Below are 56,733 nucleotides of genomic sequence, written 5' to 3'. Positions count from 1 at the left end.
CGCTGCGGGCCGTGGAGACGCTGCGCCCCGACCTGGTGCTGCTGGACATCCACCTGCCCGACATCTCCGGCCTCGAGGTGCTGTCGCGGTTGCGGGCCCGCAGCGGGCCGCCGGTCGACGTCATCGCGGTCACGGCCGCGCGCGAACGGGAGACCGTGCGGCAGGCCATGTCCAGGGGCGTGGACAACTACCTGGTGAAGCCGTTCACGCGCACGGCCTTCCTCGACCGGATGCGGGAGTACCTCGCCCAGCGCACCGAGGTGCAGCGGCTCGGGCAGGTGCTCGACCAGGACGAGGTCGACCAGCTCATGCACCACCGGCCGCGCACGCCGGCGATGCCCAAGGGCCTGTCGGCGGTGACGCTGCGGCTGGTGATCGACGCGTTGCGCGACTGCGAGGCCGACCTCTCGGCGCAGGAGGTCGGCGACCGGGCGGGACTGTCGCGGGTGAGCGCCCGCCGGTACCTGGAGCACCTCGTGACGATCGGGAAGGCCGAGGTGCAGCCCAGGTACGGCATGGCGAACCGGCCCGCGCACGGGTACCGGCTGACCTAGCCGCACCCGGTCCCGCCGGCTCTCCAGGCCCGTGATGGGCGCGGTCGCGGAAACCGGAGGAGCCCGCTCGCCTGTGGCAAGATCTGCGGACATGAGAACTGGGGGCAGGATTCTCGTGTTGCTGGCTGCGCTCGTGGGCTCGGTGGCGTGCGGGACGCGTCCGGAGGTCGCGGCGCTCCCGGAACCACCGGACGCGCGGTCCGTCTCGCTGATCACGCCGGAGTCGCGCGAACCGTCGTGCGATGCCGGTCTGCTGTTCACCACCGGCTTCACCGAGGCCGCTTCGGGCCTGCGGGTGATGGACGTCGAAGTGGTGAACTGCGGTACCGAGCCCGTGCACCTGAACGGGTACCCGCAGGTGAGGCTGTTCGACGAGCAGTGGCGGCAGTTGGCCGTGGAGATCGTCGAAGGCTCGGGCGGCATCGCCTCGGTCGAGGGCTTCGACGACGCGCCGCAGCCGGTGGCGGTGCGGCCGGGGGAGCGGGCGAAGAGCGCGTTCCTGTGGCGGAACACGCACACCTCGGTCGACCCGCCGCAGGTCGGCAGCCACGCCGACATCGCGGCCGGGCCGGGGGGCGCGTGGCAGTCGTTGCGGCCGGTGTCGCCGGAGCGGGGAGTCCTGATCGACCTGGGCAGCACCGGGCGGATGGGAGTCCGGGCGTGGCACCGCTAGTGCGGCTGAGGCGCGCGACCGTCGAGGACGCCGCCGAGGTGGCCGCGATCTGGTACCCCGGCTGGTGCGACGCGCACCTCGGCAACGTGCCGCAGCGCCTCGTCGACGCCCGGCCGGAGGAGACCTTCGAGCCGCGCGCGGTGGAGCACGCCGAGCACACCACGGTCGCGCTCGCCGGCGACGAGATCGCCGGGTTCGTGATGGTGGTGGGGGACGAGGTCGAGCAGGTCTACGTCGCCGCCGCCCACCGCGGATCCGGTGTGGCGGCAGCGCTCCTGAGCGCGGCCGAGCGGGAGGTGGCGGCCGGCGGCCACGAGCGGGCCTGGCTCGCGGTCGTCGCGGGCAACGAGCGGGCACGCCGGTTCTACGAACGGCGGGGCTGGGTGGACGAGGGCCTGTTCGAGCACCGGGCACCCCACCCGGACGGGCCCATCCCGGTTCCGGCGCACCGCTACGTCAAACAGGTGCGGTGACGCCCGTGTTAACTCTCCCGGCGGCGGCGTCCTCCCGTGTTCTCATGGCGTCATGTCGACCACCGCGCTCCTGAGCTTCACGTTCGTCGCGCTGCTGACCGTCATCACGCCGGGTCTGGAGACCCTGCTGGTGCTGCGCACGGCACTGCTGGTGGGCCGCCGCGCCGCCATGGGTGTCGTGGTGGGCAGCACGCTGGGGTGCCTGGTGTGGGCGACCGCGGGCCTGGTCGGTCTGACGGCGTTGCTGCAAGCGTCCGAACTGGCCTACGACGTCGTGCGCTGGCTCGGCGCGGCATACCTGGTCCACCTGGGTGTGAAGGCGTTGTGGCAGTCCCGGCGGCCGGTCGAGGTCGACGAGCCCGCGCCGGTGCCCTCGGTGCGCGCGGCCGTCCGGGTCGGGCTGCTCACGAACCTGCTCAACCCGAAGCCGGGGGTCTTCTACATCTCGTTGCTGCCGCAGTTCCTGCCCGTCGGCCAGCCCGCGTGGGGTGGCGTCCTCGTGGCGATCCACCTCGGCATCGGGCTGCTGTGGTTCCCGGTGCTGGTCACGGCGGCCGGCCGGGCCCGTGCTCTCCTGTTGCGGCAACGGGTTCTGCTCGACCGCCTGTCCGCCTCCGCGCTGATCGCGTTCGGTGTGAGAACGGCCGTGGACGCGCGCTGACCTGTGTTCGAATGGGACCTATGTCGACCGCTGCCCTCCTGGGCTTCTCCCTCGTCGCGTTGCTCACCGTCCTCACTCCGGGCCTGGACACGGTGATGGTGCTGCGCACGGCGTTGCTGAGCGGCAAGCGCGCGGCGATGGGCGTCGTTCTCGGCATCACGCTGGGGTGCCTGGTGTGGGCGGTGGCGAGTCTGGCCGGTCTCACGGCGCTGCTGACCGCGTCCGAGGTCGCCTACGACGTCGTGCGCTGGCTCGGCGCGGCGTACCTGGTTCACCTGGGCGCGAAGGCTTTGTGGAACTCGCGCAGGGGTGTGGCGCTGGAGGACTCGCGCCCGGTGCCGGGTGCGCGGGCGTCGTTGCGGGTGGGCCTGCTGACGAACCTGCTCAACCCGAAGGTCGGCGTCTTCTACCTGTCGTTGCTGCCGCAGTTCATGCCGGCCGGTCAGCCGGGGTGGGGTGCGGTGCTCGTCGCCGTGCACCTGGGCCTGGGGCTGGTGTGGCTGCCGGTCCTGGTCGTGGTGGCCGGCCGGGCCCGTGCCTTCCTGCTGCGGCAACGGGTTCTGCTCGACCGCCTGACCGCGTCCGTCTTCGTCGCGCTGGGGCTGAAGCTCGCCTTCGAGGCGCGCTAGCGTTCGCCGGACGCCGAGCGGTGCCACGCCGCGAGCGCCGCCTTGCTCGGCACGCCCAGCTTCGCGCGGATGTTCACCACGTGCCGGTCCGCCGTGCGCGGTGAGATGAACAGCCTCGCCCCGATCTGGTTGGCCGTGAGCCCTTCCGCGACGAGTCCGGCGATCGTGAACTCCTGCCGGGTCAGCCCACCCGGCAGCACGGGTCTGACGGGTCGCCGTTCGGCGCCGGGCACGGGTTCGAGCGCGAACTCCATCGCCTGTTCCTGCCGCAGGTCGGCGCCCAGCGTCGTGGTCACCGGGTAGTCGTCGCCGAGCGCGCGGCGAACGGTCCGGTCCGCGCGTTCCAGCACCGTGCGGAACGGGCTCATACCGCCGAACGAGATCCGCGAGACCCGTTCCTGCGAACGCAGCGCACCGAGCAGGCGTGCCGCGCGGTCGAAAGCGCCCATCTCGGCGCACGCGCAGGCGAGCAGCCAGAGGCTGAACGCCGGTCCCCACGCGTCGCCGATCGTGAGCTGGATCCTCAACGCCCGCACCGCCGGCGGGTGCGCCTGCGCCGGGTCGCCGTGCAGCAGCTCGTACAGGCCCTGGTTCCACAGCCCCCAGGCGTGCGACCAGGCCACGCCGTTGCTCTCCCCCAGCCGGATCAGGCCGGTCGTGGCCTTGTCCGCGGCCTCGGCGCCGAGCAGGAAGCACGTGGCCATCGCGTGCATCAGCTCGGTGACGTACGTGTCGCCGGGTGGCGCGTACTGGCGGCACAGATCGACGATGCGCGTGTACAACGGCACGCAGTCCGGGGAGCCCTCGACGAAGAAGAGGTGTGTGGCTTCGACGATCAGCAGGTGCACGTCGGTCGCCGGTGCCGGGGACAACGCGCGGGCCTGGTTCATCAACGGGATGGCCGTCGCCATGTCGCCTTGCGCCTGCGCCATGTACGCGCAGTGCGCCAGCAACGACGTGCGCAGCGGTGCCTCGGTGATCACCTCGCGGGCCACCGCGAGCAGGTCCCGTGCCTGCCCGAGCCGGCCCGCGGACGCCGTGAACCGGGTGCGCTGCACGTTCATCGCCATGACCGTGCCGGTCTCGGCGAGGCCGGGGGTTCCCAGCGCGTGCCCGATGGCGGCGCGGACGTTCGGCCACTCCTCCCACAGCCTGCCCATCCACAACGCCTCGTCCGGCGAGAACCACGACCGGGTCGCCTCGTCGACGAACGAGCTGTAGTGCAGCACGTGCCGTCGCAATGGTTCGTCTGCGCTCGTGAGCAAACCGGCCCCGAACTCCGCCACAGCGTCCAGCAGGCGGTAGCGAGTGCGTCCGGTGACCGTGCTCGTCGTCGCCACCACGATCGACTTGCGCACCAGCGCGGACAACGTCGCCGGCACGTCCGCGCCCCCGACCGCTTCTGCCGCGGCCAGGTCGAAGTCCGCGGGGAACACCGACAGCGCCGCCCACAGCCGCCGTTCCCGGTCCGTGCCGTGCCGCGCGGACCACTCGCACACCTGCCGCACAGTGGTCAGCCCGAGCACGTCCGCCAGCGGGATCTCGCCGAACCGCGCGGCCACGAGCTCGATCGCGAGCGGCAGCCCGCCCACCGCCCGGCACCACGCCGCGACCTCCGGGAGATCGCCCTCGGCCGGTGTCGCCGCCGCCCGTGCGACGAACAGCTCGACGGCGTCCTCGGCCATGGGCGGCACCGGGAGGACGTGCTCGCCGTAGACGCCGAGCTGCTCGCGCGAGGTCGTGAGGATCGTCAGGCCCTTGCAACCCCGCAGCAGGTGGTGCACGAGATCCCGGACCGCCTCCAGCAGGTGGTCGCAGTTGTCGAGGACGAGCAGCAAGTGCTTGTCGTACAACGCGTCCAGGAGCCTGCCGGCACCCGCCTCCCGCGCGTTGTCGACGATCCGCAGCTCGGCCGCGACCGTGCGGGCCAGCAGCGCGGCGTCCCGGAGGTCGCCCAGCCGCACCTCCCGGACACCGTGCCGGAACGCCTCCGACCGCGCGAGGGCGCGCCCGATCTCCTCGGCGATGCGCGTCTTGCCGGCGCCGGCGGGGCCGGTGAGCGTGACCAGCCTGGCACGACCGAGCAGCGCCTCGCTCTCGGCGAGCACCGCCCGCCGGCCGATGAACGTCTTCGTCTGGGCAGGCCCAGTGTCCCGCACGGTCATCGGCGCATCTTCGTGCAACGGTGCTCCGGAGTGCCTGCGAGAACTGCCTCACCACCCTTTCGGACTATCGAGTTCGGCCGTGCGTGCAGCACGCCCACGAGCGCGGATGATCATTTTCGTCGCGAGCCGGAGCCCCTGGCGCGCGTTGAGGTGCGTGAGGTAGGCGCGGCTCACCGCGTTCGCGATGCGCGGCAGCGCGGCCGAGTCCGGGTACGCCATGAACATCGGCCGGTACTCCGGCTGGAACTTCGACTTGAACGCGAACAGCGAGCGGAACCCGTAGATCGGCTCCATGACCTGCCCGGTGAGGTCGAGGAGGCGCTGTACCGCCCGCGGCCGCTCACCGCGGTCCAGCCGGGCGAGCGGTGCCCCGGACAGGCTCAGGAACCGCGCGCCCTCGGCCTGGAGCTGCCGTGCCGCCGAGGCGATCAGGAACTCCATCGAGCCGCGGAACCCGTGCGTGCGGCGGCGCATGAAGTCGAGCGTCCACCCGACGACCTCGCCGTCGGCGTACACCGGCAGCCAGCTCGTGATGCCGTGCACGGTGCGGTCGCCATCCACGGCGAGCAGGCAGCGGACGCCGTCACCGGTCAGCTCCTCCAGGCCGCCCAGCGTGAAGCCCATCTCGGGCAGGCCCTTGTCCGCCACCCACTCCGCCGAGATCGACCGGATCTGGTCGGTGATCGCGTACGGACCCACCAGGCCCGCTCCCGCCGGACCGCCAGGCACGTCAGGGCGAGCACCGCCGCCGCGGTGGCGGTCTGGGGATCGGCCCGGCTATCACGGACAGGTCCAACGGGCTGGGCATGGCCGCGATGCTTCAGGAACCCTTCAGGCCCCACATCGGATGTTCGTCTGAGTTCAGACGTGTGAACTTCGGCCTGAAGAATGACAACGCGTCAGCCCGATGACGCGTCGCGCCATGCGTTGGTCAACACCCGCAAGGCGTCCGGGTGTTCGGCGATCTCTGCGGCGCGGGACAAATCGGACTCCGCCATCCCCAACGCGCGCAACGATGTGGCCGAGCCGAACCGTGTGGCCGTGTCGTGGATGAGCTTGGCGAGATCCGCAGGCGCTGTGTATGAGAGCAACGCCGTGTGTGTGGCGGCATGCGGCATCCCGAACGAGCCGCCCAAGACGTGCGCGAGCTTGTGGTGCAGTCCCATCGGGACAGACGCGAGGCATGTCCCGGCCAACCACGCCGACGACAGCAGCTCGGTTCGAGCCTCCACGCTGACCGGGTCTCCGCTCAAAGCGTGCAAAACGCCCTCGATCGCCTTGGTCGCGATGGCGTCGACCAAGGGGTTCTCGTTTCCTCTCGCGGCGATGGCGTGCGCGAGAGCGTTGAACGCGCTTGTCACCGTGACGCCGAGCGGCAGGTCCAGCGTCAGGTCGACGTCGTAGATCACCGTGTCCGGTTGGATCGTCGCGTCGCGCCGCGTCTTCTTCAGCCCCTCGGCCGTCTCCCCGAGCACCGGCGTGACCTCGGAGCCCGCGTAGGTCGTCGGGAGGACGACCTGCGGCACACCGGCCCGCACCGAAAGCGCTTTGGACAGTCCCGTGCTCGATCCACCGCCGACCGAAACCACGCAGTCTGCGCCGTGTTCGCGCAACGACGTGAGCGCGCGCTCCGTCACCTCGACCGGGGTGTGCATGGCAGCGCCGGTGAACCGGGCCGCGAGCAGCGGGCCGAGCGCTGCGGCCACCTCGTCCCCGCCGTGCCGGGCGATCAGCAGCACCCGGTGCGCCCCGAGCCGCTCGACCTCGGCGCGCACGGAGGAGGCGGTGCCGCGGCCGAAGACGACACGGGTGCGGCCGGGTTCGAAGGTGAAGCTCACGGGGTCGAATATTCGCCGGGAGGCTGAGCAGACGCAACAGCGGAGGATCAAGCCTTTCGGCTCTGACGGGTGATGAAGCCACTCCTTAGCGTGAATCTCCATGAAGCGTGTTCGTGTTGTAGTGGCGTTAGCAGGGGCCTTGGCCCTGACGCCCATCCCTGCCACAGCGGCGACACCGGCGTTCACCCTGTCCGGCGGCGTGTCCGCCCCGATCCACTCCCTGGCCGACGCGGTCCGCGAGACCGTCTACGTCGACTCCGGCCTCGACCTCGACGGTGACGGCACCCGCGACCGGGTGGCCGCGGACGTCATCAGGCCGGCCACGACCGGGCGCGTGCCCGTGATCATGGACGCCAGTCCCTATTACCAGAGCGCGGGCCGCGGCAACGAGAGCGAGGTCAAGACCTACGACTCCGCCGGCGTGCCGGTCAAGTTCCCGCTCTTCTACGACAACTACTTCGTGCCGCGCGGCTACGCCGTCGTGCTGGTCGACTTCCTCGGCACGAACCGGTCGCGCGGCCGCGTCGACGTCGGCGGCCAGTCCGAGATCGCGTCCGGCACGGCCGTGATCGACTGGCTCAACGGCCGTCGCACCGGCTACACGACGCTGACCGGCTCGGCGACGAAGTCCGCCTCGTGGTCGACCGGCGCGGTCGGCATGATCGGCAAGTCGTGGGACGGGTCGATCGCGAACGGCGTGGCGGCCACCGGCATCGACGGGCTCAAGACGATCGTGCCGATCGCGGCCATCAGCTCGTGGTACGACTGGTTCCGTTCGGACGGTGTCGCGTACAACAGCTACAGCTCGCCGACCGGGCTCGGTTCGCAGTTCGAGAACTCCAACGCTCGCTCGCGATGTGCTGCCGTGCGCTCGCAGATGACGAACGGGTCTCCTGCCAACGGCGACTACACGGCCATGTGGCAGGCACGCGACTTCGTGCGCAACGCCTCACGCGTGAAGGCGTCGGTCTTCGCGATCCACGGGCAGAACGATCTGAACGTGAAGACGCTGCAGTACGGCCAGTTCTGGGACGCGCTGCCCGCATCGGTTCCGAAGAAGCTGTGGTTCTCGCAGACCGCGCACGTCGACCCGTTCGACTTCCGCCGCGGTGAGTGGGTCTCCACACTGCACCGGTGGTTCGACCGCTGGCTGCTGAACGTGCCGAACGGCATCGAGAACGAAGCTCAGGTGTCCTCGGAACGTGCCCCGGACCAGTGGGTCGATGACCAGACGTGGCCTCCCGCGGGCACGGTCGGCACCGTGCTGCGTCCATCTTCTTCGGGACTCGGCACGGCACCGGGCACCGGCACGGCGGCGTTCACCGACAACGGCAGTGCCACGCCGGCCACCTGGCTCTCCGGCTCGAACACCGGCCGGGTGCTCTACTCCACGGCGCCGCTGACGTCGGACCTGCGCGTCGCCGGCACGTCGTCGATCACCGTGGGCGTGTCGTCGTCGACGCCGACCGCGCACCTGACGGCGTACCTCGTCGACTACGGCCCTGCTCGGGTGCGGACCGGGGAAGGCATCCGGACCCTGACCACGGAGTCGTGCTGGGGCGAGAGCCGCACGGGCGATGACGCCTGTTACCGCGACACGGAGACGACGGCGGGCAACGTCGACGCGCAGATCGTCGCGCGCGGGTGGGCGGACCTCGCGAACTACGAATCGCGCTCGGTCACGCGCACGATCACGCCGGGAACCAAGTACCGCATCACGTTCCGACTGTCCACAACGGACTACGTGATCCCCGCGGGGCACCGGCTGGGTCTGCTGATCGGCGGAACGGACTCGAGCGCGATCGTGCGCCCGAGCCAGCTGCCGAGGCTGACCGTCGACCTGGCGGACACCTCGGTGCGGATCCCGCTGAAGGGCGCGGTGCCGGCCGCCTCGGCCGCAGCGCCGACCGCCACCAGCGTTTCCGCTGGTACGAGGAGTGAACTGGGCTAGCGACCCGGACTGTCGGTGCTGCTCGCTAGCATCGGCGGCATGGGTTCAACCGACGGTGTCGTTCTCGGAGACGCGCTGCAGGTCCTGCAGCGCGTCTTCGGGTACCCCGAGTTCCGCGGCGAGCAGGCCGCCATCGTCGAGCACGTGATCGCGGGCGGCGACGCGCTCGTGCTCATGCCGACCGGCGGTGGCAAGTCCCTCTGCTACCAGGTCCCCGCCCTGGTCCGGCCGGGCACGGGCGTGGTGGTCTCCCCGCTCATCGCGCTGATGCAGGACCAGGTGGACGCACTGCGCGCTCTCGGCGTGCGCGCCGGCTTCCTGAACTCCTCGCTGTCGTGGGACGAGCGCCGCCAGGTCGAGGCGGAGTTCGTCGCCGGCGAGCTCGACCTGCTGTACCTCGCGCCGGAGCGCCTCACGTCCGAGGCGACGCTGCGCCTGCTCGACCAGGGCGAGATCGCCCTGTTCGCGATCGACGAGGCGCACTGCGTCTCGCAGTGGGGCCACGACTTCCGCCCGGACTACCTCTCGCTCACGCAGCTGCACGAGCGTTGGCCGAAGGTCCCGCGCATCGCGCTGACGGCCACCGCGACGGAGGCCACGCGCAAGGAGATCCTGACGCGCCTCGACCTCTCCGAGGGCCGCCAGTTCGTCTCGAGCTTCGACCGCCCGAACATCCAGTACCGCATCGTCCCCAAGAAGGAACCCAAGAAGCAGCTCCTCGACCTGCTGCGCACCGAGCACAGCGGCGACGCCGGCATCGTCTACTGCCTGTCCCGCGCCTCCGTGGAGAAGACCGCGGAGTTCCTGGTGGCCAACGGCGTCCAGGCCCTGCCCTACCACGCGGGCCTCGACGCCTCGGTCCGCCAGCGCAACCAGGCGCGGTTCCTGCGGGAGGACGGCCTGGTCATGGTCGCCACGATCGCGTTCGGCATGGGCATCGACAAGCCGGACGTCCGCTTCGTGGCCCACCTCGACCTGCCGAAGTCCGTCGAGGGCTACTACCAGGAGACGGGCCGCGCGGGCCGCGACGGCCTGCCGTCCACCGCCTGGCTCGCCTACGGCCTGTCCGACGTCGTGCAGCAGCGCAAGATGATCGAGTCCTCGGAAGGCGACCTGGCCTTCCGCCGCCGCTCGCAGGCGCACCTCGACGCGATGCTGGCGCTCTGCGAGACCATCACGTGCCGCCGCACGATGCTCCTCGACTACTTCGGCCAGACCGGCGTCCCGTGCGAGAACTGCGACACCTGCCTGACCCCGCCCGAGTCGTGGGACGGCACGGTGGCGGCGCAGAAGGTCCTCTCCACGGTCTGGCGCCTGCGCAACGAGCGCGGCCAGAAGTTCGGTGCCGGCCAGGTGATCGACATCCTGCTGGGCCGCAAGACCGCCAAGGTCATCCAGTTCGACCACGACCAGCTCAGCACCTTCGGCCTCGGCGAGGACCTGACCGAGGGCGAGTGGCGAGGCGTCGTCCGCCAGCTGCTGGCCCAGGGCCTGCTCGCCGTCGAGGGCGAGTACTCGACCCTGGTCCTCACCGAGGCGAGTTCCGAGGTCCTCGGCCGCAAGCGCGAGGTGAAGCTGCGCAAGGACCCGACCCCGGCCCGCTCGACCACGCGCACCGCCACCCCGGCCGCCGCCAAGCAGAAGCCCGACCTCCCCGCCGAGGCCACCCCGCTCTTCGAGACGCTGCGCGAATGGCGCGCCCAGCAGGCCCGCGAGCAGGGCGTCCCGGCCTACGTGATCTTCCACGATGCCACCCTGAAAGCCATCGCGGCATCCCGCCCCGGCTCGCTGGCGGCACTGGGCGCCGTGAGCGGCGTGGGCCAGGCGAAGCTCACCAAGTACGGCGAGCAGATCCTCGAAGTGGTGGCGAGCGGCGGCGCCCCCGCCCCCGCCCCCGCCCCCGCCACGCCCGCCCCCGCCAAGCCCAAGCCGAAGACCGCGAGCCAGGGCGGCGCGGCGTGGGGCTCGAGCGGCTCGGCCGAGGAGGAGTGGCCGGAGCCGGAGGAGCCCGACGAGCCGATGGACTGGTGACGGTCCCGGCTCAGCGCTCGCGCCGAGCCGGACCGAGCAGAGCGTCGCGGCAGTGGGGCGGTCTCGCCGAGCCACACCGCCGCTGAGGCCGAACCGGATTCCCGAGTCGATGGGGTCGGCCCGGCCGTGCGCGAGTGACCGGAGCAGGCAAGCCCTCAGCCAATGCATTCGCGACGCTCAGAGCCACCGCTGCCGCCACCGCTGCCGTCGCCCGGCGCCGCCCGCCGCAGTCGCCTGCCGCCACCGCCGCCGCCGCCGCTGTCGTCGCCGCCCGCCCGCGACCGCTGCTGCCCGCGACCGCTGCCGCGCGCCGCCGGTGCCGCCCACCGATGCCCGCCACCCTCGCCAGCCCGCCGCCACAGCCGCCACCACAGCCGCTGCCGCCGACGAGCCGATCCTCGGACCGGGCGCCCACCCTGCGGGTCAAGCCCTGCCGAGCGCCAGCGCCACTCCGGGAGCAACGGCCTTGAGCTGTTCCAACGCGCTGCGCCGGGCCTCGGCGGGATCGCCGTGGGCGGCGTTGGCGCCGGCGACGACGAGCAGGTCGCCCCAGGCCAGGTACGCCTCGCACGTGTGCATTCCCGGCCGGAGGTCGGGCAGCGTGCCGCAGTAGGCGTAGAAGTCGTCGAGCCCGTCCGGCCTGGGCACCTCGGCGTCCGGCGTCACGGCGCGCTGCGGCTTGCCCTCGATAGCCGTGAAGGTGGTGCAGGTGCGCGACTTCGCCCTGACCTGCTCGACCAGGTCCGCGGCTTTCTGCTCGGACAACGCGTGCACGTGCTGCCGCACGGCCATCGTCTGCCCGCTCCACCGGCGCGTTCGCATCACCTTGAACCCGGAGCCGAGCTCGACCCGGCCGCACACCTCGGCCACCACCGGCGTTCCGTGCTCGTAGCCGCCGGGTTCCGACGGCTCGTCCTTCGTCCACGTGGCGTCAGGGGCGAACGCCTCTTTCGCGACGTAGGCCGTCACGGCTCGTCGCGCGAGAGCGTTCCACTGATCCGCCACCGAAGCCGAAGACGAAGACGAAGACGAAGACGGCGGAGGCGAGGCCACCGGCGCAGGTGCGCTTTCTTGCGCGGCGCATCCCGACAGCAGGACAGCCGAGATCAAAAACCGACGGAACACGGTCCCCTCCCCCAAATCCGGGGAGCAGCGTACGTCGTCAAGTCACCTTTTCGAGCTGCACCCGATCGATCACGTTCTTCCCCGGTTCCGCGACCGACTCGAACGCCGCGCTGTTCAACCGCACGCAGGCTGGCCCTACCCCGACGATCCGCACGGTCGTTTGCCGTCCGTTGTCCAGGTTGGTCACCCGGACCGAGGTCCCGACCGGCAGTTGCGACGAGAACGCTCCCGGCGCTCCACCCACGGCCGACACCCCGACCGTCGTCCCGTCGCACACGACCTGCCCGACGACTCCGGAAGCCCGCAGCCTCGGCGTGGAGGACCGGACGGGCGCGGGCGCGTTGCCGACGATCTCCACCCGGACCTGCCGGGGAGAGCTGTCCGCCCCGCCTCTGCCCAGGCCCGCCGGACGCGACGAGTCGAAGGCCAACGAGTCGAAGGCCGCGGTGTTCAGCACCGCGCAGCCGGCCGCGGTGCCGATGACGGGCACGGTGATCGACCGGCCGTTGCCGAGGTTCGTGACGCGCAGGGAGGTTCCGAGCGGGAACTGGTCCGATGTCACGGCCGCCGGTCCGCCGGACCTCACCGCCCTGGGCGGCTGTCCCGCGCAGACCTCCTTGCCCGCCACTCCCGGCTGCGACGGGGGAGCACCCGAGCCGGCGAGTGCGAAGGCCGTACCCCCGATGGCCGCGACGACCGAGAACGTCCCGGCGGCCGCGATCCAGCCCTTCGACCAGCGCATCCACAACACCCGACCTCTCGGTCAGGCCTACGGCCAGCAGGCCGGGAAGGTTCATCGGCGCGTGGCCCGCACCAGCGCTGTCGGATCGCAGGACGCCAGGTGGTCGCGGAGCGCCACGTGGGCGAAGCGGTACTCGCCGTCGACGCGGGTGAGCAGCAGCCGGTCCTGGGCCAGGTGGAGCAGAGCCGTGCGGCGGAACGACAACTCGCCCAGCGACAGGGGACGGGTGATGCCTTCGGCTGCTGCTTCGGCGAACGCGTCGAACGGCCAGACGTAGTCGCGGGCAGCGGTCGGTGTCACCAGCAAGCCCAAGGCGACGCCCAGCGCGGTGCCCCACGACCCCGACGTGCCCAAGCCGCCCAGCAGACCGACCGCGCCGAGAAGTGGGACGGCGGGCTGAACCCACCACGGACGTCCGACTCGCATCCTCTGGTGCTGCGCTGTGCGTACCGTGCGCCACACACGTCCTACGGCCGCCGCGAACACACCACCGGCTACACCTGCGGAGAACCCGATACCCATGCCCATCAGCACGGTGTGGGGACCGGTCCAGATCATCGACACGCCCGGCGCGGCCGCGATCATCGCCGCCCACGGCACGGGTGCGTCGCCCGGCACGAAGCCCAAGGCCAGGAAGAAGGACGCCACCACCACGAACACGTACGCGACGAAGTACGGCCACGGCATACCGATACCGCCGAGCCACAGACCGACGAGTCCGACCAACAGCCCGCCGAGCACACCGGCGAGGAAAGCGAGCGCAGCAGTAATGATGCCGTGCGCGCGTCCGGGCGGATGGAAGACGTGCGGCAGTTTGTTCACCAACACGAGCAACGCGGAAGACGCGACCACGAAAACCAGAGCCGGCCACAATCCAAGCCGCAGCCCCGTCATGAACGCCACGGCGCACACCCCACCGGCGTATGCGGCAGGTACCGCGCGCACGAACAGCAACCACAACGGACGCGTCGGCAGCAGCGGGAGCCACTCACGGCGGTGAGGCATGTGCACGGGCGCGCCGAGGTCCGGGCGGTCCAGCCGTGCGAGGAACTTCAGCGCACGGATCGTGGGCCCTGCACCGCGTTGGCCGGACAGCCGTTCCACGACGAAAGACCCCACGAAGTCGGTGCCGATCGTGTCGACCTGTTTGTCCAGGTGGGTCAGCGCCACCAGGTTCAGCGCCAGCGGCGAGTCGAGCTGGTCCCAGATCGCCGGTGTCAGAGCTGACTCCAGGCTGTCGAGACGCGGGCTGACCGAAGCGATGTACTCCAGCACCTGTCCACGCGACAACGGCTCGACGAACACCGACGGCAGGTTCTCGATCGGCCCCGTCGAGCACACCACCGAGGCGAACGGCGCGAGCTCGGACTCGCAGTGCGCCCGGTCGACCCGCGGCACCTCGTCCAGGCCGTCGATGAGGACGGCCACCCGCCCGCGGCGCAGCCAGATCGTGCCGGCCGAGCGGCTGATGCCGTAGCGCCGGTTCATCTCGCGCAGCAGCCACGCGGTGAACTCCGTTGGCTTGCGCGTGCCGTACGCGCGCCACGTCGCCAAATCCACGACGACCGGAATCGGCGCCTGCGGATCGTTGCGCGCACGTTCGACCAGCACCAGGCACAGTTCACGCAGCAACGTCGAGCGCCCACTGCCCACCGGGCCGATCAGGACCATGGTGTGACCGAGGCGGTCGTAGACGGCCTCCAGGTCCGGAGACGAAACTTCCTCACCCGCGACCCGCACGTGGAGCCGCGGCTGCCGCACCACGCCGAGCTTGATCTGCGTCTGCGCGGCCAGCGAGGAGGCGAGCAGGGCCTTCACCCGCGACTCGACCCTGCCCAGGGCGGCGGTGCGGCTGCTCGTCTCGTGGCCGCGGACCCGCTCCCAGACCACCAGGCCGACGGCGACCAGCACCATCACGCCGACAGCCGGCCACAACCACTCACCGAACTGGCCGAAGAACTCCGGCACGGCTCCGCCGGTGCTCACGCTGATGGCGGCTGGGAGCAGCAGGACCACGGTGACCAGGCACAACGCGGCCAGTGCGGTCAGCCGCGCGGCTCTTGTCACCCCGCTCGGATCCACTTCCACCTCCGTGATCCCGGCGAACGACGGTAACCGGGTCGCGGGAATCGCGGAAGTGACTCGGAACGCCGCCCGAGGAACGCCACGTTCGGTGGGTGCAGCGGCTAACTCACATGCGACCCAGCAGCACGAGCAGTCTCAGAATGCCCACGCTGCGTATGGGCCACGGCCTTGAGGTTCCATCGTTGTGATGGCGGACGACAGCGGCCAGCGCACTCCTAAGAGCACGCTGGCCGCTGTCTCTTCCCCGTTACCGGTGGCCCGAGGTCACTGCTGCTGGCCGCCGAAGTTTCGAAGGCCTTCCTTGAGCTTGTCCTCGCCCTTGTCGATGTGCTCGCTGTGCTGCCCGCCGGTCTTCTCGTCGGCGAACTGGCCCGCGCGGTCCACACCCTGATCGACCTTGTCGCCGTGCTGGCCGATCAGGTCCTTGGCCTTGTTCTTCAGCTCATCGAAGCCCATGAGTGCATTACCTCCCTATGGACCCCGGTTACCCAGTCCCGCATCCGATACACGTCACTGGATCGAGTGAAGTGCCGCCACCGGGCTCAGCCTCGCGGCTCTGAGGGCGGGCAGCAGCCCCGCACCCGCGGTGAGCGCGGTCAGGACGAGCACGACCACGGCGACCGCGGCAACGGGCACCTGCAACGGCCATTCGACGCCGAGCGAGATGATCGCGAGCCACGCGTAGGGGATTCCGATGACGAGCCCGAGCACCGCGCCGACGAGTCCGTAGAGGCCGGCTTCGGTCGTGATGAGGCGGCCGAGCTCCCAGCGGGTCAGGCCGATCGCGCGCAGCAGCCCGGACTCCCGGGTCCGCTCGAGTGCCGACAACGCCGTGGTCGAGCCCACGCCCACCACGGCGATCACCACGGTCAGGAACAGCAGCCCGATCGCGATCGCCACCAACGTGGTGAACCAGTTCTCCTGCGCGAGCCGGCGTTCGCTGAGCGACTCGACCTCGAACCCGGCCGGCACGCGGTCCCTCGCGCCGTTCGCGAGCGCGCCGGCCGGTTCACCCTCCACATCGGACGGGTGCAGCACCGCGCTGCCGAGCGGCACACCGCCGAACACCGTCGCCGCCACCGTCATCCGCACGCCGTTGACGTCGGCCTCGGAACCCGCGGTGAGCCCGAGGGCGCTCGACGTCCGGGTCGACAGGATGATCTTGCGCGGCCCCATGCCGGACAGGGACCCGGTGTCGACGCGGAAGTCCGGCAGAACGCGGAGCTCGCTCATGTCGAGATCGGTGCCGCGCATGGTGAGCGACCCGTTGACGGTGATGTCCGCGCGCCGGTACGGGAGGACGTCCGTGAGCCCGGCCGCCTGCAACGCCCGCACGTCGACCGGTCCGGTGAACTCCAGGTCCGCCGGGTAGGCGCTCGCCATCTCGGCCCTCCCCAAGCCCTGCGCCGTGTTCGCGCCCGTCAGCGTCGCGATGACGAGGCTGACCCCCAGCGCCACCACCGCGGTGATCGAGGCAGCCCGGCGTGGCGCACCACCCACCCCGCTCACCGCCAACGACCCGACGGGGCTGCGCCGCAACGGAATTCCGATCAACCGAAGCACCGGCGAGATCAACGCGGGCCCGAGGGTGATCAGTGCACCGAACGCCAACGCACCGCTGATGGTCGTCCGCAGCAGCAGTTCTTCCGTCACACCGGAAGGGCGTTGTTTCGTCGCCAGGCCATCGACCGCGACGTTGACCAGCAGCCCGCCCGCTCCCAACGCCATCAGAACACCCATGACCCAGCGCGGACCGCCGATCCGGCTCTGGGCGTCCTGCACGGCCGAGGTCCGCAGCGCCTCCAGCGGCGACACCGCGGCCGCGGACCACGCCGGCGCCAGCACGGCGAGCGTGGTCAGCACGAACGACCCGAGGACGACGATCAACGCCGGCGTGAGCGGGAACCCCGGAGCCACCAGCCCGGCCAGCGGCACGAGCTGTCCGGCGCCCGCCGCCAGCGCGACCCCGGCGACCGAGGCGAGCAACCCGGTCAGCGCTCCCTCGGCGAGCAGGCCCCGCGCCAGCCGTGCCCGCGAGGCGCCGATGGCGCGCAGCAACGCGAGCTCCCGCACCCGCTGCGCGAACACGATCCGGAACGTCGACGTGGAAACCAGCGCGGCCACGATCACGGCGACCGTGACGAAGGCGCCGAGCAGCGCGAACACCTCGACCAGCCGGGCGCCACCCACCGCGAGCGAGCGTTCGGCGACGTCCTCGGCGAGCACCGTCGCGTAGGCGAAGAACGCCGCGATCATGATCGACAGGACGGGCAGGAACCGCCTCACGCGGCCACCGCCTCGACGACACGTCCATCGGCCATCCGCACCACGGCGTCGGCGTAGGAGGCGGCGCGGTCGTCGTGCGTGACCATCACGATCGTCTGACCGAAGTCCCGCACGGCCTGCCGCAGCAGGTTCAGCACGTCCGCGGAAGACCGCGAGTCCAGGTTCCCGGTCGGTTCGTCGGCGAAGACGACCTCGGGCCGCGTGACCAGCGCACGCGCCAAGGCCACCCGCTGCTGCTGTCCGCCGGACAGCTCCGAGGGCCGGTGTGTGAGTCGTGCCGACAGCCCCAGCACCTCCACGAGCTGCGTGAACCAGGCGCGATCGGGCCGGCGGCCGGCCAGTTGCACCGGCAGCAGGACGTTCTGCTCCGCGGTCAGCGCCGGCAGCAGGTTGAACGTCTGGAACACGAACCCGACCCGGTCCCGGCGCACGCGGGTCAGCGCGTGGTCGGACAGCCGGGTCAGGTCCTTCCCGCCGAGGAGCGCCGCGCCGGAGGTGGCGGTGTCGAGGCCCGCGAGGCAGTGCATCAGCGTGGACTTGCCGGAGCCGGACGGTCCCGTGATCACGCTGAACGCGGCGGGCCGGAAGCCGGCCGTCACCCCGTCGAGTGCCCGGACCGCGGTGTCACCGGAGCCGTACACCTTCACGAGGTCGACCGCGGCGGAAGCGAAGTTGTTCACGTGGTCAGCAAAGTCCGCCGTGCCGGCCGGGCACCTCCGTCCCGAGAACGGCTCCCCTCTGCCTTTCGGCCGATCTGCGCCACGCCACCGGGTGCATAAGGTCGTGGTCATGCTCTGGAAGTCCGGCGCGATCGCCGCACTGGTCGCCGCCGCGTTCGTGGACGCCTACTACGGCCTGTTCAACTCGCCGGGCCTCTACCCGTGGACGGGGTGGGCCGCGTTCGCCTGCGTCCTGCTCCCCGCGCTCGCCTGGCTGCGCCCCCACCGCGTGGCGGCCGCTCTCGCCGCCACAGCGTGCGTCACGTTCACCGTGCTCAACCCGCTCGACAAGGAGTTCGGCCTGGCCGAGGCGCTGGCGCTGACCGGCGTGCTGGCGGTCACCGCGCACCGGGCGAGGTCGTGGCGGGACGCGCCGCTGCTCGGCTGGGTCGTCATCGCGCTGGTCACCCAGCCCGTCCGGTTCCCGCTGGGCAGCACCGAGGTGACGCTCGCGATGGGCCTGCTGGTCGTCGCCACCGCCGTGCTCGCCCTCACCGGCTACCTCCGCCTGCTCGGCAACGCCCGCGAGAAGCAGGTGGCCGCCGTCCAGGCCGAGCAGCGGGCCGAGTTCGCGCGGGACCTGCACGACTTCGTGGGGCACCACCTCACCGGCATGGTCGTGCTGGCCCAGGGAGCGAGCCGGATCGTCGAACGCGACCCCGCACGGGCGAAACAGGCCCTCGGCCGCATCGAGGAGGCCGGCGGCGAGGCCATGAGCGCGATGCGGCGCATGGTCGGCGTGCTGCGCGACGACGTGCCCGTGGCGCCGGTCACGGGCATCGCCGACATCGAGCCGCTGGTCGAGGCCGAGCCACGGGCGACCCTCGAGGTCCACGGCGACACCGCGGATCTGCCGCTCGAGGTGGTGGGCTCGGTGCACCGGGTGGTGATGGAGGCGCTGACCAACATCAGGAAACATGCCGCGGAGGCCACCGAGGTGGACGTCCGGATCCAGGCCGCGCCGGGCTGGGTCACCGTCAAGGTCGCCGACGACGGCAGGCCCGCGAGGCAGGGCCACGGTTTCGGCCTCATCGGACTCACCGAACGCGTGCAGGCGCTCGGTGGCAGGATCAAGGCGGGGCCCGGCGTCGACGGTGGCTGGGTCGTCGACGTCGCGCTCCCGACGCGAAGGGCGACGGCGTGATCAGGGTTCTCGTCGCGGACGACCAGGCGATGGTGCGCACCGGGTTCGGCATGATCCTGGACGCGGAGCCCGACATCGAGGTCGTGGCGGAGGCGCGGGACGGCATCGAGGCGGTGTCCGAGGCACGCCGCACGAAGCCCGACGTGGCGTTGATGGACATCCGCATGCCGCGCATGGACGGACTGGAAGCGCTCAAGCAAATCGCGAACGACGTCCGCGTGGTGGTGTGCACGACGTTCGACCATGACGAGTACGTGCACACGGCGTTGAAGAACGGCGCGTGCGGCTTCTTGCTGAAAGACGCCGGACCGAACCTGCTCGTCGAAGCGATCCGTGCGGCCGTCACGGGCGATGCGCTCATCAGCCCGTCGATCACTGTCCGGCTGTTGCAGCACATGAACGCGCCTGCACCGCAACGGCCGCACAATCTCTCCGCGCGTGAGCTCGACGTCGTGAAACTCGCGGCCATCGGCAAGACGAACGCGGAGATCGCGCAGGAACTGTTCATCTCCATCGGCACGGTGAAGACGCATCTGGCGAGCGTTCAGACCAAACTGGACGCCCGCAACCGCGTCGAGATCGCCGCTTGGGCGTGGGAAGCCCGGCTGGTCGGCCGAAAGTAGGACCCACAACCAGTCTGCGGACAGAAGCCTCGTTCGCAGGACATCACGAGAATCCGAGCCATGAAGAAACTCCTCCTGCTGGTTCCCGTGCTGGTGCTCGCCGCGTGCGGCCAGAAGAGCTACACCTACGAGGCGTTCTACGACGTCGAGGGCACGGGCCAGGCCGAGGTGACGCTCACCGTCCCCGGTGGCGCGGCGCAGTCCGAGACCGTTGACCTGCCGCTGCGCAACCGCGCCCTGCTCGCCAACGCGCTCGGCAGGATCACGCTGATCGTGCAGCCGCGGAGCGGGCAGGCGACCTGCAAGCTCCGCGTCGAGAAGGAGGAGGAGGTCGCGAACTCCGGCGCGCGGGCGGTCTGCGAGTACGAGATCACCGAAGACACCGACAACTGAGTGATTGGTCAAGCCTTGCCGGGTCACCACCGGCTCCACTAGGAATCGCGCATGAGGCGAATCGCAGCTTCCCTGGCGGTGGCGGCGCTGGCCGCCGGGGTCATCACCACCGGAACCGCGTCCGCGCAGCCGCAGGCGCAGTCCGCCCGGCCGGACTGCGGCTACACCGCGACGCCGGACGACCCTGCCGCCCGTCCGGTGACCATCCCGCGCGACCCGTGGTTCACCAAGGGGAAAGTGCTGGTGAAGGTCAAGACGAACCAGGGCGACGTGCCGCTGGTGCTCGACCGCGGCAAAGCCCCGTGCACCACGCACAGCTTCATCCACCTCGCGCACCGCGGCTTCTACCACCAGACCGAGTGCCACCGCCTCACCGCGTACCCGACGCTGAAGGTGCTGCAGTGCGGCGACCCGTCCGGCACCGGTGCGGGCGGCCCGGGCTACAAGTACGCCGACGAGCTGCCGACCGATCTGCCGCCGGCGCCGAACGACCCCACCGGCCAGCGCCGCGTCTACCCGCGCGGCACGCTCGCGATGGCCAACGCCGGTCCGGACACGAACGGCTCGCAGTTCTTCCTGGTGCAGTCGGACTCGATCCTGCGCCCGAACTACACGGTGTTCGGCCAGATCCTCCCGGAGGGCCTCAAGACCCTCGACAAGATCGCGGCCGGTGGCATCGCGGGGGAGAACCCGCAGGACGGGCGGCCCGCCAGCACCACCGAGCTGAAGTGGGTGCTCCCGCTCGGCGTCTAGGGCCTGCCCCATCCCGTCAGCGCTCCGTAGAACGCGTCCGAGAGCCGCCGGACCACCTGCTCGTCAGGTAGTCCGGCGGTGGTCGTCAGGTCGATGATCGCTCTCGGGTCGAACAACGCGTTGTGCACCAACCGCGCCACGGGCAGCAACGTGTCCGGCAGCGCCAGGTCGATCAGCACGCCGCGCAGTGCCCGGTCCCACGCCGCGCACGACAGCACCGTCATGACATCGGCGGACTGCAGACGCTCCAGGAACCCGCGCTGGGACCAGAACCGCACGATCACCGGGCCGTGCAGGCTCTGCATCTTCACCCAGCGCAGGGCCTGGTGTTCGAAAAGATCCTTGCCTCTCTTGCGGGATCGTTCGCCGTGCTCGGCCAACGACCTCATGACGGCCTCGTGGTAGGCCGTCACCAGTGCTTCCACGGACGGGAAGTGGCGATACGCCGTCGCCTGCGAAAGCGCTGCCTTGCGCGCGATCGACTGCATCGTCGCCGTTGTCGGTTCAGTCCGCAGGACGTGCGTCGCGGCGTCCAGCAATCGCTTGCGGTTGCGGCGCGCGTCACTGCGGCTGCTTGTCTCCTCCGGCAGAACGTCCTCCCACCCGCGAACCCCCTTGCGGGGTGCAGAATAAGGCGGACGATCAGCGGAACGAGGCGATTCCGGTCAACGCGTGGCCGATGGATAGCAAATGGATGTCGGAAGTGCCCTCGTAAGTCAGCACTGATTCCAGGTTGTTCGCGTGGCGCAACGGCGAGTACTCCGAAGAGATGCCGTTGGCGCCGAGGATCGTCCGGCTTTCCCTGGCGACCGCGATGGCCGTCTCGACGTTGTTGTACTTGCCGACGCTGATCTGCTCCGGCTTGAGCGTGCCGGCCTCCTTGAGGCGCGCGAGGTGCAGTGCCAGCAGCATCGCCGTGTTGACCTGCACGGACATGCTCGCCAGCTTCCGCTGCGTCAACTGGAACGCGGCGATCGGCTTGTCGAACTGGATGCGCGTGCCCGCGTAGTCCAACGCCGCCTGCAACGAATCCCGTGCGGCGCCCACGGCACCGAACACGATCCCGAACCGCGCTTCGTTGAGGCACGAAAGCGGGGCGCGCAGCGAAGTCGCCAGCGGCAGCCGCGCGCTTTCCGGCAGCCGCACGTCCTCCAGGACCAGTTCGGAGGTGACGGACGCTCGCATCGACAGCTTGTTCTTGATGTCCCGCGTGGAAAATCCCGGCGTGCCGCGAGGAACCAGGAATCCTCGAAATCCCTCCTCCGTCCTCGCCCACACGGTCGCCACGTCCGCCAGGCCACCGTTGGTGATCCACGTCTTCGCGCCGTTGAGCACCCAGTCCGCACCGTCGCGCACGGCGTGGGTGCGCATGCCGGACGGGTTGGAGCCGAAGTCCGGCTCGGTCAGCCCGAAGCACCCGATCGCCTCACCGGCGGCGAGCCGCGGCAGCCACTCCTGCTTCTGCTCCTCCGAGCCGTACTGCCGGATCGAGTACATCGACAGCGAGCCCTGCACGGACACGAAGCTGCGGATCCCGCTGTCCGCGGCCTCCAGCTCCAGGCACGCGAGCCCGTACGCCAGCGCCGACGTGCCCGCGCACCCGTAGCCCTCCAGGTGCATGCCGAGCACGCCGAGCTTGCCGAGCTCCCGCGCCAGCTCACGCGGCAGCACGCCCTCCTCGAACCAGGACGCGACGTGCGGCCGGACGTGGTCGGCCAGGAACGCCGCGACGGTGGCCTGGATGGCGCGCTCCTCGTCGCTGAGCAGCGACGGGATGTCCAGCAACTGCAACGGGTCCGGCACGTCACTGCTCCAGCTTCGGCGGGCGCAGCCGGTAGGTGACCGGCGTGCGCGACAGGCGGATGGGGTTCGCGACGAGCGTCATGTCGTCGATCGTCGCCGTGGGGTGCAGGCCCAGCGATTCGGCCAGCGCGAACGCCCGTGCGACGTCGTTCACCGGCCCGCACGGGACGCCGAGCGGGGTCAGCGTCTCGAACCAGTGCTGCGCCGGGCGCGTCCGCAGCCGCGCCGAGAGCACCTCGAAGAGCTCGTCGACGTGCTCGACCCGGCCGGAGTTCGTGACGAACCGCGGATCCGTCGCCAGCTCCGGCACGTCCAGCACCGAGCACAGCCGGCGGAACTGCCGGTCGTTGCCCACGGCGAGCACGATCGGCTGGTCCACCGTCGGGAACACCTCGTACGGCGCGATCGACGGGTGCCGGTTGCCCATCGGCTTCGGCACCGAACCCGCCAGCGTGAAGCCCGCGCTCTGGTTCACCATGCTCGACAGCAGCACCGTCAGCAGGTCCAGCTCGACGAGCTGGCCCCGCCCGGTCGCCTCGCGGTGCCGCAACGCCGCGAGGATGCCGACGCAGGCGTGCAACCCCGTGAGGACGTCGACCAGCGCCACACCGGTCTTCACCGGTGCGTGCGGACCGGGTCCCGTCACGCTCATCAACCCGCCCACGGCCTGCACGAGCAGGTCGTAGCCGGGCAGGTCCGCGCCCTTGCCGGAGCCGAACCCCGAGATCGAGCAGTAGACGAGGTCGTCACGCCCCAACGACTCGTAGTCCAGCCCGAACTTCTTCATGGTGCCCGGTGTGAAGTTCTCGACGACGACGTCCGCCCGCGCGATGAGCTCGCGCGCCCGCTCCCGGCCCGCCTCCGTCGCCAGGTCGATCTGCACGGACGTCTTGTTCCTGTTGACGGACAGGAAGTACGTCGCCTCGTCACCGTGGTGCGGCGGACCCCACGCGCGGGTCTCGTCGCCCCTGCCCGGCTGCTCGACCTTGACCACCTCGGCGCCGAGGTCGCCCAGCACCATCGTCGCGTACGGCGCCGCCAGCACGCGGCCGAAGTCCGCGATCACCACACCTTCGAGTGAGCTCATACGACCCGCCCCCGCAGCTTCATCGCGGCCAGCACGCGGTCCTGCGCCAGCTCGCGCGCGGCCACGTGGGTCGTCGCCCCCCGCCTCCCCGCCTCGGCGACGACGTGCGCCGCGTTCGCCCTCAGCTTCGAGGACACGGCGGCGAGCACCGTCGCGGGATCCACCGGGAACGGCGAGTACCGCGCGTCCATCCCGAACGCCGCCGCGACCACGCCACCGGCGTTCGCGACGAAGTCCGGCACGACCGTGATCCCGCGCCGCGCCAGCACCTCCTGCGCCGCGGCGGACGTCGGCAGGTTCGCACCCTCGACCACCAGGGTGGTGTCGAGCTCACCCGCGAGATCCGCGTCGATCACGTCCTGCAGCGCCGCCGGCACCAGCACGTCGCACGGCACCCGGAGCTCGGTGCCGAGCTCGCGGACGCCGCCGTACTCCGCGACCGCGAGGTCACCGGACTCGCCGCGCAGCTCCAGCAGCCGGGCGACGTCCAGCCCGGCGGGGTCGACCAGCGCCCCGTGCACCGACGACACGGCGACGACGACGGCGCCCAGTTCGGCGAACCGCCTCGCCGCCGCGGCACCGACCGCGCCGAAACCCTGGATGGCGACGCGCTTGCCGCGCAGCGAACCGTGCTGTGCCATCAGCTCGTCCGCCACCTCGGCCACGCCGAACCCGGTGACGCCCAGCTCGTCGTACGGAAGACCGCCGAGCTGAGCCGGTGCGCCCATCATGGCACCGCGGTCCGACAGCTCGTCCTGGACGATCGCGGCGTCCCGCTCGGTGAGGCCCATGTCGAGCCCGAGCACGTACTCGCGCGGCACCTCGTTGGAGAGCTTGCGCGCGAACGCCCGCAGCGCCGCCTCCTTGCCGGGGGAGGACGGGTCGAACAGGATGCCCGCCTTGGCGCCGCCGAAGAACAGGTCGGCCCCGGCCCACTTCCACGTCATCACGCGCGCGAGGCGGGCGATCTCCGCGACCGTCACGCGCGGGCTCATCCGCGTGCCGCCCTTGCCCATGCCGCGCGCGGTGTTGTCGATGACGAGCACGCCTCTCATGCCGGTGCGCCGGTCGGACACGCAGACGACCTTCTCGGGGCCCCACTCGTCCATGAGCTGGAGAACGTCCATCACACCCCTCACACGCAGTTGAGTTCGGGCCGCACCCGGCCGGCGGCGAAGCGGGCGGCGTCCAGGGCGGAGACGTCGACGAAGGGCTCCCGGTCCAGCACCAGGTCGCGGACGACCTCGCCGACCGCCGGGCCCTGTAGGAAACCGTGCCCGGAGAAGCCCGTGGCGTAGAAGAACCGGCCGGCGGAGCCGATCAGCGCGTTGTGGTCCGGCGTCATCTCGTACAGACCGGCCCAGCCGGTGCGCACGCCCACGTCCAGCAGTGCCGGCGCCCGTCTCCCGATCGCCTCGGTCAGGCGCGGCAGCCAGGCGTCCGACACGTCCAGCTTGAACCCCGGCGTCTCGTCGGGGTCGGACATGCCCAGCAGCAGCCCGCGACCCTCGCGGTGGAAGTAGAAGGTGCTGCCGAAGTCGATGGTGAAGGGCACCACCCGATCGGGTGGCCCCGGCATCGGCGCGGTGCACACGACCTGTCGCCGCAGGGGAGAAACCGGCAGGTCAACGCCCACCATCTCGCCGATCGACCGGGACCAGGCGCCGGCCGCGCAGACCACCGCTCCCGTCGAGACGGCGCCCCGGTCGGTCACGACGCGAAAAGTGTCGGACCCCGTCCGTACGATCGATCTCACGGTGGTTCTGGTGTGGAAGCGGACCCCGGATCGGCGGGCCGCGGTGGCGTAGCCGAGTACGACGGACTCCGGCGTGCAGTGTCCGTCGTCAGGCGAGAAGGCCGCCGCGAGCAGGCCGTCCGTTTCGATCAACGGCGACATCCGCCGTGCTTCTTCGGCAGTCAGCATGCGACTGCGCACGCCGAGGGAGTTCTGGAGGTCGACGTTGCGCTCGAACGCCGCCACGTGCTCGTCGGAAGAGAGGAGGAACAGGTAGCCGACCTGGTGCAGATCGATCTCCTGCCCCGGACGCTGCCCGAAGCGCTGGAACGCTTCGAGTGATCGGGCACCGAGCCTGATGTTGAGCTCGTCGGAGAACTGGGCGCGCACTCCGCCTGCTGCCTTGCAGGTGGAGCCGGAACCCAGCTCATCCCGCTCCACGACAACGACATCCCGGACGCCTGCCTCGGCGAGGTGAAAAGCGACGGATGTGCCGATCACCCCGCCGCCGATGACGACGACCTCGGCCTGACCAGGCAGCTCAGCCGAGCCGGTAGTCAAGGTCGGCCTCGATCGCGAGAGTGTCCATCTGCGCTTTCTGCAGCTTCCCCGAGTAGTCCCAGTTCATGGACTGCCAGCGGGTGAACTGGTCGAGCACCCACACGCCCGACTGCCGGGAGCCGTTGCCGCTCTTGCCGTTCCCGCCGAACGGCAGGTGCGCCTCGGCCCCGGACGTCGAGTTGTTGACGCTCACCATCCCGGCGGAGATGCCGGCGCGGAACCGGAAGGCCTTGTTCGGGTCCGTGGTGTAGATCGAGCACGACAGGCCGTAGCCCGGCCTGTTGCCGAGCTCGATCGCCTCGTCCAGGTCCGAGTACTTCATGACGCCGACGATCGGGCCGAACGTCTCCTGGAGGAACAGCTCGTCGTCGGCACGCACACCGGAAACGATTGCGGGGTGGTAGTAGAGGCCGTTCTCGCCAGTGAAGCCGTTGCGCGGGCTGGAGTTCGTGATGCGGCCGGTCGGGCCGTGCACCGAGTGGTGCTCCCCGATCCAGCCGAGGTACTTCTCGTACGCCACCGCGAACTTCTCGTCCAGCAACGGTCCATAGAGGACATCTCCGGTCGGGTCGCCCACGGCGGCGCCGGACACGGCTTCGACGAACCGGGCCAGGAACTCGTCGTACACCGACTCGTGCACGATCGCCGTGCCGAGCGAGGTGCAGCGCTGACCCGCGGAGCCGAACCCGGCGAACAGCGCGCCCTGCACCGCGAGGTCCAGGTCGGCGTCCTCGGTGACGACCATCGGGTTCTTGCCGCCCAGCTCCAGGCACGGCGTCTGGAGGTGACGCCCGCAGAGCTCGCCGATCCGCACACCGACCTCGCTGGACCCGGTGAAGCCGACCTTGTCGACGAGGCCCTGCCGCAGCGACTGCTCCAGGCCGTCGAACGTCTCCGAGCCCTCGGCGAAGACGATCTCGAAGACGCCGGCCGGGATGCCGGCTGCCTGGAACACGTCGTAGAAGGCGTGGGCCGACGCGGCGGAGTACTCGGCGGGCTTCCACACGACCGAGTTGCCGCACAGCAGCGCCGGGACGATGTACCAGGACGGCACGGCGACCGGGAAGTTGCCGGCGGTGATGACCGCCGCGACCCCGACCGGGTTGCGGAAGGTGAAGAGCTGCTTGTCGGGCATCTCCGACGGCACGGTCTGGCCGTAGAGGCGCCTGCCCTCGCCGACGAAGAAGTCGCAGGTGTCCACGATCTCCCGGACCTCGCCGCGGGCCTCGGCGTTCGGCTTGCCGATCTCGCGGGTCACGAGCTGCGCCAGCGGCTCGGAGTTCGCCTCGACGAGCCGGCCGATGTTGCCGATGACCTGTCCGCGCACGGGTGCGGGAACGCGGGCCCACTCGCGCTGCGCCGCCTTCGCCCGCCGCGCCGCGTCGACGAAGGTCCGGCTGGTCCCGAGCTCGATCTCGATGACCACGTCGGAGGTGTTCGACGGGTTCGTGGAGACGTAGGGCATGCACCCCACCCTGGTGTTCGGCGGGTGGGCGCACCAGAGGCGGCAGGGTGAAACCTGGCGAAGTCGAGCATAAGCTGTGCTGGTGCTCAACCCGGTTCATCTCCGCACTCTGGTCGAGGTGGTGAAGGCGGGTTCGTTCGCCGGGGCGGCGCGCCGGCTCGGCTACACGTCGTCGGCCGTCTCGCAGCAGATCTCGGCGTTCGAGCGCGCCGTCGGCGTGACGCTCTTCGAACGCGAGGCGCACTCCATCAGGCCGACCGGGGCCGCCCTGCTGATCGCCGACCGCGGCGGTGAGCTGCTCGCGGCGCTCGACGGCTTCGAGCACGAGGTGAAGGCGATGGTGCAGGGCGTGCGGGGCCGCCTGCGGCTCGGCACGTTCCCCACCGCGAGCTCGCGGGTGGTGCCGAAGGCGCTGGCGAAGCTGTCGGCGGAACGGCCGGACGCCGAGATCCGCCTGGACGAGGCCGAGCCGGACGACGTGCTGCCGCTCGTGCTGACCGGCGAGCTCGACCTCGCGCTGGTCTACGCCTACGACCTCGTGCCGCGCACGTGGCCGCAGGAACTGACCGTGCTGCCGTTGCTGGACGAGTTCCTGCTGGTCATGGTGCAGGCGGGGCACCCGGCCGCGAGGAACGACGTCAGGCTCGAGGACCTCGCGGCCGAACGCTGGATCGCCTCCCGCGACGGCACCTCGGGCGCCACGTGCCTCACCCGGTTGTGCGCGGCGGCGGGGTTCGCTCCCAAGATCGCTTTTCGCAGCAACGACTACGAGGTCGTGCAGTCGCTCGTGGCCGCGGGTGTGGGGGTCGCGCTGGTACCCGCTCTCGGCTACCGGGCGCTGCCCGGCACGCACGCCATGCCGTTGCGGCACCGGCCTTTGCGCAGGCACGTGCACGTCGTCCACCGCACCGCGAACGCGAACCCGCTGCTGCGGGACGCGGTAAACGCTCTCCGGGAAGTGTGCCGAAACGCTGTGGGCGGCCACATCACTGCGCCATGATGGCGGGATGGGGGAACTCAGCAGCGATGGGGCGCTGGCTGGGCTCGGGGACTGGGGTTCGCCGGAACAGCACGCCCACATCAGGCATCTGATCGACGACAACGCGCCGGGCGTCGAGGAGGTCATCCTCGGCACCCTCGACGACGCGGGACCGGTGCGCCCGCTGCTCTGCCGCGTGCTCGCCGAGCGGGATCCGGACCGCGACCCGGACTACGCGCTGCGGCACTTCTACGCCGAGACCGACGGCCCGGTCCGCCGGTGGCTCGGCCAGGAGGTGTACCGCAGCCCGTGGATGTGGCTCTACGGCATCACGAGGCTGCGGCGCGCGAAACCGGTCGAGCGCGTCACGCCGGACGTGACGCACTGGTTCGCGACCCGCCGCCAGATCGCCGTCACGGCCCTGGGCGACACCGCCGACCCGGCCGCCCTCCCGCCGGTCGTCGGCCGCCTGCGCGACTCGAAGTGGTGGGTCCGCACCCAGGCCGCGGCGGCCGTCCGCCGGCTCGCGCGGTCGGGCGTCGGGGTGGGCAGCGCCGCCGAGCCGCTGGCCGGCTGCCTGCACCACGACCGCCAGGAGGTGATCGAGCAGGCTGCGGCCGCACTGGCGCTCCCGGTCCTGCGCGATCGCTTGCTGTGGTCGCGCGCCACGTTGATGCCGCTGGCCGGCGCCATCGTCGACAACGCCCTCGACGGCGTGGTCGCACCGCTCGTCCCGCTGTGGCCCGGCGAAATCTGACGGGGTGCGCCGGTCGGCGCAGGCGACGCGGGCTACTCGCCGGTCCGGCCGTCCGCGAGCTCGCGGAGCAGGTCCAGGTGGCCGACGTGCCGGGCGGTCTCCTGAGCCACGTGGGCGAGGATCCACCGCACGGTGAACCCGCCGTCGGCGGCGCTGTCGCCCGGCGCGCGTTCCTTGAGCGCCTCGGCGTTCTCCCACTCCTCGCGGTACGCCTGGATCAGCGACTCCGGGGTGTCGTCGGCGGTGAGGTGCCACGACGGGTCCGGGTCGCCCTGCCACAGCGACGGCAGGTCGAGACCCGCGCCCGCGATGCAGAGCCAGTACCGCTCCACCGCCACGAGGTGCTTGAGCACGCCGAGCGCCGTCAGCCCGGGGGAGGTGGCGATCGGGGCGGCCGCGGCCTGGTCACGGGTCAGGCCGTCGACCTTCAGCACGGCGGTCCTGCGGAGGAAGTCGAGGAACTGCCAGGCGAGCACGGCTTCGTCCTCGGCGCGGTTCGTGGGCCAGGTTCGAGTCACCGGAGGATCTTGCCAGTCCTCCCGGTGGCGCGGAACCACGACCGGGCGGGAAGATGCCACTGTCCTAAGTGGTGGGTGGCACTTCAGTAGTAACGGCGCAACTTCGGCCAGATGTCTTCCCACGGCTCCGCCGGTGCCGTGCACGACCATATCTCCGTGCCGTCTTCCTCGTTCTCCACGACGTTGTGATACTGCGCAACGATCTTGCAAGCGGTGAACGGCGGTGTGTTGAAGCCGACGAGCAGTACGTCCTTGTCCGGGGTCTGGGGTGGTCCCCAGTCGTAGAAGGACATGTGGCCCGAGTACACGGGGATCGGGGTGTAGGTCTCGATGGCGCCGGCTTGGCCGTAGTTGCGGGTGATGACGACGGGGCGGTCGTTCTCCCGCCAGGCCTTCTCGACCGTCCCGGCGAGCTCCTCCCAGCCGACCTGCTCGCCCTGTTCCGGGTTGATGGCGAGGACCGGGCCGATCGCGTCCGGCGGCAGGACCGGCAGGGAACCCACGACCGCCGGGATGACGCTCAGGGCCACGAGCACGCCGCCGACCGCTTTGCGGCGCAGGAGCCAGTCCCCGCTCCGGCGGGCGCCCGCCGCCACCAGGACCAGCAGGAGCGGCACGGCGTAGTAGGGCTTGCCGCCGGTGAGCAGGCAGAGGACGCACAGGACCGGGTAGGCGAGGGCCAGCGAGCGCAACGTCCTGGAGCGCCAGAGTTCGCGGAAACCGAGCACCCACACCGGCACCAGCACCGGGGAGAGCATCACGAGCTGCATGGGCAGGAAGAGGACGCGGTTCTCGGCGCCGTCGTCTTCGCTGATGCCGCGGGCCACCGCGAGCAGCGGGAAGTCGTGCACCGCCTGCCACGCCAGCACCGGCGCGGCGATCAGCAGGCCCAGCGCCGCGCCGGCGGGAAGCCACCAGGTGCGCAGGACGTCGCGCGGTCCCACGGCCACGAGCGCGATCGCCAGTGCCGCCAACAGCAGGAGCAACAGCCACTTGTTCGCCATGCCCACGCCGGCGGTCGCGCCCAAGGCTGCCCACCAGCGGCCGTTCCCGGTCTTGAGCAGCTTGACGGTGAAGTAGCCGACGAGCACCCAGATCAGCAGGTCGACCGATGCGGTGGAGAGCATGTGGGCCACCGCGAGAACGAAGGTCGACGTGGCCGAGGCGGCCGCCGCCAGCACCTCACCCCCGCCGAGCTCCTTCGCGACCAGCGCGACGACGACCGTCGTCGCCAGGGCGAGGAGCGTTGCCACCACGCGAAGGCCGGCCGGGGTCTCGCCGAAGACCTCGACGGACGCGCGGGCGAGCACCGGGGTGATCGGTGGCTGGTCGACGTAGCCCCACGCGGGACGGCGGCCCGCGGCGACGAAGTAGAGCTCGTCGCGGTGGAAGCCGTACCGCCCGGACAACGCGGTCAGCACCACCGCCTGCACGGCGAGCACTGTCCCCAGCCCTCGTCCCATGGACGGACCGTACCCAGCCGGCACCTGATCAGGTGGCGTTTCTCCGGTACCAGCGGGGTGAGGTGGTGATCGGCGGTGTCAGGCTCGCGTTGACCACGACCACGGCGGGGCCCCTGGCGCCGGCCAGCGCGTTCCTCAGGCCGTCGAAGCCGTCGAGGGTGACGGCGGGGATGCCGAAGCTCTCCGCCAGCTTCGCGAAGTCGGGTCTGGTCAGGTCCACGCCGCTGATGGCGTGGTTCGCGATCCGCTGGTCGTAGCGGAGCATGCCGTAGCCACCGTCGTCGACGAGGACGATGGTGAGGGGCAGGTTCTCCTGCCTGAGCGTCGCGAGGTCGCCGCACGCGAAGAGGAAACCGCCGTCGCCGACCACCGCGATTGTCCGGTGCTCCACGGCCGCGCCGATCGCCGCCGGGAACCCGAAGCCGAGCGTGCCCCAGCCGACCGGGTAGGCGAGGCCGCGTGGTCTCGTGACGTGGTGGAAGCCACCGATCCAGTAGCCGGGGATGCACATGTCGGCGACGATCGTGGCGTCGGTGCCCTCCAGCGCTGCCAGCAGCGTCACGGCTTCGGGGGAGTCGGCCTCCACCAGCGCCCGCACCTCGGCGTTGACCGCGCCGACGTCGAAGACGGCCTCCTTGGCGCCCACCTCGGCGGCCAGCGCCGCGGTGACCGCCGCGGCGTCGCCTTCGACGGTGACGTCGGCGGGGTAGTTCTTGGTCGCGTCCGCCTCGTCGACGTTGATGGCCAGCAGGCTCCGCGGCCTCGGCTGCAGCCAGTTCTGCGTCATCATGCCGTCGAAGTCGGTGCCGATCGCGATCACGAGGTCCGCGTCGTCCCACAGCTTCCCGACGGGCGGCGCGTGCACCGGACCCCGTACGACATAAGGGCTGTCGGTCAGGCCGCGCGCGCCGTACGTGGTGAGGACCGGTGCTCGCAGCCTGGCCGCCAGCTCCGCCACCGCGGGGCCGGCACCCGAGCGCGCCGCCCCGCCACCGGCCCAGATCACCGGCCTCGCCGCCAGGGCGACGAGGTCCGCGGCCTCGGTGAGATCCGGGACGGGACAGGCCTGTCCGGTCTTCGCGATCGGGTGGTGCGGGACCTCGTCGGTCAGGAAATCGGTTGGCACGCCGAGGTAAACGGGTCCGTGCGGGCTCCGCGTCGCCTGCTGCACGGCGTCGCCGGCGCACGCGACCAGCTCCCGCGCGGACGGCACGGTGAACGCCGCCTTGGTGACCGGCACGAACATGGCTGCCTGGTCGCGCGTCTCGTGCAGCACGCCCCGGTGGACGCCCGGCCGGCGCAGGGTGGACGGGATGTCCGTGGCGATCACCAGCACCGGACTGCCCGACGCCCACGCCTCGCCGGTGGCGCCGAGCGTGTTCGCCGCGCCGGGGCCGGTGGTCACCACCGCCACGCCGAGCTTGCCCGTGGCCCGTGCGTAGCCGTCCGCCGCGTAGACCGCTGTCTGCTCGTGCCGGACACCGATCATGCGGATGCCGGGGAACCGGTGCAGCGCCTCCCAGACGGCGAGGTTGTGCACGCCGGGCAGGCCGAACACGACCTGGACGTCGTGCGCGGCCAGCACGTCCAGCAGACTCTCGGCACCCCGTGGCATGGGCCGACGCTAGGGCTCGCCCACCGCACCGGCAACGGGCGTGCGGCAGGTCTGGTGCTCAGCCCCACCCGCGCCACGCCTGAACGGTGTTCGCGGGGTGACCGGTTGTGCCACGATGTTCGGCAACCGCACGACCTGGGGGTTCGGGGATGCTGTACTTCGGTGGCCTGTTCGGGGTGCTGGTGCTGGGCGTGGTGATCTTCGCGGTCGTCGACGTGATCACGACCGACGACGGTTCGGTGCGCAACCTGCCGAAGACGGCGTGGCTCCTCCTGGTGCTGTTCTTCCCGGTGGTGGGCTCGATCGCGTGGTTCGTCGCGGGGCGTCCGGTGAGGCCGGGACGCGCGCGCTTCGGCGCGCCCGAGCGCCGTGCCCCCGAACACGACCGGCAGGGGCGGTTCCGGCCTGCCAACCCCGATGACGACGAGGAGTTCCTGCGCCGTTGCCGTGAGCGCGCGGAGGAACAACGCCGCAAGGGACGCGAGAACGAGTGAGGAACGTCCTGCTGCTGCTGGTCGTTCTGCTCGCCGGGTGCGGCGGTGGCGGGCGAACCGCCGTGCCGCCTCCCGGAACGCAAACGTCCACTTCGGACGGAATCGCGCCGGACGAGCTCGCGCCGGACGAGCTCGCGCCGGACGAGCTCGCGCCGGACGAGCTCCTGGCGCTGTGGTGGACGTGGGCTTCGCAACCCGCGGACACCAACCCCGTGACCGACGGCTCCGGGCGGTTCTGCATGCGCGAGCAGCCCGCCAGGGTCTGGCTGCTCGCCGGGTCGCCCGGGAACGGGCCGGTCGAGCGGCAGTGCCGGGTGCCCGCCGACAAGCCGCTGCTCGCGCCCGTCGCGCACGTCGCCGGTGACGTCACCGGTTGCGAGGACTTCATGCGGAGCGCGCGGGGCGAGGTCCTCGTGAACGGCTCCGCGCGGGCGTTGACGAGGGTGCCCGCCACACCGTTCACCTACGAGGCGCGCGCGGGCAACCCCTTCGGCGTGGAAGCCGGGCGGATCCACTCCGTCGGCTGCGGCCTGTACGCCTGGATCGACCCGCCGCCGTCCGGTGAGCACGAGCTGGTGATCCGCGGCTCCGGCGGTGGCCGGGACTTCGACGTGAAGTACGGGCTGATCGTGGGCGCGGACTGAAAACCGGGTGCGCCGGTCCGGTACCGTGGTCAGTGGCGTCCGAGCAGACGTGAGGCTGGAGCCGCTCCCCGGCGACGAGCGGCACTCTCCGCCGCAGTGTTCAGCAACTCCTGCTCACCGAAGCGAACCGACCACGTAGACGCGTGCATGCGTCCTTGTCGTGCCGAGCCGGGCGGCGGAAACGAGGACTGCTGTCATGGCACGTCTGTCCACCACGGACCAGCTCGCCGACCTGCGGCGCACCTACACGGGCGAAAACCTCTCGCAAGCGGTTCCCGCCGTCCGGAGCGGTGAGCTGCTGCCGGACGCGGCCACCGAGGCGCAGCGGCAGCTGGAGGCCAAGGTGCTGGCCGCGGCCTGCACCGCCGCCAGCGTGCTCCAGCTGATGCCGCCCGCGAGCATCATCCGGCCCGCCCACGCGTTCCGGACGGTGGAACCGGGGGAGACCGTCAGGCTGCACCTGAGCGACAGGGCTCTCGGACCGCTGCTCTTCGAGCTGCTGCCGCGCACCGAGGCCGGGTTCGGCATGGGCGTCGCCGGTCTGCGGCACGAGCAGCACCGGCGCTCGGCCGAGCTGACCACCGGCGACGCCGCGGTCGTGCTCGCCGGGGTCGACCAGGCCGCCTGGGACGCGGGCATGCGGTACGTGCGCTGGATGCACGAGTTCCGCGGCGTCGGCCACACCGACGGCGGCGGCAACGACGAGGAGCTCGCCCAAGCGGCCACTGGGAGCGCGCTGCTGCGCCGGGTACACCTGTGGCATGAGGCGAGCTGGCTGCGAGCACTGCCGATGGGTGAGGCCTGGTTCGTGGAGTGGGCCGGCGGCCCGGCCGAGGCCGAGGTCCGCGAGCGGCTCCGCCACCCGGACTTCGGCACCACCGCCGACATCGCGCTCCGCCGCATCGACGCGCCCACCAGGGACGTCGAGGAGGGCATGCGCACCTATCCGTGGCCGGAGGAGTTCGTGTCTGCCGTCACGGCTGCTGAGCCCGATCAGCGGCCTGACCACCGCTAGACTGCGCTTTCGCCCGCAGGAACGATCGTCAGGAGGACCCCGGTGACCCAGCAGGCTGCCGAGGCCCAGTCCGAAGCCACGCGCAAGGCCCCCCGCGTGCTGGTCGCCGAGGACGAGGCGTTGATCCGCCTCGACCTCGTCGAGATGTTGCGCGAAGAGGGCTACGACGTGGCGGGTGAGGCCGCGGATGGTGAAGAGGCCGTCAAGCTCGCGACCGAGCTGAACCCCGACCTGGTGATCCTGGACGTGAAGATGCCCAAGGTCGACGGGATCGAGGCGGCCCAGCAGATCGCGGGCAACCGGATCGCGCCGGTCGTCATCCTCACCGCGTTCAGCCAGCGCGACCTGGTCGAACGCGCCCGCGACGCGGGTGCGATGGCCTACCTGGTCAAGCCGTTCGCCAAGCGGGACCTGGTGCCCGCGATCGAGCTGGCGATGAGCCGGTTCAGCGAGCTCGCGGCTCTCGAGCAGGAGGTCGCGGGCCTCACCGAGCGCCTGGAGACGCGCAAGGTCGTGGAGCGGGCCAAGGGCATCCTCATGACCAAGCAGGGGCTGAGCGAGCCGGAGGCGTTCAGGTGGGTGCAGCGCACCGCCATGGACCGCCGCACGACGATGAAGGCGGTCGCGGAGGCCGTCATCGAGAACTTCGGCTGAGGTCGAGCCACACCGAGTCCGCCTGCCGCCCCGGATCCTCGGGGCGCAGGCGGACTTCGACGTCGTGGCTGCCCTTCAGGGACAGCCCCACCTCGTGCCGGCCACCGATCCCGCCGGGGATCGGCAACGTCGCGGCGTGCCCGCTGTCGACGTACACCTCAAAGCCCGCCACCGGGGCCACTGATCGTGCGGCGGCGGCGTCGAGGGTGACCACCAGCGTCGCGTCGTCCGGGCCCACAGCGGTGAGCTCAGCGGTCATCACGGGCAAAACGGGCGCGGGCTCGGCCGGGGCCTCCTCCAGCGCGGCCTCCGACCGGCCCGGCACCTCCAGGTAGCTCTCCAGGACCTGGGCCTGCGAGGCGCCCGGCATGCGCAGCACGAACGGCGACAGCGCGTCCGGTCCGTCGAGGGTGAGCAACGACGCGGGCACGTCCCCCTCGACGGTCAGCTCGCTGTCCTGCGCTGCCGACCAACCGCTCACCACCGGCCGCAACGGCACCCGCGCCGTGCCGAGCTGAGCGACCAGCCCGTTGACGTCGCCGCTGTCGCCGAGGCGCACCGTCGCCCGCAACCGCGCCCCGGGAGCTCCGCGCAACGGTGCGCGCGCCACGCCGATGCCCGGCGCCTCCTCGTCGGGCTCCAGCACGCGCAACGTCCCCGCCACCAGCAGCGTCTCGGTCACCTCGGCCACCGGCTGCGGTGATCCGGTGATGCCGACCGCGTCGACCTCCACGCGGCCGGGGTAGGCGGGCGGCGGCGTGACGCTGATCGACACGCTCGCCTCGCGCCACCGGGGCACGACAGCGGACGTGGCCACCTGCGCGCCGTCTTGCAGGACGCGCACACCGCCGCTTGTCAGCACCACCTCGAACCGGTGCGGAACGCCCGCACCGCGTGTGCCCGGCAAGACGGAGTCGTCCACCACCACCCGCACCGCATCGGCGGGCGGTACGGGTCCGACGCGGTCGGGCGTGCCGGGAACCAGGTCGAGCACGAGCTTCCCGCGGGGCCCGGCCGCGTCCGTCACCACGGCCACCCGGCCGAGTTCGTCGGAGTCCTTGAGCTGCAACAGCGTCCGTGCGCGCAATACGGCCGTGTCATTTCCGCACGGCATGTCGAGGACGAGCCGGCCGGAAGGCGCCAGGCTGGGCTTCACGCACCCGCTGCGGCCGCTCAGGTGGTAGCGGCGCTCAAGGAACCTGTCGTCGAAGTCGTCCAGCCACCCGTCGACCGCTCGGCGCCACCCGTCGTCAGCGGGGCGCTCCGCGGCCCGCACAGGTGCCGAGCGCCGGCCGAACGCGTCCACGGTCCGCACGACGGGCCGTCCGGAGCCGGCCGCCTCTGGCGACGCGACGAGCCGGCCGGCCACCTCGTACCCCGCGGCGCCGGCCACGGGCGCCCAGTGGACCCTGCCTCCGCTGCTCCATACGGAGGACGGTGGTTCGGGCACAGCCGATTGAGACGGCAACTTGACGAAATCCGCGGCGTACTCAGTCAGCCGAACGGGTGTTGAGCTGGGGTTTTGCGGCGTGTCGCCGGTCTGTCGCAGCGCCAGGACCGCCAGTGCGAGCACGATGGCGGTGCACACTGCCGCGATCACCCGACGACGGGGAGTCATACGCCCACGTTATGGCAGCCGTCCAAAGAGTGAACTGAGGTTACGGGATGTGACATTCCTTAAACAAAACATAACGCCGAGTTGCGTTATGGTCACGAGCCCATTGGCTTTGATGACTGCGGTCACAGTCATCGCCTAGGTTCCGGCCATCCCTCAGGAGAGGGTGATGGAGCGGTGCGCGGAGAACTCGCGTCGCCGGGAGCAGGGATAGAGGAGGGACATCACGTGCGTAAGCACTCTGTGAAGTCCGCTGCGATTGTCGGCGCCACGCTGCTTGTCGTCGCAGCCTGTGGCACGAACAAGGAAGAAGGCGGCACCGCGGGGGGCAGCTGCGACACGTCGAAGGGCACTCTGACCGTCGGTGTGGTCGCTCCGCTGTCCGGCAACCTGTCCGCTCTCGGCCTGGGCATCAAGCAGTCCGCCGAGCTCGCCGCGGACGAGGCGAACAAGAAGTGCACGGTGAAGGGCTACAAGCTGGCCGTCTCCGCGCAGGACGACGAGGCCAACCCCGCCAAGGGCGCCCAGGCCGCGACGAAGCTCGCGACCGACCCGAACGTCGTCGGTGTCGTCGGCACGCTGAACTCGTCGGTCGCGCAGACCGTGCAGCCGATCCTGCGGGACAAGAAGATCCCCCAGGTGTCGCCCGCGAACACGAACCCGTCGCTGACCAGGGGCAATGACTTCCTGACCGCCCCGAAGCGCCAGTTCGACAACTACTTCCGCGTCTGCGCCACCGACGACCTGCAGGGCCCGTACGCGGCCAACTACCTGGTCGAGAAGGCCGGCAAGAAGAAGATCGCGATCGTCACCGACGGCAAGACCTACGGCGCCGGCCTCGCGGCCGAGCTGTCGAAGCAGGTCGCCAAGAAGGGTGGCCAGATCGTCGGCCAGGAGACCGTCGGCGAGAAGGACACCGACTTCTCCGGTGTCATCGCCAAGATCAAGGCACTCGCGCCGGAGGCCGTCTACTACGGCGGTGAGTACCCGGCCGCCGGCCCGCTGTCCAAGCAGATGAAGGACGCCGGTCTCAACGTTCCGCTGATGGGCGGCGACGGCATCTTCGACCCGAAGTTCATCGAGCTGGGCGGCAAGGAAGGCGACCTCGCCACCTCCGTCGGCGCCCCGACCGAGTCCCTGGCCACCGCCAAGGCCTTCGTCGACGCCTACAAGGCGAAGTTCGGCAAGGAGGACTACGCCGCGTACGGTGCGTTCTCCTACGACGCCGCGAACGCGATCATCGGTGCGCTGGCCAAGACCGTCGACGGCGCTGCCTGGGACGAGTCGAAGCGCGACGCGATGCTGACCAACGTCGGCGCCTACAGCGCCGCCGGTGCCACCGGTGAGGTCAAGTTCGACCAGTACGGCGACAGCACGAACAAGGTGCTGACCGTCTACTCGGTCACCTCTGAGAAGTGGAAGGACGTCCAGACCGGCGAGTTCACCGGCTGACGACTACTGATCACTGATTGAAGCTACGGCGGGGGCGGGCGTTGTTTGCTCGCCCCCGCCGTCTACGGAGGTAGTCGTGTCAGTCCTGCTCCAACAGCTGGTGAACGGGATCATGCAGGGGTCGTTGATCGCCCTGATCGCTCTCGGTTACACGATGGTGTACGGCATCATCCAGCTGATCAACTTCGCCCACGGCGAGGTCTTCATGGTGGCCTCGTACGGAGGCCTCGCCACGTTCACGCTTCTTCCTGACGACCTCAAGAAGTCGCCTGCCGTGGCCCTGCCGCTCATGTTCGTCGGCGGCATCGCGGTGGCGGTCCTCGTCGCCGTGATCATGGAACGGTTCGCCTACCGGCCGCTGCGCAACGCGCCACGGCTGGCGCCGCTGATCACCGCGCTCGGCGTGTCCGTGTTCCTGCAGGAAGCCGTGCGCGTGTGGTACCCCAACGCCACGTCGAACCTGCCGTACCCGAAGGTGTTCCCGGAGGGCAACCTCTCGCTCGGCGCGGTCAACGTGCCGTGGACCGGCGTGCTGCTCATCGTGCTGTCGGTCGGCCTGTCGATCCTGCTGCAGACCTACATCAACCGGTCGCGGATGGGCCGGGCGATGCGCGCCACCGCGCAGGACCCCGACACCGCCAAGCTGATGGGTGTCAACCCCGACCGCGTGATCGTGCTGACGTTCGTCTTCGGCGCCGTGCTCGCGGGTGTCGCGGGCGTCATGTTCGGCGGCTTCCTGAGCAACATCAACATCGACATGGGCTTCCAGAACGGCATCTTCGCCTTCACGGCGGCCGTCCTGGGAGGTGTCGGCAGCATCCGCGGCGCCGTCATCGGCGCGTTCATCATCGGTCTGATCAAGACCCTGGCCGGTCAGTACATGCCGGGCGGTACCCAGTACGACTACGTGTGGATCTTCGTCGTGCTGATCCTCGTGCTCGTCTTCCGCCCGCAGGGTCTGTTCGGTGAGCCGGAAAGGGTGCGCGCATGAGCAACCAGAGCACTGTGCTTGCGCCTTCCGGCGCCACTGCCGCCGGCAAGCGCTCCCCGCTCGCGTCCGCCGCCAAGCCGCTCGCGGTCGTCGGCGGTGTGCTCGGCATCGTGGCGGCGCTGCTGCCTTGGGTCACGTTCAGCCTCAACGACGGCAACTGGCCGGACAAGTCGACGCTGCAGTTCTTCGACGCCCCGTTCGCCGTCACCGGGTTCCGCTGGCACGTGCTGCTGCTGGGCGTCCTCGTCCTGGTCGCGGCCTTCGCGCCGATCCCGTCCCGTGGTCGCGTGGTGCGGGCGCTCGGCTGGGGCCTCGCCGTCGTGTCGTTCATCAACGGCGCGTACATCACGGTCAAGGGCGGTGGCCTCGGCGCCATCACGGCCGCGGAAGGCGTGGTCGCGTTCGGCAGCATCGCCGGTCTCGTCGGCGGTGTGCTCGCCATCCTCGCCGGCTACGGCATCGGCATCGGGCCGGTGGGCGACTGGAAGTTCAAGCCGTCCACGCCGATCGCCTACCTCGTGCTGCTCGTGTCGTTCGCGGCCGTGCTGCTCACCGTCGCCGCGATGCTGACGACCGGTGGTGTCGGCACGTCGAACCCGTACGCGGGTGCGATCTTCCTGTCGTTCCTCGGGTTCGCCGGTGGCGTGCTCGGCGCCCTGAGCGGGGTCGGGTTCATCCGCTGGCTCTCGGTGCTGTCCGAGGAGCACCGCGTCTTCAGCGTGATCGTGCTGGCGGCGTGCGCGTTGCTGCTGCCGTTCACCGACGCGGGCAACGAGTACTGGATGACGGTCGCGGCGAACATCGGCATCTACGCCGCCACCGCGATCGGCCTGAACATCGTCGTCGGTCTCGCGGGTCTGCTCGACCTCGGGTACGTGGCGTTCATGGGCATCGGCGCCCTCGTGGCGGCGAACTTCTCCGGTGCGGCCGCCGCGAACTTCGGCATCGACCTGCCGTTCCCGGTCGCCGCGGTGATCGCCGCGGTCGTCGCCGGCATCTTCGGCGCGATCGTCGGCTCGCCGACGCTGCGGGTCCGCGGTGACTACCTCGCGATCGTGACGCTGGCGTTCGGTGAGATCTTCACCCGCTCCGCGCAGAACGACATCGGCGGTCTCACCAACGGCTCCAACGCCATCCCGGGCATCCCGGCGCTGTCGTTGTTCGGCAAGGAGTTCAACCGCGAGCTGTCGTTCGGCGCGGTGAAGCTGCCCGCCGGCGTCCTGTACTACGTCCTGATCGTCCTCCTCGTCGCCGCCACCATGGCGGTGTTCGCGAACCTCAAGTTCAGCCGCATCGGCCGTGCCTGGATCGCGATCCGCGAGGACGAGGACGCGGCCCGCGCGATGGGCATCCGGACCGGTCAGGCGAAGATCCTGGCGTTCCTCATCGGCGCCATGCTCGCGGGTCTCGCGGGCGCGGTGTTCGCGCACAAGAACGGCACGGTGTCCTACGAGTCGTTCAAGTTCCTGGAGTCGATCACGCTGCTCGCGGCGGTCATCCTCGGCGGCATGGGCTCGATCCCCGGCGCCGTCCTCGGTGCCGCGCTGCTGTTCGTGCTGCCCGAGAAGCTGCGCGACTTCGAGGAGTACCGCCTGATGATCTTCGGCCTCGCGCTGATCCTGATCATGCGGTTCCGCCCGCAGGGGCTCATCCCCGACCGGCACCGGCGAGCGGAGCTCGCGGACGAGGACGTGGGTGGCGCTTCGGTTGACGAGGTCCACGGAGCACCGAGGGAGGCGAAGGCGTGACCACGCCGGTTTTGGAAGCGCGTGACGTCTCGATGGTCTTCGGTGGCCTCAAGGCGTTGAAGGGCGTCACGCTGACGCTCGAGGAAGGCAAGATCGTCGGTCTGATCGGCCCGAACGGCGCCGGCAAGACCACGTTCTTCAACTGCCTCACGGGCCTGTACACGCCGACGACGGGCCAGGTGCTGCTCAAGGGCAACGTCCTGCCCGGCGACCCGGCGAAGGTGACGGACGCGGGCGTGGCTCGCACGTTCCAGAACATCCGCCTGTTCCCCAGCATGACCGTGCTGGAGAACGTGCTGGTCGGCCGCCACGTGCGGATGAAGCAGGGCCCGCTGGCCTCGCTGTTCCACGGCCCGGCCTACCAGCGCGGCGAGAAGGCGGCCCGCGAGCGTTCGCGCGAGCTGCTCGAGTTCGTGGGCCTGCGCGGCCCGGACGACGAGCTCGCGCGCAACCTCCCGTACGGCGACCAGCGCCGTCTCGAGATCGCGCGCGCGTTGGCGACGGACCCGGCGGTGCTGCTGCTGGACGAGCCCACGGCGGGTATGAACCCGCAGGAGACGGAAGCGACGCAGCAGCTGATCTTCCGCATCCGCGAGACGGGTGTGTCCGTCGTCGTCATCGAGCACGACATCAAGTTCATCTTCGGGCTGTGCGACTCGGTCTCCGTGCTCGTGCAGGGCGAACTGCTCGTCGAGGGCAGCCCCGAGGTCGTGCGGGCGGACCCGCGGGTGGTCGAGGCCTACCTCGGCAAGCCGCCGGAGGAAGTCGAGCACGACATCGAGGCCGCGAAGGGAGAGCAGGCATGAGCCCGCTGCTCGAAGTCCGCAACCTTTCGGTCGCCTACGGCGCCATCGAAGCCGTCCGCGACATCTCGTTCACCGTCGAGGCCGGCCAGATCGTGTCGCTGATCGGCTCCAACGGCGCGGGCAAGACCACGACCCTGCGGACCATCTCCGGTCTGCTGCGGCCGGCGTCGGGCGAGATCCTGTTCCAGGGCAAGCCGATCCACAACGAGCCCGCCCACGCCATCCTCGGCATGGGCATCTCGCACTCGCCGGAGGGCCGCCGGCTCTTCCCGCGGATGACCGTGGAGGAGAACCTCCAGCTCGGCGCGTACGTCCGCAAGGACGACGGCGTGCAGGCCGACATGCAGCGCGTGTACGACCTGTTCCCCGTGCTGGGGGAGCGACGGCACAACAAGGCCGGGCTCTTCTCCGGTGGTGAGCAGCAGATGCTGGCCATCGGCCGGGCCATGATGTCCAAGCCCCGCCTGCTGATGCTCGACGAGCCCTCGATGGGCCTCTCGCCGATCATGACGCAGCGGATCTTCGACACCATCAGGGAGCTGCAGTCGCTGGGCACCACCATCCTCCTGGTGGAGCAGAACGCCCTGGCCGCGCTCGCGCTGTCCGACCACGGGTACGTGATCGACCTCGGCAAGACCACGCTGGACGGTCCGGGGCACTCGCTGCTGGCCGACCAGCGGGTGCGCGACGCGTACCTGGGTGAGTCGCACTGAGGAAACTGCGGTGAGAGCGGGGCGGGGGACTTTCCCTCCGCCCCGCTTCCGTTCTACGAGCGGTCGAAGCCGGCCAGGACCCGGGGCAAGGCCAGCTTGGCAGCCCTGCCGTGGTTCACGTCCGCGCCCAGGTCCACGAGCGTGCTGCGGGCGTGGTGCCGCTTCAGGCGCTGGTCGCAGTGGGCGGAGGTCTCGAGCAGCGTGTCGCGGTCGCCCGCCGAGGAGTAGATCGTCACCGGGACCGCGGGGCGCCAGTCGCAGTAGCCGTCCGCCTCGCGGAGCTTCGCGCGCAGGACACCCGTGGGGTGCTTGACGCGCTCCAGGTAGGACTCGGTCAGCAGTTCCGCCATGGTCGCCGGCAGGTGCCGGAAGATGTCCTCGTTGCGGTGGTCGCCGTCGAAGAGCGCCTCGACCGAGGGGTCGCGGAAGGCCTCGGCGGGGTCGTCGTAGAGGTGGTGCAGGCGGTTCCAGGCCACCGTCCAGTACGCCATGTACGCCACGCCGTTGGCGATCTCGTCGTCCATCGCCTTGGCCACGAGCAGGCTCGGCTTGAACGGACCTCCGATCGGGGCGAGGGCGCCCACCTCCAGGCGCGGGTCGGCGCCGCGGTGCAGGGCCTGGCCCAGCGCCATGGCGGCGTGGCCACCCTGCGAGTGGCCGGTGATCATGACGCGCGGGTCGGGTACGAGGCCTCGGCGGGCGGCGAGCTCACGGGTGGCGCGCAGGGCGTCCACCGAGGCGGTGACGGTCGACGGGGCGTCGACGTACGGGTGGTGGCCCGGGCCGGTGCCCAGGCCCAGGTAGTCCGGCGCGGTGGTGAGGTAGCCCGCGGCGGCGAAGAGGTAGGTGGCGGCTCTGTCGTTGCCGTCCGCCACCGACGCCACGGAGCCCCGGTAGCCGGTGGTGCCGTGCAGCCAGGTGGCCTGCCGGGGCGTTCTGCCCCCGGTGCGAGGCAGGGCGACCAGGGCGCTCGCCGTCGTCGGTTTCCCGAAGGCGTCGACGGTGCGGTAGGTGATGCGCTTCGCGTCCACGGCGAAGCGGACGCGCGAGGCGTCCAAGGCGTGGTCCCCCAGGTACGTGACGAGCTGGTTGGTGTCCATCGTGGACACCGGGACGACGTCGAGGAGGCTGCCGCGAGCCGGGCGGGCCGAGGCGGTGGCCGGGACCGAGGCCGCGGCCACCGCGCCGCACAGGACTGCTGCTGTCAGCCGAGTCGTGAGGGTCATGCGGCCAACGATGTCGCGCTGATCTTGGTCGCACACTGGGGCTCACCGCAGAACGAGGGTGTGGTTCACCCCAGTACTAGGCGCCCGGCGGCTTCGGGCGGATGATGCACGTGAGGCGGGCGGTGCAGGTGCGCTTGCCGTCCTCGTCGGTCACGACGATCTCGTACGTCGTCGTGCTGCGGCCGAGGTGGATCGGCCGGGCCACGCCCGTCACGAGGCCCTCGCGCGCCGCTCGGTGGTGGGTGCAGGACAGCTCGAGCCCCACCGCGATCGAGTCGAACTGCGCCGCGTGCATCGCCGACCCGAGGGAGCCGAGCTGCTCGGCGAGCACGGCGTTCGCGCCGCCGTGGAGCAGGCCGAACGGCTGGCGGTTGCCCTTGACCGGCATGGTGCCGATCATCTCCTGGACATCCCATCGGGTGATTTCGATGCCCATCCGGACGTGCAGCTGCTCGTCGGCGAACTCGATTGGCAGGTGGACGGTCACACAGGCTCCAGGGCTCGAGCGAAACTGTCAGACCCCCACCCTAGACTCGGGCCCGTGACTTCCTCAGACGTGAAGCGGCTCCTGCTCATCGACGGTCACTCGATGGCCTACCGCGCGTTCTACGCCCTGCCCGCCGAGAACTTCGTGACGAAGACGGGCCAGGTCACGAACGCCGTGTACGGGTTCACGTCCATGTTGATCAACATCCTGCGCGACGAGAAGCCCACGCACGTCGCCGTGGCGTTCGACGTGTCGCGCAAGACCTTCCGCTCCGAGCAGTACCCCGAGTACAAGGCGGGCCGCTCCAAGACGCCGGACGAGTTCCGCAGCCAGGTCTCCCTGATCCAGGACGTGCTGGCCACGCTGCGCATCCCGACGATGGAGAAGGAGAACTACGAGGCGGACGACATCATCGCGACCCTGACCACCCAGGCGGTGGCCCAGGGCTTCGAGGTGCAGATCGTCACCGGCGACCGCGACGCCTTCCAGCTCGTCAACGACCGGGTGACGGTGCTGTACCCGGTCAAGGGCGTCTCGGAGATGGGCCGGTTCACGCCCGCGTACGTCGAGGAGAAGCACGGCGTGCGGCCCGACCAGTACGCCGACTACGCGGCGGTGCGCGGCGACTCCTCGGACAACCTGCCGAACACGCCGGGCGTGGGCCCGAAGACGATCATCAAGCTGCTCAACCAGTTCGGCGGGCTCAACGAGCTGGTCGACCACATCGACGAGGTGCCGGGCAAGGTCGGCGAGGCGCTGCGCGGCAACCTGGCGAACATCATCATGAACCGCCAGCTCACCGAGCTGATCAAGGACGTCGAGCTGCCCTACACGATCGACGGCCTCGAGGCCCAGGCGTGGGACCGCGACGCCGTGCACGCGCTGTTCGACGAGCTCGAGTTCCGGGTGCTGCGCGACCGCCTCTTCCAGACGCTGACGACCGCGGAGCCGGAGGCCGAGGAGGGCTTCGAGGTCTCCGGCGGCGCGATCCCCGCGGGCGCGCTGGGCAAGTGGCTGGACGACAACGCCCGTTCCACGCGCGTCGGCGTGGCGCTGCGCATCACGAACGACCTGGAGGGCGTCGCGCTGTGCACCGCCGACGGTGAGGGCGGGTACATCGACGTCACGCAGCTCAACGAGGCCGACGAGCAGGCGCTGGCCGCGTGGCTCGCGGACGAGGGCGTCGCCAAGGCGGGCCACGACCTGAAGCTGCCGCTGCGCCGCGTGCGCGCTCGCGGGTGGAAGCTGCGCGGCCTGACCTCGGACACCGCCCTGGCCGCCTACCTGGTGCGGCCGGGCCAGCGCTCGTTCGCCCTGGACGACCTGGCGCTGCGCTACCTCAAGCGCGAGCTGCGGGCGGAGGAGTCCGGCGACGGTCAGCTGTCACTGCTCTCCGACGAGTCCGAGGAAGCGCAGAAGATCGCCACCGGCGCGATCCTGCGCGCGCGTGCCGTGGCCGAGCTCGCCGACCGCCTCGACACCGAGCTGGTGACGATCGGCGGCGCCGACCTGCTCGCGAACCTCGAGCTGCCGCTGATGAACGTGCTCGACGAGGTGGAGGCCATCGGGATCGCCATCGACGTCGAGCACCTGTCCGAGCTGGAGGCGCACTTCGCCGCGGGCGTGAAGCAGGCCGCGCAGGACGCGTACTCGGTGATCGGCAAGGAGATCAACCTCGGCAGCCCGAAGCAGCTGCAGGCGGTCCTCTTCGACGAGCTGAAGATGCCGAAGACGAAGAAGACCAAGACCGGCTACACCACCGACGCCGACGCGCTGCAGAACCTCTACGAGCAGACCGAGCACCCGTTCCTGCAGCACCTGCTCGCGCACCGCGACGTCACCCGCCTGAAGTCCACTGTGGACGGCCTGCTGAAGTCGGTGGCCGACGACGGCCGCATCCACACGACGTTCCACCAGACGATCGCCGCCACGGGCCGGCTGTCCTCGACCGACCCGAACCTGCAGAACATCCCGATCCGCACGGACGAGGGCCGCCGCATCCGGCAGGCGTTCGTCGTCGGCGATGGCTACGCGGAGCTGATGACCGCGGACTACAGCCAGATCGAGATGCGCATCATGGCCACGCTGTCCGGCGACGAGGGCCTGATCGCGGCGTTCAACAGCGGCGAGGACCTGCACACCTACGTGGCCTCGCAGGCGTTCTCGATCCCCACCTCCGAGGTGACGGGCGAGATGCGCCGGCGCATCAAGGCGATGTCGTACGGTCTCGCGTACGGCCTGTCGGTGTTCGGCCTGTCGCAGCAGCTCCGCATCCCGACCGAAGAGGCCCGCGAGCAGATGGAGGCCTACTTCTCCCGCTTCGGCGGCGTCCGCGACTACCTCAACGAGATCGTCGAGAAGGCCCGCAAGGACGGCTACACCGAGACGGTCCTCGGCCGCCGCCGCTACCTGCCGGACCTCACCTCCGACAACCGCCAGCGGCGCGAGATGGCCGAGCGCATGGCGCTCAACGCCCCGATCCAGGGCAGCGCCGCCGACATCATCAAGGTGGCCATGCTCGGCGTCTTCCGCGCACTGGAGTCGTCCGGCCTGCGCTCGCGCATGCTGCTGCAGGTCCACGACGAACTGGTCCTGGAAGTCGCCGAGGGCGAGCGCGAGGCCGTGGAGGCCCTCGTGCGCGACCAGATGGGCAACGCCTACCCGCTGCGGGTGCCGCTGGAGGTCTCGGTCGGCGTCGGCCGCTCCTGGGACGACGCGGCTCACTAGCGCGAGCCACCGCCGCCGCCCGTCCGCGCCTCGGTGTGGACGGGCGGTGGAGTGTTCGTGCGGCGGTGTTCGTGCGGCGGTGCTCGTGCGGCGGTGATCATGAGGTGTGGCCGCAGGGTGACGGGGTCACGCCGTTGGCGTGCAGCTCGCAGCGCTCGGCCGGATGCCGCCGCCAGCCGGCCCAGCCCTCGTTGGAGGAGCACGCGTGGTGTCGCCCGTGTACGGGCAGCGGGCACGCGGGCGCGCATCGGTGGCGCGAGCGGCGGATGTCCGGCGGTGTGGCAAGCCGGGTGAACCGCGCCTGCCGCTGCAAGTCGGTTCGGCCTGATTGCAGGTCAACGCATTTGTTGATCTTCTTGGCGTCTTCAACGGCAGCCGGCGCGACGGCAGCCGGCACTCCGCACGTCGTGGCGCCGCCCATCCACGGCCAGCGGGTGCGCGGGCAAGCCGGATGAACCGGGCCTGCCGAGACGTACGTGTTGTAGGTGTCCGCACCGTGAGGGGGACCCCGAAATGTCGTACCACGTTGGGCTCGACCTCGGATCCGCAGGCAGCACGGCCGCCACCGCCCGCGGCGTCACCACCAGCAGCCGGCGCCGCCGGCACTCGACGGCCAGGGAGCTCGTCGACGTCTGCGAGGACCTCGCCGCCCGGCACGGGGAGCCGCCGGGCAGGGTCGCGCTGACGCATCCTCTGAGCTGGTCGCACGAACAGCTCGATCAGCTCCGCGCCGAGCTGATCGAGGCGGGGCGCGCGGACGTGGTGTTCGTGCCCGCGCCACACGCCGCCGCCATCGCGTTCGACGCGGACGCGCGGATGCCGGAGCACGGCACGGTCGCGGTGGTCGACTTCGGTGCCACCGGCTGCGAGGTCGCCGTGCTGCGCAAGCAGGGCGTGTTCCTGCCGGCCGGGTGGGCGGAACGGGTCGACGGCGGTGGTTTCCACCTCGACGACCTGGTCGCGGAGCACGTCATCGACCGGATCCGCACGCACAGCCCGGAGCTCGTGCGGAGCTGCGTCGAGGCGAAGGAGCTGCTCGGCAGCTACCCGGAGGTGCGGATCCCGTACATCGCGACGAGCGGGGAGGCGCGCGAGTTCCGGCTCAGCCGGCTGCGGTTCGAGGCGATCATCCGGCCGGTGGTCGAGCACGCCGTCGACGCGCTGGAACGGGTGGTGTCCGGCGCGGGCCTGCCGGACGTCGTGCTGCTCGTCGGTGGGTCGGCGCGGATTCCGCTGGTGGCCAGGGAGATCTCGGCCCGCCTGGGGATCCCGGTGCTGCGGGCGCCCGACGGCGCCGCGGCGACGGGTGCGCTCCTCGAAGCCGAGCAGCTCGAACCCCGGTCGGCCGGCGAGCCCACCGTTCAGGTCCCGCTGCCGCGCGAGCAGGGCGAGGAGCCGAAGCGGCGCCTTCCGGCCACGCCGTTCGTCGCGGCGGGGATGCTCGTCGTGGCGCTCGCGGCCGGATGGGCCGCGCACGAGGCGGTGAACCGGCCCCAGGTCGTGATGGAGCCGGCGAGCGTGGAGCTCCGGCCGCCGGGGACGGCGGAACTGCCTCGCCTCACCGGGTGAGCGCGCGGATCTCCGCCAGCGTCCTGTCGATCTCCTCCGGCGTGTTGAGGATCGACGTGCCGGCCCGCGCGTACGGGATCCGGTAGGCGGCCGTGGTGATCTGGATGCGCTTCGGCTCCAGCCGCGCCACGACCTCGTCGCCGGCGAGCCCGGTGACGTCGAAGCACACCAGGCCCGCGGAGGCCGCGGGGTCGCGGGGCGTGTGGACGACGACACCGGGGGTCTCGGCGAGGCCGTCCTTGAAGCGCGTGGCCAGCTCCGTGATCCGGCCGGCCACCCGGCCCCTGCCGAGGCGCTGGTGGAACCGCACCGCCGCCTGCACCGCGAAGTGGTGCTCGAACGCGTGGAAGCCGCCGGGACCGAGCAACGCCGTCTCGCTGCGGTTGTCGAAGCTCGGCAGCAGCGGCGCGAGCTGGTCGCTCACCTCGGGGTTCACCCACACCATGCCGGTGCCGCGTGGCCCGAACAGCCACTTGTGCGTGCCGGCCACGAAGACGTCCGCGCCCAGGCGCGCCGCGTCGTCGTCGACCGCCGCCAGGCCGTGCACGCCGTCGACGACGAGGAGGCAACGGTCCTGCGGTGTGCGGCCTCTGTTGGCTTCCGCGACGACCTGAGCGCACGACCGCACCGGCATCTTCACGCCAGTGCTCGACTGCACCCACGTGATGCCGACGGCACGAGTCTGCGGCGTGATCGCGTTGCGCAGCCGTGTCGCCACCTCGTCCTCGGTGACCTTCGCGGAGTTCTCGAAGAGCGTGCCGATCCTGACCTCCGCACCGGCCCGTCGTGCCGCGAGCTCGGCCGACTGCCGGTGCCACGCGTGGTCCTGGTCGCTGAGCAGCACCTGCTGGCCCGCGCGGAGCTTCAGGCCGCCGTAGACGATCGACAACCCGACCGTCGTGTTCGGCACGAACGCGACGTCGTCCGGCGCGCCGCCGACGTACTGCCCGAGCGCGACGGCGACGGCCTGCCGTTCCTCCGGCATCAGGTCGTGCGAGTTGGCGTCGAGCCTGCGCTTGAACTCCTCGACCGCGGCGCGCACCTCGTGCGGGTTCGACGCGAGGTAGAACAGCCCCAGGTTGGTCAGCGCCGGGTCCAGCCGGAACTCGCGGCGCACGGCACCCCAGTCCAGCCCTTGCGCGGCCGACGCGGCGGTCGGCGTGACGGCGAGCAGCCCGGCTCCGACGAGGAAGTCACGACGGTCCATGCCGTCATTGGACAGCGATTCCCCCTCCGGGGCGAACGGCACGCCGGCGCGAGGTCACGACCTGGCCGTCACCTGGACGTCGCGAGCCGTCAGCTCGGCGCCGCAGCCGGTGCACTCCACCTTCGCGCGCACACCGCCGCCGCAGTCGCGGTGGTGCAGGTGGAACGACTCGTCCTCCTCGGGGGCCATCCACTTCTCGCCCCACGTGCGCAGCGCCATCAGCACCGGGTACAGGTCCCGGCCCTTGGTGGTGAGGCGGTACTCGTACCGCGTCCGGCCGTCCTGCTGGTACGGCACGCGCTTGAGCACCTCTTCCTGCAGCAGCACGTTGAGGCGGTCCGTCAGCACGCTGCGCGAGATGTCCATCGTCGACTGGAAGTCCTCGAAGCGGCGGGTCCCCAGGAAGACCTGGCGGAGCAGCAGCAGCGTCCAGCGCTCGCCCAGCAGCGCGGCGGGGCGGCTCAGGGTGCAGGGGAGGCTGGCGAAGTCCGCGTACGACATGGCTCCAGGATATCCCTTGCGTTCGTTTTTCGAACTCAGCTACAGTTCGGATTCCGAACTCAGGGGGTCCTGATGCGCGTCACCGAGCTTGACCGCGACACCGCGCCAGAAGCTGTCGACGCGGTGTTCGAAGGACTGTCCGCGCGGAGCCGCTACCTGCGGTTCCACTCACCGACGCCGCGGCTGACCGGGTCCGCCCGCCGGGCGCTGGCCGACGTGGACGGCAAGCGCCACGCGGCCGTGTGCGCCCGGATCGGCGGCGACCCCGTCGGGATCGCGCGGATGATCAAGACGAGCGAGTGCGACGCGGAGATCGCGGTCGCGGTGGTGGACCTGTGGCAGCGCCACGGTGTCGGCCGCCGGCTGCTGGAGGAGCTGACCGCGGTCGCCGCCCGGCTGGGCGTCGCGCGGCTGCACGGCGACGTGCTGCCGGACAACCGGGCCATGCTCGCCCTCGTGCGCCAGGTGCTGCCCGGCGTCAGGCTGACCAGGGAGGCCGACACCGTGCAACTGAGCTACCCGCTCGCCTGGGCGACCGCCGGGATCACCGACGCCGACCTCGTCGGCAGCCTCCAGGGGATGTGGAGGTGACCGGCCGTTCACGGTTGACCGCCGGCTCGAAAAACCCCGGGATGAGCGGCACGCGGAACTTTCGACCGGACCAAAACTTCACACCGTCTTGCTACGGTGACCGGCATGAAATCGTGGGGGATGGTGGCGATCGCCGCGGCGGCCATCACGTTCGGCTCGACCCTGGCGATGCCCGACGTCGCGGTGGCGGCCGCCGAGGGCGGAGTGGTCTGCGGCACGTACGAGGCCAACTCCAAGATCACCCGCACTGAGATCCTCGCGCGGTCGCGCACGTGGGTCAGCGCACGGGTGCCCTACAGCCAGAGCGACTGCTTCGGCAACAAGTACGGCGCCTACCGCACGGACTGCTCGGGCTTCGTCTCGATGGCCTGGGGCCTGCGCATCTCCTACACCACGCACATCCTCGAGCAGGTCGCGCACCGCATCGACTGGGAGGACCTCCGCCCCGGCGACGCGCTGAACGACCGCGAGAACCACGTCGCGCTGTTCATCGGCTGGGCCGACGCGGCCAAGACGCGGCCGATCGTGCGCGAGCAGGCCGGTCCCGACGGCAGCAGGCCGGTCCAGCGGGTCTGGAGCGCGAGCACCGCGCGCCGGTACGTGCCGCTGCGCTACAACAACCTGGTCGAGTCCGGCGGCAGCGGTTCGGTCAGCGAGACCCCGGTGACGGACAAGCCGATCGTCAACGCCGGCCCCCAGGTCTCGAACACCGGCCAGCAGCAGCTCGAGGTCTTCGCGCGCGCCGCGGACGGCACGATCATCACGACCTTCCACAAGACGAGCCGCTGGAGCGGCTGGCAGCAGCTCGGGCCCGAGCTCTTCGCCGGCGACCCGGTCGCGCTGGTGAACCCCGAGACGAAGATCGTCGAGGTGTTCGCGCGCGGCACGGACAACCGGGTCTACCGCCGCGTCGACGGCAGGTGGCTCGCGCTCGGCGACACGGTCGTCGCCGGTGAGCCGGTGCTGCGGTGGAACGACCAGACCAAGGCCGTCGAGGTCCTCGCGCGTGGCGCGGACGGCCTGCTGCTGCGCTTCACGGACACGTGGGCGCCGCTCGGCGACCGCCGGATCCAGGGCAACCCGGCCGTCGCCGGTCAGGACGTCTACGCGCGGTCCGCGAACGACGAGCTGGTCAAGTGGGACGGCACCACCTGGCGGGAGCAGGGTGGGCCGAAGGTCGTCAGCGATCCGAGCATCGCCGTCGACCAGGTCTTCGTGCGCACCGCGTCCGGCAGCGTCGAGCAGTACGCGGCGGGCGTCTGGAAGTCGCTCGGCGGCAAGGGCACCGGCGCGCCGTCGGCCGTGTTCAACGCGACGACCGGTTCGATCGACGTCGTCCAGCTCGGGGAGGGCGGGGTCGTCGAGCACTCCCGCGCGACCGGCAGCGGCTGGACCCCGTGGGCCAAGCTCGGCACCACCAAGGTCGCCGAAGCGCCGAACGCGATGTACCACGCGCAGACGAAGACCGTCGAGGTCTTCGCCCGCACCGACGACGGCAAGCTGATCCGCCGCTTCCACAAGGAGAAGGCCGGCTGGAGCCAGTGGGCGCTGCTCGGCGGCCGCGGGATCAGCTGAGTCCCGGCATCGCCTCGGAGAACCGCTCCACGTCCGCACGGGCGTCGGGCGGTTCTTTCGTTCCGGCGACGGCCGACGTGTGAGAACGGGTGCAGGGAGGCGGGGATGGCTCGCAGGCGCTACGCGGTGGTCGGCACGGGGTCGCGGGCGGAGCGGCACGTCCGCGCCATCGCGGTCGAGCACGCGGAGACCTGTGAGCTCGTCGCGTTCGCCGACGTGAACCGCACCCGGATGGACGTCCACAACGAACGGCTCGCCGGCCTGGGGGTCGAGCCGGTCCCCGCGTACGACGCGGCTGGCTTCCGCAGGATGCTCGACGAGCAGCGCGTCGACGTCGTCGTGGTGACGACCGTCGACCGGTTCCACGACACGTACATCGTCGGGGCGCTCGACGCCGGACGCGACGTCGTGACGGAGAAGCCGATGACGACGGACGTGCCGTCGGCGGTCAAGATCCTCGACGCGGTGCAACGCAACGATGGCAACGTCACGGTCACGTTCAACTACCGCTACAACCCGATCCACGAGAAGGTGCGCGCGCTGCTCGCGGACGGTGCTGTCGGCGAGATCGGGTCCGTGCACTTCGAGTGGCTGCTCGACACCCGGCACGGCGCCGACTACTTCCGCCGCTGGCACCGCGACAAAGCCAACTCCGGCGGACTCATGGTCCACAAGGCGACCCACCACTTCGACCTGCTCAACTGGTGGGTCGGCTCGGTGCCGGAAACCGTGTACGCGCACGGCCGGTTGTTCTTCTACGGCGAGGAGAACGGCAAGCGCCATGGCTACTCGCACGACGAGCGGTTCACGATCGACCTGGAGCGCGACGCCTGGCTCAAGAAGCTCTACCTCGACGCACGGCACGAGGACGGCTATCGCCGCGACCAGAACCCGTTCGCTCCGGGCGTGTCCATTGAGGACGACATGTCGGTGCTCGTCCGCTACGCCAGCGGCGCGAACCTGACCTACCACCTCACCGCCTACTCGCCGTGGGAGGGCTACCGGCTGATGGTCAACGGCAGCAGGGGCCGTCTCGAACTCGAAGTCGTCGAGAACTCCTGGGTGTCGGGCCAGCACCCGGCCGTGCACGGCGTGAGCGCCAACCCGGAGCAGGGGTGGGCGACGCTCTCGGTGCAGCGGTTGTTCGAGCGACGGGAGGAGATCCCGCTCGAACACGGCGGGGACGGTCACGGCGGCGCGGACCAGCGCATGGTCGACGCGCTGTACGGACCGGCCGGGCAGCAGGACCCACTGGGCCGCAGGGCGACGCACCGCGACGGCGTGCTCTCGCTGCTGACCGGGTTCGCCGCCAACCGCAGCTTCGAGACCGGGGGGCCGGTGCGCGTCGCCGACCTGATCGACCTGCGCTGAGCGGGGCGGATGCTGTCGCGAACGTGTCTCGGTGGGCGCGGTGCATTGATATTCGCCGCACGTCGGCTGATGCTGGGAACCGCGTCGGTGGCCACCGGTGTGCCCGGGAAGGGTGGGGACGATGCGTGTTGCGCTGGTCGGGGCTCGCGGGCACGGGGCACGGCACGTGCGGAACCTGCTGCGGCTGGGCCACGACGGCGTCGCGACCTTCGTGGGCGTGGTCGACGTGGCGGGCGTCGACGTGCCGGTGCCGTCCTATCCCGACCTGCGCGAGCTGGCCGCGGAGCTCCACCCCGAGGTCGTGGTGGTGTCCTCGCCGCCGTCGACGCACCGCGACCTCGTGCTGTCGGCGTTCGAGCTCGGCTGCGACGTGCTGGTCGAGAAACCCGCGGTGCTGTCGGTCGCCGACTTCGACGAGATCACCGCGGCGGCCGCCGAGCGCGGGCTGGTGTGCCAGGTCGGCTTCCAAACGCAGGGCAAAGGCTCCTACCGGCGGCTCTGCTCGTTGATCGGCTCCGGCGCGTTGGGCGACATCTCGGGCATCGGCGCCGCCGGCCGTTGGGTGCGCACGGACGCGTACTACGAGCGCGCGGAGTGGGCCGGCCGGCAGGGCGAGGACGGAACGCTGGTGAACCCGTTCGCGCACGCGTTGCAGAACGCCCTCCTGCTGGCCGACGTGGAGGAGCGGTCGGACATCGGTGTCGAGCTGGAGCTGTTCCGGTGCCGTGACTCGATCACCGCGGACGACACGGCCTGTGTCCGCGTGACGGCCGATGGCGTGCCGCCGGTCGTGGTCGCCACGACGTTGTGCGCCACGACATCGTTGCCACCGGTCGTTCTGGTGCACGGAACGCTGGGGCAGGCCGTCTGGTGGTACGACGACGACAAGCTGACGGTCAACGATCACCGCATGGCCGTGGCACCGTCCGTCGACCTGCTGGAGAACCTCATCCGGCACCGCCAGACCGGCGAGCCGCTCCTCGCTCCGCTGGCCGCCGCGCGGGCGTTCACGGCGGTCGTCGAGGAGTGCGCCAAGGCGGACGTGCCCCTGCTGCCCGCCCGCCGCGTGGGCGAGCGGGTGGTGCTGGACGGCGTCGACGAGGTCGTCGTGCGCGCGGCCGAGAAGATCGCGACCTTCGAGGAGCTGGGCTGCGGTTTCGGGCGGTAGTCTCCCGCCGAGTCCGCTGTGTTCGGGGGTTTGCGCGTTGGACACCTACATCGACCTGAAGGACGTCCGGCTGACCGGGTGCGCGAGCGTGAGCCTGATCGCCCTGGTCGCCGCGGAGTCGGTCTGGGGCACGATCAACGACTGGCGGGGCGGCTCGTCGTCGTGGAGCTTCCTCGCCATCGTGCTGGTGGTACCCGCGGGCGTGGCGTTCCTGCTCTGGTTCCGCGGCGTCACCCACAACGCCGAGGCGATCGCGCTGCACGGCGTGCGGACGATGTCGCAGGTGTGGAGGGCCAGCGACCCGGTGCAGCGCGAGGTGCCGTTCGAGCAGCGCGTGGCGAGCCCGTTGATCAGGCCGTGGCAGTGGGCGTTCCTCGCGATGGTGCTGAGCGACGTGCTCGAGTCGCTGCTGCTCGACACGCCGCTGTACGTCGTCTTCTCAACGCTGTCGGCGGCGTGTGCGCTGGTGGCGGCCGGTCTGGTGGGCTTGTTGATCTTCCAGGTCTCGCTCATGCAGCAGCGGTTCGCACAACCGCGGCGCGATCCCGGTTGAATTGGCGGCCAGGTGCGGTAGACTCTCTCATCGGTTGCAGTTTTGTGTTCGTGTCATTTCACGCTCGCCGAACTTCAGTTGCGAGCGCTCTCCTTCTCTTCGCGGTGGGAGTGGTCGGCTCACGACCAACCACGGGGCGGCCGTAAAGTGCGGTTCGCTCTTCAGCATTGAAGGAGCAGTAAATGGCTAACGGCACCGTCAAGTGGTTCAACTCGGAAAAGGGCTTCGGCTTCATCGCCCCGGAGGACGGCGGCGCTGACGTCTTCGTCCACTACTCGGCCCTCAACGGCGGCGGCTACCGCAGCCTCGAGGAGAACCAGAAGGTCTCGTTCGACATCACGCAGGGCCAGAAGGGCCCGCAGGCGACGAACGTCACCGCTCTCTGACGTTTGCTTCAGGCGCAGGGCCCCCGGTTGACCTGGGGGCCCTGCGCTTTTGTGTTGTGATCATGGGGTTTTCGTTAGCCTCGGCCCATGCCGTTGCTCGGACCAGCCGATCCGCTGCCGCACGTGCCGCGGCGCGTTCTCGTCGCCGGGAACGCCGGGTCCGGCAAGTCGACGCTCTGCCTGCGCATCGCGCAGCGGCGCGACCTGCGCAGGGTCGAGCTGGACAGCCTCTACTGGGGCCCGGGGTGGACGCCCCGGGCGCAGTTCCGCGCCGACGTCCTGGCGTTCGCCGAAGAGGACCACTGGGTCACCGAGTACCAGTACGCCGCGGTGCGGCCGTTGCTGCTCGCACGGGCGGACATGGTGGTGTGGCTCGATCATCCGTTCACGACGGTCATGAGCCGGCTCGTCG

The 56,733-nt window shown here is 70.8% G+C and carries 54 protein-coding genes (2 of these 54 only partly in view); 31 read left to right on the top strand and 23 right to left on the bottom strand.

The window, feature by feature from the left end:
* The 5 genes from BMW88_RS10445 to BMW88_RS10425 form a co-directional block, all read left to right on the top strand.
* A protein-coding gene (locus BMW88_RS10445) for a response regulator (RefSeq protein ID WP_089950451.1) crosses the window boundary here: on the top strand, window positions 1-554 show its 3' portion. The gene continues 118 nt to the left of window position 1, outside the view; 554 of the gene's 672 nt are visible here — the last part of the coding sequence; its start codon lies beyond the left edge, outside the window; the stop codon is at window positions 552-554.
* Window positions 555-645: 91 nt separating this feature from the next.
* On the top strand, window positions 646-1,227 hold the full coding sequence (locus tag BMW88_RS10440; protein WP_177221036.1) for a DUF4232 domain-containing protein: 582 nt from the start codon (window positions 646-648) through the stop codon (window positions 1,225-1,227).
* A complete protein-coding gene (locus tag BMW88_RS10435) occupies window positions 1,215-1,700 on the top strand; it encodes a GNAT family N-acetyltransferase (protein WP_245777693.1) in 486 nt (161 codons plus the stop codon). Before BMW88_RS10440 ends, BMW88_RS10435 begins: the two co-directional genes overlap by 13 nt.
* A 52-nt stretch (window positions 1,701-1,752) precedes the next feature.
* Complete coding sequence (locus BMW88_RS10430) at window positions 1,753-2,361, top strand: LysE family translocator (RefSeq protein ID WP_089950448.1); 609 nt, start codon at window positions 1,753-1,755, stop codon at window positions 2,359-2,361.
* A gap of 20 nt (window positions 2,362-2,381) precedes the next feature.
* Window positions 2,382-2,990 carry a LysE family translocator gene (locus BMW88_RS10425; protein WP_089950447.1) on the top strand — a complete coding sequence of 203 codons (609 nt, stop codon included), beginning with the start codon at window positions 2,382-2,384 and terminating at the stop codon, window positions 2,988-2,990.
* Here BMW88_RS10425 and BMW88_RS10420 read toward each other — a convergent pair.
* The 3 genes from BMW88_RS10420 to BMW88_RS10410 form a co-directional block, all read right to left on the bottom strand.
* The gene (locus tag BMW88_RS10420) at window positions 2,987-5,155 is read right to left on the bottom strand and encodes an ATP-binding protein (RefSeq protein ID WP_089950446.1); all 2,169 of its coding nucleotides are present in this window, start codon (window positions 5,153-5,155) and stop codon (window positions 2,987-2,989) included. The two genes, BMW88_RS10425 and BMW88_RS10420, sit on opposite strands and share 4 nt — an antisense overlap.
* Window positions 5,156-5,203: 48 nt before the next feature.
* Window positions 5,204-5,884, bottom strand: a complete 681-nt coding sequence (locus tag BMW88_RS10415; protein WP_089950445.1) for a DUF2156 domain-containing protein — start codon at window positions 5,882-5,884, stop codon at window positions 5,204-5,206.
* Between the two features lie 170 nt (window positions 5,885-6,054).
* Window positions 6,055-6,993, bottom strand: coding sequence for an iron-containing alcohol dehydrogenase (locus BMW88_RS10410; RefSeq protein WP_281249392.1), 939 nt, complete (start codon window positions 6,991-6,993; stop codon window positions 6,055-6,057).
* 100 nt (window positions 6,994-7,093) lie between these two features.
* Here BMW88_RS10410 and BMW88_RS10405 point away from each other — a divergent pair, with 100 nt between their 5' ends.
* Both BMW88_RS10405 and recQ read left to right on the top strand, forming a co-directional pair.
* Window positions 7,094-8,944, top strand: coding sequence for a Xaa-Pro dipeptidyl-peptidase (locus tag BMW88_RS10405; protein WP_089950443.1), 1,851 nt, complete (start codon window positions 7,094-7,096; stop codon window positions 8,942-8,944).
* A gap of 39 nt (window positions 8,945-8,983) precedes the next feature.
* Window positions 8,984-10,975: a DNA helicase RecQ gene (gene recQ / locus BMW88_RS10400; protein ID WP_089950674.1), complete on the top strand. Its 1,992-nt coding sequence runs from the start codon at window positions 8,984-8,986 to the stop codon at window positions 10,973-10,975.
* A 423-nt stretch (window positions 10,976-11,398) separates the two neighbouring features.
* Here recQ and BMW88_RS10395 read toward each other — a convergent pair whose 3' ends face one another.
* The 6 genes from BMW88_RS10395 to BMW88_RS10370 form a co-directional block, all read right to left on the bottom strand.
* Window positions 11,399-11,944 carry a hypothetical protein gene (locus BMW88_RS10395; RefSeq protein WP_089950442.1) on the bottom strand — a complete coding sequence of 182 codons (546 nt, stop codon included), beginning with the start codon at window positions 11,942-11,944 and terminating at the stop codon, window positions 11,399-11,401.
* 193 nt (window positions 11,945-12,137) lie between these two features.
* Window positions 12,138-12,842, bottom strand: a complete 705-nt coding sequence (locus tag BMW88_RS10390) for an RlpA-like double-psi beta-barrel domain-containing protein (RefSeq protein WP_143116032.1) — start codon at window positions 12,840-12,842, stop codon at window positions 12,138-12,140.
* Between the two features lie 51 nt (window positions 12,843-12,893).
* Window positions 12,894-14,909, bottom strand: a complete 2,016-nt coding sequence (locus BMW88_RS10385) for an NACHT domain-containing protein (RefSeq protein ID WP_089950440.1) — start codon at window positions 14,907-14,909, stop codon at window positions 12,894-12,896.
* Window positions 14,910-15,191: 282 nt separating this feature from the next.
* Entirely contained in the window at window positions 15,192-15,383 is a 192-nt protein-coding gene (locus tag BMW88_RS10380) for an antitoxin (RefSeq protein ID WP_089950439.1), read from the bottom strand.
* A 54-nt stretch (window positions 15,384-15,437) separates the two neighbouring features.
* On the bottom strand, window positions 15,438-17,213 hold the full coding sequence (locus tag BMW88_RS10375) for an FtsX-like permease family protein (protein ID WP_089950438.1): 1,776 nt from the start codon (window positions 17,211-17,213) through the stop codon (window positions 15,438-15,440).
* Entirely contained in the window at window positions 17,210-17,893 is a 684-nt protein-coding gene (locus BMW88_RS10370) for an ABC transporter ATP-binding protein (RefSeq protein WP_245777690.1), read from the bottom strand. Before BMW88_RS10370 ends, BMW88_RS10375 begins: the two co-directional genes overlap by 4 nt.
* A gap of 109 nt (window positions 17,894-18,002) precedes the next feature.
* On the opposite strand from BMW88_RS10370, the gene BMW88_RS10365 reads away from it, so the two are divergent.
* From BMW88_RS10365 to BMW88_RS10350, 4 genes are read left to right on the top strand one after another with little or no spacing between them, the layout of a single operon-like run.
* Window positions 18,003-19,076 carry a sensor histidine kinase gene (locus tag BMW88_RS10365; RefSeq protein WP_143116031.1) on the top strand — a complete coding sequence of 358 codons (1,074 nt, stop codon included), beginning with the start codon at window positions 18,003-18,005 and terminating at the stop codon, window positions 19,074-19,076.
* Window positions 19,073-19,699 (top strand): response regulator, encoded by a 627-nt coding sequence (locus tag BMW88_RS10360; protein ID WP_089950435.1) that lies wholly within the window; start codon window positions 19,073-19,075, stop codon window positions 19,697-19,699. Before BMW88_RS10365 ends, BMW88_RS10360 begins: the two co-directional genes overlap by 4 nt.
* A 60-nt stretch (window positions 19,700-19,759) precedes the next feature.
* Window positions 19,760-20,092: a hypothetical protein gene (locus BMW88_RS10355; protein ID WP_089950434.1), complete on the top strand. Its 333-nt coding sequence runs from the start codon at window positions 19,760-19,762 to the stop codon at window positions 20,090-20,092.
* Between the two features lie 51 nt (window positions 20,093-20,143).
* The gene (locus BMW88_RS10350) at window positions 20,144-20,845 is read left to right on the top strand and encodes a peptidylprolyl isomerase (RefSeq protein ID WP_089950433.1); all 702 of its coding nucleotides are present in this window, start codon (window positions 20,144-20,146) and stop codon (window positions 20,843-20,845) included.
* Here BMW88_RS10350 and BMW88_RS10345 read toward each other — a convergent pair.
* The 6 genes from BMW88_RS10345 to BMW88_RS10320 all read right to left on the bottom strand — a co-directional run bounded on the left by BMW88_RS10345 (window position 20,842) and on the right by BMW88_RS10320 (window position 27,496).
* A complete protein-coding gene (locus BMW88_RS10345) occupies window positions 20,842-21,384 on the bottom strand; it encodes a TetR/AcrR family transcriptional regulator (protein WP_177221035.1) in 543 nt (180 codons plus the stop codon). The genes BMW88_RS10350 and BMW88_RS10345 overlap by 4 nt on opposite strands.
* Window positions 21,385-21,487: 103 nt before the next feature.
* Window positions 21,488-22,648, bottom strand: coding sequence for an acyl-CoA dehydrogenase family protein (locus tag BMW88_RS10340; protein WP_089950431.1), 1,161 nt, complete (start codon window positions 22,646-22,648; stop codon window positions 21,488-21,490).
* 1 nt (window position 22,649) lies between these two features.
* Window positions 22,650-23,735: a CaiB/BaiF CoA transferase family protein gene (locus tag BMW88_RS10335; RefSeq protein WP_089950430.1), complete on the bottom strand. Its 1,086-nt coding sequence runs from the start codon at window positions 23,733-23,735 to the stop codon at window positions 22,650-22,652.
* Entirely contained in the window at window positions 23,732-24,862 is a 1,131-nt protein-coding gene (locus BMW88_RS10330) for a Glu/Leu/Phe/Val family dehydrogenase (protein WP_177221034.1), read from the bottom strand. The genes BMW88_RS10335 and BMW88_RS10330 overlap by 4 nt, the downstream gene beginning before the upstream one ends.
* A gap of 8 nt (window positions 24,863-24,870) precedes the next feature.
* On the bottom strand, window positions 24,871-26,031 hold the full coding sequence (locus BMW88_RS10325; protein WP_218148027.1) for an NAD(P)/FAD-dependent oxidoreductase: 1,161 nt from the start codon (window positions 26,029-26,031) through the stop codon (window positions 24,871-24,873).
* Window positions 26,012-27,496 (bottom strand): aldehyde dehydrogenase family protein, encoded by a 1,485-nt coding sequence (locus tag BMW88_RS10320; RefSeq protein ID WP_089950428.1) that lies wholly within the window; start codon window positions 27,494-27,496, stop codon window positions 26,012-26,014. The genes BMW88_RS10325 and BMW88_RS10320 overlap by 20 nt, the downstream gene beginning before the upstream one ends.
* An 82-nt stretch (window positions 27,497-27,578) precedes the next feature.
* On the opposite strand from BMW88_RS10320, the gene BMW88_RS10315 reads away from it, so the two are divergent.
* Both BMW88_RS10315 and BMW88_RS10310 read left to right on the top strand, forming a co-directional pair.
* Window positions 27,579-28,496, top strand: coding sequence for a LysR family transcriptional regulator (locus tag BMW88_RS10315; protein WP_089950672.1), 918 nt, complete (start codon window positions 27,579-27,581; stop codon window positions 28,494-28,496).
* A gap of 7 nt (window positions 28,497-28,503) precedes the next feature.
* A complete protein-coding gene (locus tag BMW88_RS10310) occupies window positions 28,504-29,232 on the top strand; it encodes a HEAT repeat domain-containing protein (RefSeq protein WP_089950427.1) in 729 nt (242 codons plus the stop codon).
* 32 nt (window positions 29,233-29,264) lie between these two features.
* On the opposite strand, the gene BMW88_RS10305 is transcribed toward BMW88_RS10310, so the two are convergent.
* From BMW88_RS10305 to BMW88_RS10295, 3 genes are all read right to left on the bottom strand, one after another.
* Window positions 29,265-29,750 carry a mycothiol transferase gene (locus BMW88_RS10305; protein ID WP_245777688.1) on the bottom strand — a complete coding sequence of 162 codons (486 nt, stop codon included), beginning with the start codon at window positions 29,748-29,750 and terminating at the stop codon, window positions 29,265-29,267.
* Window positions 29,751-29,833: 83 nt separating this feature from the next.
* Window positions 29,834-31,213, bottom strand: a complete 1,380-nt coding sequence (locus BMW88_RS10300) for a glycosyltransferase family 39 protein (protein ID WP_089950425.1) — start codon at window positions 31,211-31,213, stop codon at window positions 29,834-29,836.
* Window positions 31,214-31,241: 28 nt separating this feature from the next.
* The gene (locus tag BMW88_RS10295) at window positions 31,242-32,828 is read right to left on the bottom strand and encodes a thiamine pyrophosphate-binding protein (RefSeq protein ID WP_089950424.1); all 1,587 of its coding nucleotides are present in this window, start codon (window positions 32,826-32,828) and stop codon (window positions 31,242-31,244) included.
* 149 nt (window positions 32,829-32,977) lie between these two features.
* Between BMW88_RS10295 and BMW88_RS10290 the strand changes: the two genes are divergently transcribed.
* From BMW88_RS10290 to BMW88_RS10275, 4 genes are all read left to right on the top strand, one after another.
* Window positions 32,978-33,322 carry a PLD nuclease N-terminal domain-containing protein gene (locus BMW88_RS10290; protein WP_089950423.1) on the top strand — a complete coding sequence of 115 codons (345 nt, stop codon included), beginning with the start codon at window positions 32,978-32,980 and terminating at the stop codon, window positions 33,320-33,322.
* The gene (locus BMW88_RS10285) at window positions 33,319-33,966 is read left to right on the top strand and encodes a hypothetical protein (RefSeq protein WP_089950422.1); all 648 of its coding nucleotides are present in this window, start codon (window positions 33,319-33,321) and stop codon (window positions 33,964-33,966) included. Before BMW88_RS10290 ends, BMW88_RS10285 begins: the two co-directional genes overlap by 4 nt.
* 196 nt (window positions 33,967-34,162) lie before the next feature.
* Entirely contained in the window at window positions 34,163-34,981 is an 819-nt protein-coding gene (locus tag BMW88_RS10280) for a hypothetical protein (RefSeq protein WP_089950421.1), read from the top strand.
* Between the two features lie 42 nt (window positions 34,982-35,023).
* Window positions 35,024-35,635 carry an ANTAR domain-containing response regulator gene (locus BMW88_RS10275; protein WP_089950420.1) on the top strand — a complete coding sequence of 204 codons (612 nt, stop codon included), beginning with the start codon at window positions 35,024-35,026 and terminating at the stop codon, window positions 35,633-35,635.
* On the opposite strand, the gene BMW88_RS10270 is transcribed toward BMW88_RS10275, so the two are convergent.
* Window positions 35,616-37,028: a hypothetical protein gene (locus BMW88_RS10270; RefSeq protein WP_089950419.1), complete on the bottom strand. Its 1,413-nt coding sequence runs from the start codon at window positions 37,026-37,028 to the stop codon at window positions 35,616-35,618. The two genes, BMW88_RS10275 and BMW88_RS10270, sit on opposite strands and share 20 nt — an antisense overlap.
* 450 nt (window positions 37,029-37,478) lie before the next feature.
* On the opposite strand from BMW88_RS10270, the gene BMW88_RS10265 reads away from it, so the two are divergent.
* From BMW88_RS10265 to BMW88_RS10245, 5 genes are all read left to right on the top strand, one after another.
* On the top strand, window positions 37,479-38,702 hold the full coding sequence (locus BMW88_RS10265; protein WP_089950418.1) for a branched-chain amino acid ABC transporter substrate-binding protein: 1,224 nt from the start codon (window positions 37,479-37,481) through the stop codon (window positions 38,700-38,702).
* A 76-nt stretch (window positions 38,703-38,778) separates the two neighbouring features.
* Complete coding sequence (locus BMW88_RS10260) at window positions 38,779-39,693, top strand: branched-chain amino acid ABC transporter permease (RefSeq protein WP_089950417.1); 915 nt, start codon at window positions 38,779-38,781, stop codon at window positions 39,691-39,693.
* Window positions 39,690-41,441, top strand: coding sequence for a branched-chain amino acid ABC transporter permease (locus tag BMW88_RS10255; RefSeq protein ID WP_089950416.1), 1,752 nt, complete (start codon window positions 39,690-39,692; stop codon window positions 41,439-41,441). Before BMW88_RS10260 ends, BMW88_RS10255 begins: the two co-directional genes overlap by 4 nt.
* The gene (locus BMW88_RS10250) at window positions 41,438-42,247 is read left to right on the top strand and encodes an ABC transporter ATP-binding protein (protein WP_245777687.1); all 810 of its coding nucleotides are present in this window, start codon (window positions 41,438-41,440) and stop codon (window positions 42,245-42,247) included. The genes BMW88_RS10255 and BMW88_RS10250 overlap by 4 nt, the downstream gene beginning before the upstream one ends.
* Window positions 42,244-42,960 carry an ABC transporter ATP-binding protein gene (locus BMW88_RS10245; protein ID WP_089950415.1) on the top strand — a complete coding sequence of 239 codons (717 nt, stop codon included), beginning with the start codon at window positions 42,244-42,246 and terminating at the stop codon, window positions 42,958-42,960. Before BMW88_RS10250 ends, BMW88_RS10245 begins: the two co-directional genes overlap by 4 nt.
* A 53-nt stretch (window positions 42,961-43,013) precedes the next feature.
* Here the strand turns inward: BMW88_RS10245 and BMW88_RS10240 are convergent, their stop codons facing one another.
* Together BMW88_RS10240 and BMW88_RS10235 are read right to left on the bottom strand one after the other, a co-directional pair.
* Window positions 43,014-44,186: an alpha/beta hydrolase gene (locus BMW88_RS10240; RefSeq protein WP_143116030.1), complete on the bottom strand. Its 1,173-nt coding sequence runs from the start codon at window positions 44,184-44,186 to the stop codon at window positions 43,014-43,016.
* Window positions 44,187-44,262: 76 nt separating this feature from the next.
* Complete coding sequence (locus tag BMW88_RS10235) at window positions 44,263-44,622, bottom strand: hotdog fold thioesterase (protein WP_089950670.1); 360 nt, start codon at window positions 44,620-44,622, stop codon at window positions 44,263-44,265.
* A 153-nt stretch (window positions 44,623-44,775) separates the two neighbouring features.
* Here BMW88_RS10235 and polA point away from each other — a divergent pair, with 153 nt between their 5' ends.
* Both polA and BMW88_RS10225 read left to right on the top strand, forming a co-directional pair.
* Window positions 44,776-47,400, top strand: a complete 2,625-nt coding sequence (gene polA, locus BMW88_RS10230) for a DNA polymerase I (protein ID WP_245777719.1) — start codon at window positions 44,776-44,778, stop codon at window positions 47,398-47,400.
* Between the two features lie 513 nt (window positions 47,401-47,913).
* Window positions 47,914-48,969, top strand: coding sequence for an Hsp70 family protein (locus BMW88_RS10225; RefSeq protein ID WP_143116029.1), 1,056 nt, complete (start codon window positions 47,914-47,916; stop codon window positions 48,967-48,969).
* Here BMW88_RS10225 and BMW88_RS10220 read toward each other — a convergent pair.
* Complete coding sequence (locus tag BMW88_RS10220) at window positions 48,959-50,176, bottom strand: aminotransferase class V-fold PLP-dependent enzyme (RefSeq protein ID WP_089950412.1); 1,218 nt, start codon at window positions 50,174-50,176, stop codon at window positions 48,959-48,961. The genes BMW88_RS10225 and BMW88_RS10220 overlap by 11 nt on opposite strands.
* A gap of 54 nt (window positions 50,177-50,230) precedes the next feature.
* Window positions 50,231-50,677, bottom strand: coding sequence for a winged helix-turn-helix transcriptional regulator (locus BMW88_RS10215; RefSeq protein ID WP_089950411.1), 447 nt, complete (start codon window positions 50,675-50,677; stop codon window positions 50,231-50,233).
* Between the two features lie 72 nt (window positions 50,678-50,749).
* Here BMW88_RS10215 and BMW88_RS10210 point away from each other — a divergent pair, with 72 nt between their 5' ends.
* From BMW88_RS10210 to BMW88_RS10180, 7 genes are all read left to right on the top strand, one after another.
* Entirely contained in the window at window positions 50,750-51,268 is a 519-nt protein-coding gene (locus BMW88_RS10210) for a GNAT family N-acetyltransferase (protein ID WP_089950410.1), read from the top strand.
* 105 nt (window positions 51,269-51,373) lie between these two features.
* Window positions 51,374-52,843 carry a DUF8189 domain-containing protein gene (locus tag BMW88_RS10205; RefSeq protein ID WP_143116028.1) on the top strand — a complete coding sequence of 490 codons (1,470 nt, stop codon included), beginning with the start codon at window positions 51,374-51,376 and terminating at the stop codon, window positions 52,841-52,843.
* Between the two features lie 105 nt (window positions 52,844-52,948).
* On the top strand, window positions 52,949-54,214 hold the full coding sequence (locus BMW88_RS10200; RefSeq protein ID WP_089950408.1) for a Gfo/Idh/MocA family protein: 1,266 nt from the start codon (window positions 52,949-52,951) through the stop codon (window positions 54,212-54,214).
* A gap of 121 nt (window positions 54,215-54,335) precedes the next feature.
* Window positions 54,336-55,382, top strand: coding sequence for a Gfo/Idh/MocA family protein (locus BMW88_RS10195; RefSeq protein ID WP_089950407.1), 1,047 nt, complete (start codon window positions 54,336-54,338; stop codon window positions 55,380-55,382).
* A 37-nt stretch (window positions 55,383-55,419) separates the two neighbouring features.
* On the top strand, window positions 55,420-55,935 hold the full coding sequence (locus tag BMW88_RS10190) for a hypothetical protein (protein ID WP_089950406.1): 516 nt from the start codon (window positions 55,420-55,422) through the stop codon (window positions 55,933-55,935).
* Between the two features lie 182 nt (window positions 55,936-56,117).
* Window positions 56,118-56,321 (top strand): cold-shock protein, encoded by a 204-nt coding sequence (locus BMW88_RS10185; RefSeq protein WP_089950405.1) that lies wholly within the window; start codon window positions 56,118-56,120, stop codon window positions 56,319-56,321.
* A gap of 87 nt (window positions 56,322-56,408) precedes the next feature.
* Window positions 56,409-56,733, top strand: partial view of a P-loop NTPase family protein gene (locus tag BMW88_RS10180; RefSeq protein ID WP_089950404.1) — the 5' portion only. Its footprint extends 248 nt past the window's final position; 325 of the gene's 573 nt are visible here — the first part of the coding sequence; its start codon is at window positions 56,409-56,411; the stop codon falls past the right edge of the window.

The organism is Lentzea xinjiangensis (genome assembly GCF_900110955.1).
In the GTDB taxonomy this organism is placed as follows: Bacteria; Actinomycetota; Actinomycetes; order Mycobacteriales; family Pseudonocardiaceae; genus Lentzea; species Lentzea xinjiangensis.
The sequence above is the reverse complement of the archived record's forward strand: the minus strand, read 5'-3'. Positions and strand labels throughout refer to the sequence as shown.

Coding starts and splice junctions, on each gene's coding strand:
- BMW88_RS10425 (WP_089950447.1), top strand. CDS start 2,382: ATGTCGACCGCTGCCCTCCTGGGCTTCTCCCTCGTCGCGTTGCTCACC.
- BMW88_RS10240 (WP_143116030.1), bottom strand. CDS start 44,186: ATGACCCTCACGACTCGGCTGACAGCAGCAGTCCTGTGCGGCGCGGTG.
- BMW88_RS10380 (WP_089950439.1), bottom strand. CDS start 15,383: ATGGGCTTCGATGAGCTGAAGAACAAGGCCAAGGACCTGATCGGCCAG.
- BMW88_RS10320 (WP_089950428.1), bottom strand. CDS start 27,496: ATGCCCTACGTCTCCACGAACCCGTCGAACACCTCCGACGTGGTCATC.
- BMW88_RS10185 (WP_089950405.1), top strand. CDS start 56,118: ATGGCTAACGGCACCGTCAAGTGGTTCAACTCGGAAAAGGGCTTCGGC.
- BMW88_RS10295 (WP_089950424.1), bottom strand. CDS start 32,828: ATGCCACGGGGTGCCGAGAGTCTGCTGGACGTGCTGGCCGCGCACGAC.
- BMW88_RS10215 (WP_089950411.1), bottom strand. CDS start 50,677: ATGTCGTACGCGGACTTCGCCAGCCTCCCCTGCACCCTGAGCCGCCCC.
- BMW88_RS10430 (WP_089950448.1), top strand. CDS start 1,753: ATGTCGACCACCGCGCTCCTGAGCTTCACGTTCGTCGCGCTGCTGACC.
- BMW88_RS10365 (WP_143116031.1), top strand. CDS start 18,003: ATGCTCTGGAAGTCCGGCGCGATCGCCGCACTGGTCGCCGCCGCGTTC.
- BMW88_RS10300 (WP_089950425.1), bottom strand. CDS start 31,213: ATGGGACGAGGGCTGGGGACAGTGCTCGCCGTGCAGGCGGTGGTGCTG.
- BMW88_RS10335 (WP_089950430.1), bottom strand. CDS start 23,735: ATGAGCTCACTCGAAGGTGTGGTGATCGCGGACTTCGGCCGCGTGCTG.
- BMW88_RS10235 (WP_089950670.1), bottom strand. CDS start 44,622: ATGGGCATCGAAATCACCCGATGGGATGTCCAGGAGATGATCGGCACC.
- BMW88_RS10290 (WP_089950423.1), top strand. CDS start 32,978: ATGCTGTACTTCGGTGGCCTGTTCGGGGTGCTGGTGCTGGGCGTGGTG.
- BMW88_RS10280 (WP_089950421.1), top strand. CDS start 34,163: ATGGCACGTCTGTCCACCACGGACCAGCTCGCCGACCTGCGGCGCACC.
- BMW88_RS10245 (WP_089950415.1), top strand. CDS start 42,244: ATGAGCCCGCTGCTCGAAGTCCGCAACCTTTCGGTCGCCTACGGCGCC.
- BMW88_RS10420 (WP_089950446.1), bottom strand. CDS start 5,155: ATGACCGTGCGGGACACTGGGCCTGCCCAGACGAAGACGTTCATCGGC.
- BMW88_RS10205 (WP_143116028.1), top strand. CDS start 51,374: ATGAAATCGTGGGGGATGGTGGCGATCGCCGCGGCGGCCATCACGTTC.
- polA (WP_245777719.1), top strand. CDS start 44,776: ATGGCCTACCGCGCGTTCTACGCCCTGCCCGCCGAGAACTTCGTGACG.
- BMW88_RS10195 (WP_089950407.1), top strand. CDS start 54,336: ATGCGTGTTGCGCTGGTCGGGGCTCGCGGGCACGGGGCACGGCACGTG.
- BMW88_RS10405 (WP_089950443.1), top strand. CDS start 7,094: ATGAAGCGTGTTCGTGTTGTAGTGGCGTTAGCAGGGGCCTTGGCCCTG.
- recQ (WP_089950674.1), top strand. CDS start 8,984: ATGGGTTCAACCGACGGTGTCGTTCTCGGAGACGCGCTGCAGGTCCTG.
- BMW88_RS10310 (WP_089950427.1), top strand. CDS start 28,504: ATGGGGGAACTCAGCAGCGATGGGGCGCTGGCTGGGCTCGGGGACTGG.
- BMW88_RS10255 (WP_089950416.1), top strand. CDS start 39,690: ATGAGCAACCAGAGCACTGTGCTTGCGCCTTCCGGCGCCACTGCCGCC.
- BMW88_RS10330 (WP_177221034.1), bottom strand. CDS start 24,862: ATGGACGTTCTCCAGCTCATGGACGAGTGGGGCCCCGAGAAGGTCGTC.
- BMW88_RS10200 (WP_089950408.1), top strand. CDS start 52,949: ATGGCTCGCAGGCGCTACGCGGTGGTCGGCACGGGGTCGCGGGCGGAG.
- BMW88_RS10355 (WP_089950434.1), top strand. CDS start 19,760: ATGAAGAAACTCCTCCTGCTGGTTCCCGTGCTGGTGCTCGCCGCGTGC.
- BMW88_RS10210 (WP_089950410.1), top strand. CDS start 50,750: ATGCGCGTCACCGAGCTTGACCGCGACACCGCGCCAGAAGCTGTCGAC.
- BMW88_RS10220 (WP_089950412.1), bottom strand. CDS start 50,176: ATGGACCGTCGTGACTTCCTCGTCGGAGCCGGGCTGCTCGCCGTCACG.
- BMW88_RS10440 (WP_177221036.1), top strand. CDS start 646: ATGAGAACTGGGGGCAGGATTCTCGTGTTGCTGGCTGCGCTCGTGGGC.
- BMW88_RS10225 (WP_143116029.1), top strand. CDS start 47,914: ATGTCGTACCACGTTGGGCTCGACCTCGGATCCGCAGGCAGCACGGCC.
- BMW88_RS10350 (WP_089950433.1), top strand. CDS start 20,144: ATGAGGCGAATCGCAGCTTCCCTGGCGGTGGCGGCGCTGGCCGCCGGG.
- BMW88_RS10390 (WP_143116032.1), bottom strand. CDS start 12,842: ATGCGCTGGTCGAAGGGCTGGATCGCGGCCGCCGGGACGTTCTCGGTC.